The 57,097-nt window shown below is 38.4% G+C and carries 60 protein-coding genes, 1 tRNA gene, 3 pseudogenes and 2 riboswitches (2 of these 66 running past the window's edge); of the genes and pseudogenes, 52 read left to right on the top strand and 12 right to left on the bottom strand.

Going from position 1 to position 57,097, the window contains the following annotated elements; all coding sequences use genetic code 11:
- The 19 genes and pseudogenes from fabK to IGJ63_RS11105 all read left to right on the top strand — a co-directional run.
- Positions 1 to 547: the 3' portion of an enoyl-[acyl-carrier-protein] reductase FabK gene (fabK, locus tag IGJ63_RS11195; protein ID WP_010706865.1), read on the top strand. It extends 410 nt beyond the left edge of the window; the window shows 547 of its 957 coding nt (coding positions 411-957); its start codon lies off the left edge, out of view; it ends in the stop codon at positions 545 to 547.
- Positions 548 to 579: 32 nt separating this feature from the next.
- Positions 580 to 1,509, top strand: coding sequence for an ACP S-malonyltransferase (gene fabD / locus IGJ63_RS11190; protein ID WP_438746479.1), 930 nt, complete (start codon positions 580 to 582; stop codon positions 1,507 to 1,509).
- Between the two features lie 3 nt (positions 1,510 to 1,512).
- A complete protein-coding gene (fabG, locus tag IGJ63_RS11185) occupies positions 1,513 to 2,250 on the top strand; it encodes a 3-oxoacyl-[acyl-carrier-protein] reductase (RefSeq protein WP_002356283.1) in 738 nt (245 codons plus the stop codon).
- A gap of 18 nt (positions 2,251 to 2,268) precedes the next feature.
- Positions 2,269 to 3,504, top strand: a pseudogene (fabF, locus tag IGJ63_RS11180) (beta-ketoacyl-ACP synthase II).
- A gap of 1 nt (position 3,505) precedes the next feature.
- Positions 3,506 to 3,994, top strand: a complete 489-nt coding sequence (accB, locus tag IGJ63_RS11175) for an acetyl-CoA carboxylase biotin carboxyl carrier protein (protein WP_002379800.1) — start codon at positions 3,506 to 3,508, stop codon at positions 3,992 to 3,994.
- 3 nt (positions 3,995 to 3,997) lie between these two features.
- A complete protein-coding gene (gene fabZ / locus IGJ63_RS11170) occupies positions 3,998 to 4,423 on the top strand; it encodes a 3-hydroxyacyl-ACP dehydratase FabZ (protein WP_002356286.1) in 426 nt (141 codons plus the stop codon).
- A 7-nt stretch (positions 4,424 to 4,430) separates the two neighbouring features.
- Positions 4,431 to 5,801: an acetyl-CoA carboxylase biotin carboxylase subunit gene (locus IGJ63_RS11165; protein ID WP_438746477.1), complete on the top strand. Its 1,371-nt coding sequence runs from the start codon at positions 4,431 to 4,433 to the stop codon at positions 5,799 to 5,801.
- Between the two features lie 55 nt (positions 5,802 to 5,856).
- Entirely contained in the window at positions 5,857 to 6,723 is an 867-nt protein-coding gene (accD, locus tag IGJ63_RS11160; protein WP_002356293.1) for an acetyl-CoA carboxylase, carboxyltransferase subunit beta, read from the top strand.
- Position 6,724: 1 nt separating this feature from the next.
- Positions 6,725 to 7,513 (top strand): acetyl-CoA carboxylase carboxyl transferase subunit alpha, encoded by a 789-nt coding sequence (locus IGJ63_RS11155; RefSeq protein ID WP_002362363.1) that lies wholly within the window; start codon positions 6,725 to 6,727, stop codon positions 7,511 to 7,513.
- Positions 7,514 to 7,735: 222 nt separating this feature from the next.
- Positions 7,736 to 8,263: a YqeG family HAD IIIA-type phosphatase gene (locus tag IGJ63_RS11150; RefSeq protein WP_002356296.1), complete on the top strand. Its 528-nt coding sequence runs from the start codon at positions 7,736 to 7,738 to the stop codon at positions 8,261 to 8,263.
- Positions 8,260 to 9,369: a ribosome biogenesis GTPase YqeH gene (gene yqeH, locus IGJ63_RS11145; RefSeq protein ID WP_002387221.1), complete on the top strand. Its 1,110-nt coding sequence runs from the start codon at positions 8,260 to 8,262 to the stop codon at positions 9,367 to 9,369. The genes IGJ63_RS11150 and yqeH overlap by 4 nt, the downstream gene beginning before the upstream one ends.
- A gap of 23 nt (positions 9,370 to 9,392) precedes the next feature.
- Entirely contained in the window at positions 9,393 to 9,704 is a 312-nt protein-coding gene (gene yhbY, locus IGJ63_RS11140; RefSeq protein WP_002356298.1) for a ribosome assembly RNA-binding protein YhbY, read from the top strand.
- A gap of 17 nt (positions 9,705 to 9,721) precedes the next feature.
- The gene (locus IGJ63_RS11135) at positions 9,722 to 10,381 is read left to right on the top strand and encodes a nicotinate-nucleotide adenylyltransferase (RefSeq protein WP_002365150.1); all 660 of its coding nucleotides are present in this window, start codon (positions 9,722 to 9,724) and stop codon (positions 10,379 to 10,381) included.
- Positions 10,359 to 10,949, top strand: a complete 591-nt coding sequence (gene yqeK / locus IGJ63_RS11130) for a bis(5'-nucleosyl)-tetraphosphatase (symmetrical) YqeK (RefSeq protein ID WP_002356300.1) — start codon at positions 10,359 to 10,361, stop codon at positions 10,947 to 10,949. The genes IGJ63_RS11135 and yqeK overlap by 23 nt, the downstream gene beginning before the upstream one ends.
- A 46-nt stretch (positions 10,950 to 10,995) precedes the next feature.
- Complete coding sequence (rsfS, locus tag IGJ63_RS11125; RefSeq protein ID WP_033072556.1) at positions 10,996 to 11,334, top strand: ribosome silencing factor; 339 nt, start codon at positions 10,996 to 10,998, stop codon at positions 11,332 to 11,334.
- Between the two features lies 1 nt (position 11,335).
- Complete coding sequence (locus IGJ63_RS11120; protein WP_002356302.1) at positions 11,336 to 12,076, top strand: class I SAM-dependent DNA methyltransferase; 741 nt, start codon at positions 11,336 to 11,338, stop codon at positions 12,074 to 12,076.
- A gap of 80 nt (positions 12,077 to 12,156) precedes the next feature.
- On the top strand, positions 12,157 to 13,344 hold the full coding sequence (locus IGJ63_RS11115; protein ID WP_438746475.1) for a nucleotidyltransferase: 1,188 nt from the start codon (positions 12,157 to 12,159) through the stop codon (positions 13,342 to 13,344).
- Positions 13,345 to 13,430: 86 nt separating this feature from the next.
- A complete protein-coding gene (locus tag IGJ63_RS11110; protein ID WP_002356305.1) occupies positions 13,431 to 14,150 on the top strand; it encodes a YebC/PmpR family DNA-binding transcriptional regulator in 720 nt (239 codons plus the stop codon).
- A gap of 233 nt (positions 14,151 to 14,383) precedes the next feature.
- Positions 14,384 to 15,214: a DUF6287 domain-containing protein gene (locus tag IGJ63_RS11105; protein WP_438746473.1), complete on the top strand. Its 831-nt coding sequence runs from the start codon at positions 14,384 to 14,386 to the stop codon at positions 15,212 to 15,214.
- 279 nt (positions 15,215 to 15,493) lie between these two features.
- Here IGJ63_RS11105 and IGJ63_RS11100 read toward each other — a convergent pair whose 3' ends face one another.
- Together IGJ63_RS11100 and IGJ63_RS11095 are read right to left on the bottom strand one after the other, a co-directional pair.
- Entirely contained in the window at positions 15,494 to 16,438 is a 945-nt protein-coding gene (locus tag IGJ63_RS11100; RefSeq protein ID WP_010713118.1) for an endo-beta-N-acetylglucosaminidase, read from the bottom strand.
- A gap of 157 nt (positions 16,439 to 16,595) precedes the next feature.
- The gene (locus IGJ63_RS11095) at positions 16,596 to 17,177 is read right to left on the bottom strand and encodes a YdcF family protein (RefSeq protein WP_002407950.1); all 582 of its coding nucleotides are present in this window, start codon (positions 17,175 to 17,177) and stop codon (positions 16,596 to 16,598) included.
- 121 nt (positions 17,178 to 17,298) lie between these two features.
- Between IGJ63_RS11095 and IGJ63_RS11090 the strand changes: the two genes are divergently transcribed.
- From IGJ63_RS11090 to IGJ63_RS11050, 9 genes are all read left to right on the top strand, one after another.
- On the top strand, positions 17,299 to 18,162 hold the full coding sequence (locus IGJ63_RS11090) for an aminoglycoside 6-adenylyltransferase (RefSeq protein WP_002368771.1): 864 nt from the start codon (positions 17,299 to 17,301) through the stop codon (positions 18,160 to 18,162).
- A gap of 146 nt (positions 18,163 to 18,308) precedes the next feature.
- Complete coding sequence (locus IGJ63_RS11085) at positions 18,309 to 19,754, top strand: L,D-transpeptidase family protein (protein WP_010823145.1); 1,446 nt, start codon at positions 18,309 to 18,311, stop codon at positions 19,752 to 19,754.
- A gap of 165 nt (positions 19,755 to 19,919) precedes the next feature.
- Positions 19,920 to 20,099 carry a 2-hydroxymuconate tautomerase gene (locus tag IGJ63_RS11080; RefSeq protein ID WP_002356318.1) on the top strand — a complete coding sequence of 60 codons (180 nt, stop codon included), beginning with the start codon at positions 19,920 to 19,922 and terminating at the stop codon, positions 20,097 to 20,099.
- A gap of 396 nt (positions 20,100 to 20,495) precedes the next feature.
- Complete coding sequence (thrS, locus tag IGJ63_RS11075; protein WP_202256289.1) at positions 20,496 to 22,433, top strand: threonine--tRNA ligase; 1,938 nt, start codon at positions 20,496 to 20,498, stop codon at positions 22,431 to 22,433.
- Positions 22,434 to 22,597: 164 nt separating this feature from the next.
- Positions 22,598 to 24,733 (top strand): peptidoglycan D,D-transpeptidase FtsI family protein, encoded by a 2,136-nt coding sequence (locus IGJ63_RS11070; protein ID WP_002362471.1) that lies wholly within the window; start codon positions 22,598 to 22,600, stop codon positions 24,731 to 24,733.
- 125 nt (positions 24,734 to 24,858) lie between these two features.
- Positions 24,859 to 25,008 (top strand): 50S ribosomal protein L33, encoded by a 150-nt coding sequence (rpmG, locus tag IGJ63_RS11065; protein ID WP_002356321.1) that lies wholly within the window; start codon positions 24,859 to 24,861, stop codon positions 25,006 to 25,008.
- A 95-nt stretch (positions 25,009 to 25,103) separates the two neighbouring features.
- A tRNA-Ser gene (locus tag IGJ63_RS11060) sits at positions 25,104 to 25,193 on the top strand.
- An 89-nt stretch (positions 25,194 to 25,282) separates the two neighbouring features.
- Complete coding sequence (locus IGJ63_RS11055; protein WP_010710688.1) at positions 25,283 to 25,534, top strand: hypothetical protein; 252 nt, start codon at positions 25,283 to 25,285, stop codon at positions 25,532 to 25,534.
- A 255-nt stretch (positions 25,535 to 25,789) separates the two neighbouring features.
- Complete coding sequence (locus IGJ63_RS11050; RefSeq protein ID WP_002397480.1) at positions 25,790 to 26,854, top strand: FUSC family protein; 1,065 nt, start codon at positions 25,790 to 25,792, stop codon at positions 26,852 to 26,854.
- Positions 26,855 to 26,931: 77 nt separating this feature from the next.
- On the opposite strand, the gene IGJ63_RS11045 is transcribed toward IGJ63_RS11050, so the two are convergent.
- The 4 genes from IGJ63_RS11045 to IGJ63_RS11030 form a co-directional block, all read right to left on the bottom strand.
- A complete protein-coding gene (locus IGJ63_RS11045) occupies positions 26,932 to 27,555 on the bottom strand; it encodes a hypothetical protein (RefSeq protein WP_010708907.1) in 624 nt (207 codons plus the stop codon).
- 127 nt (positions 27,556 to 27,682) lie between these two features.
- Entirely contained in the window at positions 27,683 to 28,816 is a 1,134-nt protein-coding gene (locus tag IGJ63_RS11040) for a DUF4950 domain-containing protein (RefSeq protein WP_002397478.1), read from the bottom strand.
- Complete coding sequence (locus tag IGJ63_RS11035; protein ID WP_002387214.1) at positions 28,768 to 30,333, bottom strand: membrane protein; 1,566 nt, start codon at positions 30,331 to 30,333, stop codon at positions 28,768 to 28,770. Before IGJ63_RS11035 ends, IGJ63_RS11040 begins: the two co-directional genes overlap by 49 nt.
- A 90-nt stretch (positions 30,334 to 30,423) precedes the next feature.
- Entirely contained in the window at positions 30,424 to 30,999 is a 576-nt protein-coding gene (locus IGJ63_RS11030; protein ID WP_002356327.1) for a DUF805 domain-containing protein, read from the bottom strand.
- 165 nt (positions 31,000 to 31,164) lie between these two features.
- Here IGJ63_RS11030 and IGJ63_RS11025 point away from each other — a divergent pair, with 165 nt between their 5' ends.
- The 6 genes from IGJ63_RS11025 to IGJ63_RS11000 all read left to right on the top strand — a co-directional run bounded on the left by IGJ63_RS11025 (position 31,165) and on the right by IGJ63_RS11000 (position 34,908).
- Positions 31,165 to 31,935: an alpha/beta fold hydrolase gene (locus IGJ63_RS11025; protein ID WP_002356329.1), complete on the top strand. Its 771-nt coding sequence runs from the start codon at positions 31,165 to 31,167 to the stop codon at positions 31,933 to 31,935.
- 87 nt (positions 31,936 to 32,022) lie between these two features.
- Positions 32,023 to 32,565, top strand: a complete 543-nt coding sequence (locus IGJ63_RS11020; RefSeq protein ID WP_002384041.1) for a 5-formyltetrahydrofolate cyclo-ligase — start codon at positions 32,023 to 32,025, stop codon at positions 32,563 to 32,565.
- 10 nt (positions 32,566 to 32,575) lie between these two features.
- Positions 32,576 to 33,286, top strand: a complete 711-nt coding sequence (locus tag IGJ63_RS11015; RefSeq protein ID WP_002362481.1) for a rhomboid family intramembrane serine protease — start codon at positions 32,576 to 32,578, stop codon at positions 33,284 to 33,286.
- 17 nt (positions 33,287 to 33,303) lie between these two features.
- Complete coding sequence (locus IGJ63_RS11010; protein ID WP_002356332.1) at positions 33,304 to 33,522, top strand: YqgQ family protein; 219 nt, start codon at positions 33,304 to 33,306, stop codon at positions 33,520 to 33,522.
- Positions 33,523 to 34,494 (top strand): ROK family glucokinase, encoded by a 972-nt coding sequence (locus IGJ63_RS11005; protein ID WP_002356333.1) that lies wholly within the window; start codon positions 33,523 to 33,525, stop codon positions 34,492 to 34,494.
- 15 nt (positions 34,495 to 34,509) lie between these two features.
- Positions 34,510 to 34,908 carry a rhodanese-like domain-containing protein gene (locus IGJ63_RS11000; RefSeq protein WP_002356334.1) on the top strand — a complete coding sequence of 133 codons (399 nt, stop codon included), beginning with the start codon at positions 34,510 to 34,512 and terminating at the stop codon, positions 34,906 to 34,908.
- 51 nt (positions 34,909 to 34,959) lie between these two features.
- Here IGJ63_RS11000 and IGJ63_RS10995 read toward each other — a convergent pair whose 3' ends face one another.
- A complete protein-coding gene (locus IGJ63_RS10995; RefSeq protein ID WP_002407937.1) occupies positions 34,960 to 35,358 on the bottom strand; it encodes a hypothetical protein in 399 nt (132 codons plus the stop codon).
- Between the two features lie 20 nt (positions 35,359 to 35,378).
- A complete protein-coding gene (locus IGJ63_RS10990) occupies positions 35,379 to 36,011 on the bottom strand; it encodes a hypothetical protein (protein WP_229201184.1) in 633 nt (210 codons plus the stop codon).
- A gap of 360 nt (positions 36,012 to 36,371) precedes the next feature.
- Here IGJ63_RS10990 and IGJ63_RS10985 point away from each other — a divergent pair, with 360 nt between their 5' ends.
- Both IGJ63_RS10985 and IGJ63_RS10980 read left to right on the top strand, forming a co-directional pair.
- A complete protein-coding gene (locus IGJ63_RS10985) occupies positions 36,372 to 36,722 on the top strand; it encodes a DUF488 domain-containing protein (RefSeq protein ID WP_002362343.1) in 351 nt (116 codons plus the stop codon).
- 13 nt (positions 36,723 to 36,735) lie between these two features.
- Positions 36,736 to 38,574 carry an FAD/NAD(P)-binding protein gene (locus IGJ63_RS10980; RefSeq protein WP_438746469.1) on the top strand — a complete coding sequence of 613 codons (1,839 nt, stop codon included), beginning with the start codon at positions 36,736 to 36,738 and terminating at the stop codon, positions 38,572 to 38,574.
- Positions 38,575 to 38,736: 162 nt separating this feature from the next.
- On the opposite strand, the gene IGJ63_RS10975 is transcribed toward IGJ63_RS10980, so the two are convergent.
- On the bottom strand, positions 38,737 to 38,904 hold the full coding sequence (locus IGJ63_RS10975) for a DUF3042 family protein (RefSeq protein ID WP_002356337.1): 168 nt from the start codon (positions 38,902 to 38,904) through the stop codon (positions 38,737 to 38,739).
- A gap of 267 nt (positions 38,905 to 39,171) precedes the next feature.
- Between IGJ63_RS10975 and galE the strand changes: the two genes are divergently transcribed.
- The 8 genes from galE to thiD all read left to right on the top strand — a co-directional run bounded on the left by galE (position 39,172) and on the right by thiD (position 46,688).
- Positions 39,172 to 40,164: a UDP-glucose 4-epimerase GalE gene (gene galE, locus IGJ63_RS10970; RefSeq protein WP_002388439.1), complete on the top strand. Its 993-nt coding sequence runs from the start codon at positions 39,172 to 39,174 to the stop codon at positions 40,162 to 40,164.
- Complete coding sequence (locus IGJ63_RS10965) at positions 40,145 to 41,395, top strand: UDP-glucose--hexose-1-phosphate uridylyltransferase (RefSeq protein WP_025191181.1); 1,251 nt, start codon at positions 40,145 to 40,147, stop codon at positions 41,393 to 41,395. Before galE ends, IGJ63_RS10965 begins: the two co-directional genes overlap by 20 nt.
- Before the next feature lie 71 nt (positions 41,396 to 41,466).
- Positions 41,467 to 43,227 (top strand): DNA polymerase III subunit gamma/tau, encoded by a 1,761-nt coding sequence (gene dnaX, locus IGJ63_RS10960; protein WP_002376472.1) that lies wholly within the window; start codon positions 41,467 to 41,469, stop codon positions 43,225 to 43,227.
- Between the two features lie 20 nt (positions 43,228 to 43,247).
- Positions 43,248 to 43,562: a YbaB/EbfC family nucleoid-associated protein gene (locus IGJ63_RS10955; RefSeq protein WP_002382484.1), complete on the top strand. Its 315-nt coding sequence runs from the start codon at positions 43,248 to 43,250 to the stop codon at positions 43,560 to 43,562.
- Positions 43,563 to 43,709: 147 nt separating this feature from the next.
- A riboswitch (TPP riboswitch) is annotated at positions 43,710 to 43,798 on the top strand.
- A 140-nt stretch (positions 43,799 to 43,938) separates the two neighbouring features.
- Entirely contained in the window at positions 43,939 to 44,427 is a 489-nt protein-coding gene (gene thiW, locus IGJ63_RS10950; protein ID WP_002356342.1) for an energy coupling factor transporter S component ThiW, read from the top strand.
- A complete protein-coding gene (locus IGJ63_RS10945; protein WP_438746467.1) occupies positions 44,411 to 45,229 on the top strand; it encodes a hydroxyethylthiazole kinase in 819 nt (272 codons plus the stop codon). Before thiW ends, IGJ63_RS10945 begins: the two co-directional genes overlap by 17 nt.
- A complete protein-coding gene (thiE, locus tag IGJ63_RS10940) occupies positions 45,226 to 45,861 on the top strand; it encodes a thiamine phosphate synthase (protein WP_002368794.1) in 636 nt (211 codons plus the stop codon). Before IGJ63_RS10945 ends, thiE begins: the two co-directional genes overlap by 4 nt.
- On the top strand, positions 45,858 to 46,688 hold the full coding sequence (gene thiD / locus IGJ63_RS10935) for a bifunctional hydroxymethylpyrimidine kinase/phosphomethylpyrimidine kinase (protein WP_002419287.1): 831 nt from the start codon (positions 45,858 to 45,860) through the stop codon (positions 46,686 to 46,688). The genes thiE and thiD overlap by 4 nt, the downstream gene beginning before the upstream one ends.
- A 92-nt stretch (positions 46,689 to 46,780) precedes the next feature.
- On the opposite strand, the gene IGJ63_RS10930 is transcribed toward thiD, so the two are convergent.
- Positions 46,781 to 47,137, bottom strand: a complete 357-nt coding sequence (locus IGJ63_RS10930) for a winged helix-turn-helix transcriptional regulator (protein WP_002356348.1) — start codon at positions 47,135 to 47,137, stop codon at positions 46,781 to 46,783.
- Between the two features lie 144 nt (positions 47,138 to 47,281).
- On the opposite strand from IGJ63_RS10930, the gene IGJ63_RS10925 reads away from it, so the two are divergent.
- On the top strand, positions 47,282 to 48,472 hold the full coding sequence (locus IGJ63_RS10925) for an MFS transporter (protein WP_002359426.1): 1,191 nt from the start codon (positions 47,282 to 47,284) through the stop codon (positions 48,470 to 48,472).
- Positions 48,473 to 48,522: 50 nt separating this feature from the next.
- Here the strand turns inward: IGJ63_RS10925 and IGJ63_RS10920 are convergent, their stop codons facing one another.
- Complete coding sequence (locus tag IGJ63_RS10920) at positions 48,523 to 49,884, bottom strand: MFS transporter (RefSeq protein ID WP_002382490.1); 1,362 nt, start codon at positions 49,882 to 49,884, stop codon at positions 48,523 to 48,525.
- Positions 49,885 to 50,047: 163 nt separating this feature from the next.
- A complete protein-coding gene (locus tag IGJ63_RS10915; RefSeq protein WP_202254629.1) occupies positions 50,048 to 50,833 on the bottom strand; it encodes a TraX family protein in 786 nt (261 codons plus the stop codon).
- A 178-nt stretch (positions 50,834 to 51,011) separates the two neighbouring features.
- A riboswitch (TPP riboswitch) is annotated at positions 51,012 to 51,102 on the top strand.
- A 104-nt stretch (positions 51,103 to 51,206) separates the two neighbouring features.
- Between IGJ63_RS10915 and IGJ63_RS10910 the strand changes: the two are divergent.
- The 7 genes and pseudogenes from IGJ63_RS10910 to mobT all read left to right on the top strand — a co-directional run.
- Positions 51,207 to 51,769, top strand: a pseudogene (locus tag IGJ63_RS10910) (ECF transporter S component).
- A complete protein-coding gene (locus IGJ63_RS10905) occupies positions 51,766 to 53,124 on the top strand; it encodes an ABC transporter ATP-binding protein (protein ID WP_368015360.1) in 1,359 nt (452 codons plus the stop codon). Before IGJ63_RS10910 ends, IGJ63_RS10905 begins: the two are co-directional and overlap by 4 nt.
- Positions 53,115 to 53,507, top strand: a pseudogene (locus IGJ63_RS10900) (cobalt ABC transporter permease); the annotation flags it as partial. The gene IGJ63_RS10905 and the pseudogene IGJ63_RS10900, both read left to right, overlap by 10 nt.
- Positions 53,508 to 53,815: 308 nt before the next feature.
- Positions 53,816 to 54,130 carry a YdcP family protein gene (locus tag IGJ63_RS10895; RefSeq protein WP_002324559.1) on the top strand — a complete coding sequence of 105 codons (315 nt, stop codon included), beginning with the start codon at positions 53,816 to 53,818 and terminating at the stop codon, positions 54,128 to 54,130.
- Between the two features lie 18 nt (positions 54,131 to 54,148).
- Positions 54,149 to 54,538 carry a YdcP family protein gene (locus tag IGJ63_RS10890; RefSeq protein WP_025186486.1) on the top strand — a complete coding sequence of 130 codons (390 nt, stop codon included), beginning with the start codon at positions 54,149 to 54,151 and terminating at the stop codon, positions 54,536 to 54,538.
- 33 nt (positions 54,539 to 54,571) lie between these two features.
- Entirely contained in the window at positions 54,572 to 55,957 is a 1,386-nt protein-coding gene (locus IGJ63_RS10885) for an FtsK/SpoIIIE domain-containing protein (RefSeq protein WP_002324557.1), read from the top strand.
- 176 nt (positions 55,958 to 56,133) lie between these two features.
- Positions 56,134 to 57,097, top strand: the 5' portion of a protein-coding gene (mobT, locus tag IGJ63_RS10880) for a MobT family relaxase (protein WP_025186485.1). Its footprint extends 242 nt past the window's final position; 964 of the gene's 1,206 nt are visible here — the first part of the coding sequence; the start codon lies at positions 56,134 to 56,136; its stop codon lies off the right edge, out of view.

The raw sequence follows: 57,097 nt of genomic DNA, 5'->3' as shown, positions 1-57,097 counted from the left end.
AGGAATGGAAGCTGGTGGACATATTGGCAAGTTAACCACTATGAGTGGCTTACCGCAAATCGTTGACGCTGTGTCAATTCCTGTGATTGCAGCAGGTGGGATTGGTGATGGTCGTGGTATGGCTGCGGCCTTTATGTTAGGTGCTGAAGCAGTCCAGTTAGGCACACGTTTTTTAATTGCCAAAGAATGCAACGTTCATCCAGATTATAAACAGAAAGTTTTAAAGGCACGTGATTTAGATGCAGTAATTACCTGTCAACATTTTGGCCATCCAGTGCGTACTTTAAAAAATAAATTAACCGCTCAATATAATCAATTAGAAAAGCAAGAACTCCAAAAAGAAGTGCCTGATTTAGAAATGTTTGAAAAAATTGGTCAGGGCGCTTTGCGCAAAGCTGTCGTTGACGGGGATATGGATTACGGTTCCGTCATGGCGGGACAAATTGCCGGGTTAATAAAAAAAGAAGAAACAGCCCAAGAAATCATTGATTCACTCATGTCTGAATGCAAAGCGATTGTACATAAGATGAATCAGCGTTGGGGCTAAGTGAATAATTTTAACAAAAAATGAGGTGTCGTATGAAAACAGCGATTTTATTTAGTGGACAAGGAGCCCAGTATCAAGGGATGGGTGAAGAATTATATCACCAAGAAGCGATTGTTCGGGAAACTTTCGATGAAACAAGTCATATCTTAGGTTATGAGATGGCAGAACTTTGTTTTACTGAAAATGAACGTTTAAATGAAACAGAATATACGCAACCTGCTATTTTAACAGTCAGTGTCGCATTTTACCGTCTTTTGCAACAAAAAGGACTAACGCCTGATGTCGTAGCGGGTTTAAGCTTAGGGGAATACAGTGCTTTGGTTGCCAGCGGGGCTTTGCGCTTTTCAGAAGCAGTGGCCTTGGTCCAAAAGCGCGGTCAGTACATGACAGAAGCAGCACCACAAGGAACTGGCAAAATGGTTGCTGTTATGAATGCTGAGCGTGAAGTAATTGAGAAAGCCTGCCAAGAAGCCAGTGCTTTCGGAATTGTGGCTCCAGCAAATTATAATACACCACAACAAATCGTGATTGGTGGTGAGGTTGCTGCTGTTGATCAAGCGATGACACTTCTCAAAGAAGCTGGTGTGAAGCGAATGATTCCGTTAAATGTGAGTGGCCCTTTCCATACGGCGCTGTTACAACCAGCATCAAAAAAATTGGCTCAGGATTTAGCAAAATTGAACTTTCAAACGATGCAAATTCCTGTCATTAGTAATACGACTGCCGAAATTATGCCCCAAGAGGCAATTCAAGCGTTATTGGAAAAGCAAGTCATGTCTGCGGTACGTTTTGAAGACAGTATCGAAACGATGAAGGCTATGAACGTAGGAACGATGATTGAAGTTGGTCCAGGGAAAACATTAACTGGTTTTGTTAAAAAAATTGACAAAACAATTGAAATGCACCGTGTGGAAGATGTTGCAACATTAACAGAAACGTTAACAGCGCTTACTGGGAGGTAAAAAATGGAATTAACAGGAAAAAACGTATTTATTACTGGAAGCACTCGTGGGATTGGTAAAGCAGTTGCGTTAGCTTTTGCGAAAGAGGGCGCCAATATTGTCTTAAACGGTCGGAGTGAGATTACGCCAGAACAACGACAAGAAATTGAAGCCTTTGGGGTAAAATGTATTGGCCTTTCTGGAGATATTTCCGATTTTGATGCGGCAGGTGAGATGATTCAAGCAACAGTTGACCAATTAGGCTCGATTGATATTCTGGTGAATAACGCTGGGATTACGAATGACAAATTATTATTACGAATGACAAAAGAGGATTTTAATGCCTGTTTAGATATTAACTTGGTAGGAACTTTTAACATGACCCAGCAAGCGGTTAAACGTATGATGAAACAACGAAGTGGTCGGATTATTAATATGGCTAGCGTTTCTGGTTTAATGGGAAATGTTGGTCAAGCAAACTACGCTGCGAGTAAAGCCGGTGTCGTTGGTTTTACTAAATCGGTGGCACGAGAAGTTGCGCCGCGCGGTATTACCTGCAATGCGATTGCACCAGGGTTTATCCAAACAGAAATGACGGATGTTTTATCGGAAAAAGTTAAAACACAAATGAATGCGCAAATTCCCTTACAAACGTTTGGGCAAGTCGAAGATGTCGCAGCTACAGCGATTTTCTTAGCTAAAAGTCCCTATATTACTGGGCAAGTCGTGAATGTCGATGGCGGCTTAGTCATGCACGGATAAACGAAAGGAGTCAAAAGGATGAATCGAGTAGTTATTACCGGTTACGGTGTCACCTCGCCGATTGGCAATGAACCTGAGACTTTTTTAGAAAGTTTGAAAACAGGGAAAAATGGTATCGGACCGATTAGTAAATTTGATGTTAGTGAAACAGGTGTCACCTTAGCAGCTGAAGTGAAAGACTTTCCAATGGAAAAATATTTTGTTAAAAAAGATGGCAAACGCATGGATAAGTTTTCGTTATTTGGCATTTATGCGGCCTTAGAAGCAATGGCTATGAGTGGCTTGGATACCAGTTAACTAGATGTGGATCGGTTTGGCGTTATGGTGGGTTCCGGAATTGGTGGTTTGGAAACAATTCAAAATCAAGTAATTCGGATGCACGACAAAGGACCTGAACGTGTGGCACCGTTATTTATTCCAATGGCGATTGGAAACATGGTGGCGGGAAATATTGCTTTACGTGTTGGTGCCAAAGGAATTTGTACTTCAACAGTGACAGCTTGTGCTAGTGCAACTCATTCAATTGGGGAAGCGTTCCGCAATATCAAACATGGCTACTCCGATGTCATTATTGCTGGTGGAGCAGAAGCGCCTATTACAGAAATCGGTATTTCAGGATTTGCTTCCTTGACCGCTTTAACAAAGGCGACTGATCCAGAAAAAGCCTCAATTCCCTTTGATAAAGAACGTAGTGGATTTGTGATGGGAGAAGGAGCGGGTGTCTTTATTTTAGAATCATTAGATCATGCTCTAGAACGAGGCGCAACTATTTTAGGTGAAGTGGTTGGCTATGGTGCTAATTGCGATGCCTATCATATGACATCACCAACACCAGATGGGAGCGGCGCAGCGAAAGCCATGGTACTAGCAATGGAAGAAGCGGGGATTTCTCCAGAAAAAATTGGCTATATTAACGCCCATGGAACAAGCACACAAGCCAATGACAGTGCAGAATCTAAAGCAATTGAATTGGCTTTAGGTGATGCCGCAAAAACGGCGTATGTAAGTAGTACAAAGAGTATGACGGGACATCTCTTAGGCGCCGCTGGTGGAATTGAAGGAATTGCTACCCTAAATGCTTTACAACATCAATTTATTCCGCCAACCATTAATGTGGAAAATCAAGATGAAGCAATTACGGTGAACGTTGTTTTAAACGAAAGCAAAGAGCATAAATTTGATTATGCTTTAAGTAACTCGCTAGGCTTTGGTGGCCACAATGCAGTTATTTGCTTAAAACGCTGGGAGGATTAACATGCAGTTAGAAGAAGTAAAAGCACTATTAACACAATTTGATCAATCAACTTTAACCGAATTTGATTTACGAGAAGGCTCGTTTGAATTATATATGAATAAAAATACAGTTTCTGGGCGAAGTGCCGTAGAACCAGTGGCGCAACCACAAGAAACACCAGTAGCCGCTAGTGGTGTGTCAGTGCCTGTTGAAACAGTTTCTGTCGTTGAAGAAACGCCAACTAATACACCGACAGCCAATGAAAAGACAGAAGAAATTACGTCACCTATTGTAGGAATCGTTTATTTACAACCAGCACCAGATAAAGAGAACTTTGTCAAAGTAGGAGACACTGTTAAAACGGGTGACGTTGTGTGTATCGTTGAAGCGATGAAATTAATGAATGAAATTACGGCGACAGTTGACGGTGTGATTACTGAAATATTAGTCAACAATGAAGATGTGGTTGAATTTGGTCAGCCGCTATTCCGAGTTGCTAAAGGAGAATAAAACATGAAATTAACAATTACAGAAATTCAAGAAATTTTACCACATCGCTATCCCTTTTTATTATTAGATAGTGTTGAAGAAGTCATTCCCGGGGAACGCGTTGTAGCGAAAAAGAATGTAACGGTTAATGAGCAAGTTTTTCAAGGTCATTTTCCTGGGAATCCTGTTTTGCCAGGAGTTTTAATTATTGAATCGTTGGCTCAAGCAGGCGCCGTGGCATTACTTTCAATGCCTGAATTCAAAGGGAAAACGGCATACTTTGGTGGATTAGATAAAGCAAAATTTAGACAAAAGGTAACACCAGGCGACACATTAATTTTAGAGGTTGAACTTTTAAAAGTCCGCGCTTCTGCTGGAATGGGTAAAGGTGTGGCAAAAGTTAATGGAAAAAAAGTTGCCGAGGCTGAATTAACCTTTATGATTGGATAGGTGAAAAATGTTTTCGAAAGTATTAATCGCAAACCGCGGAGAAATCGCTGTTCGTATTATTCGTGCCTGTCGCGAATTAGGCGTTCAAACAGTTGCTGTTTACTCTGAAGCGGATCAAGAAGCGTTACACACACAGTTAGCAGATGAAGCCATTTGTATTGGACCGGCGAAAGCAACTGATTCTTATTTAAATGTTCAAGCTGTTTTAAGTGCAGCGATTGTTACCAATGCTGAAGCGATTCATCCAGGGTTTGGTTTCTTATCTGAAAATAGTCAATTTGCTTCAATGTGCGAAGAATGTAACATTACTTTTATCGGTCCTAAAGCAGAAACGATTGATGCAATGGGCAATAAAATAAACGCACGTCAACTGATGCAAAAAGCCAAGGTACCTGTTATTCCTGGGAGTGATGGCGTCATTGATTCTGTCGAAGAAGCGTTGACGATTGCTGAAGAAATTGGTTACCCAGTGATGTTAAAGGCAGCTGCTGGTGGTGGCGGAAAAGGAATCCGAAAAGTTCTTTCAAAAGAAGAGTTACCGAAACACTTTACTTCAGCGCAGCAAGAAGCCAAAGCCGCATTTGGTAATGATGATATGTATTTAGAAAAAATTATTTATCCAGCACGTCATATCGAAGTGCAAATTTTAGGTGATCAATATGGGCATGTGATTCACTTAGGGGAACGTGATTGCTCACTACAAAGAAATAATCAAAAAGTGTTAGAAGAATCACCATCGATTGCTATTTCTGAAGAAAAGCGTCAGATGTTAGGCGAAACGGCCGTTCGAGCGGCACAAGCTGTGCATTATGAAAATGCCGGAACCATTGAATTTTTGATGGATCCAGCTGGCGACTTTTATTTCATGGAAATGAATACCCGCATCCAAGTCGAACATCCAGTTACGGAAATGGTAACAGGGATTGATTTAGTCAAAGCACAATTAGAAATTGCTTCAGGTGAACCTTTAGGCTATACCCAAGAGGATGTTATCATGAGTGGGCATGCGATTGAGTGCCGAATTAACGCTGAAAATCCTGCCTTTAATTTTGCTCCTTCACCAGGTAAAATTCAAAATCTCTTGTTGCCTAGTGGTGGAATGGGCTTGCGTGTAGACAGCGTTATGTATTCAGGGTATTCAATTCCGCCTTATTATGATTCAATGATTGCAAAAGTCATCGTACATGGTGAAAATCGTTTTGATGCCTTGATGAAAATGCAAAGGGCTTTAAATGAAATTGTAACAGAAGGTATTATTACGAATGCCGAATTCCAATTAGATTTAATTACACATGACAATGTTTTGACAGGTGACTATGACACAAGCTTTTTACAAGAAACATTTCTACCAAATTGGGAGCCAGAAAGCAATCATTAAAGAAAGAACGCCGCAAGAGCTGTGCTCTTGCCGCTAAAATACGAGGAGTAAGCAAATGGCATTATTTAAAAAGAAAAATTACATTCGCATTAATCCAAATCGTGCTGATGCAAATGATGCATCAAAGAAGCCTTCTGTTCCAGATAATATGTGGGCAAAATGCCCTTCTTGTAAGCGAACACTGTATACAAAAGAAATGGGTGCAGAAAAAATCTGTCCGCATTGTGGCTATAGTTTTCGGATTGGTGCATGGGAACGATTAGCGATAACCGTTGATGAAAAAAGTTTCCACAATTGGGACAGTGAATTAGTGACAAAAGATCCACTAAATTTTCCTGGTTATCTTGAAAAAATTGAAAAAATGCAAGAAAAAACTGGGCTAGATGAAGCTGTCTTAACGGGAGAAGCAACAATTGAAGGACAAGCTGTTGCAATTGGAATCATGGACGCTAATTTTATCATGGGCAGTATGGGAACGATTGTTGGTGAAAAAATCACACGCTTGTTTGAGCGGGCGACAGAAAAGCATTTACCAGTAGTGATTTTCACTGCATCTGGTGGTGCCCGTATGCAAGAAGGAATTTTTTCATTGATGCAAATGGCGAAAATTTCGGCCGCTTTGCAACGGCATAACAAAGCAGGCTTGCTGTATCTTACGGTATTGACTGATCCAACGACTGGCGGTGTTACCGCAAGTTTTGCGATGGATGGCGATATTATTTTGGCAGAGCCTCAGAGTTTAATCGGTTTTGCTGGCCGCCGTGTAATTGAACAAACGATTCGTCAAGAGTTGCCAGATGATTTTCAAAAGGCCGAGTTTCTTTTAGAACATGGTTTTGTAGATCAGATTGTGCCAAGAAATCTTTTGCGTCAACGATTGAGCGACTTGTTACGTTTACATTCTTTGGAAGGGTGGCGCTAACATGGAAAAGAAAACAGCCAATGATGTTGTTACCTTGGCAAGAGCCCAAGATCGTTTGACAACTTTAGAATATATAGAAGCAATTTTTGAGGACTTTTTAGAATTTCATGGGGATCGTTACTTTGCCGATGATTTAGCTGTAGTCGGTGGTGTTGCTACTTTGCAAGGGAAACCAGTTACAGTGGTAGGTATCCAAAAAGGTCGAAATCTACCAGAAAATATTGAACGTAATTTTGGTTCACCTAATCCTGAAGGGTATCGCAAAGCGTTACGTTTAATGAAACAAGCGGAAAAATTTAATCGCCCAGTCATTACCTTTGTGAACACTGCTGGTGCCTATTGTGGGATTGGTGCCGAAGAGCGGGGAGAAGGGGAAGCCATTGCGCAAAACCTGTTAGAGATGTCTGATTTGAAAGTGCCAATCATTTCAGTCATCATTGGTGAGGGCGGTAGTGGCGGTGCTTTAGCTTTAGCAGTCGCAGATGAAGTTTGGATGTTGGAACACACGATTTATGCGGTTCTTTCGCCAGAAGGTTTCGCCTCTATTTTGTGGAAAGATGGCAGTCGTGCGAAAGAAGCAGCAGAATTGATGAAAATCACAGCGACAGAGCTGAAGGAATTAGCTATTGTAGATAAAGTAATTCCAGAAGTTATGAACGGTCAGCCTCTGGAACAAGCAAAAATTAATCGCATGTTACAAAAAGCGTTCATTTCAAAATTAACTGAATTAGCTAAATTAGATACGGAAACGTTACTAGAAAAAAGATACCAACGTTTTCGCAAATATTAGAAGTTACTACTCATCAACGAACTTTTCAGGGGTTGATGGGTGGCTTTTTTTTATTTTTTCTTTTATTTTACTTGTTCTTTTACAAGGAACGACCGTCCTTTATAGAAATTTTCAGTAAAATGCAGTATAATACAATAGGTAGAGACTGAAGCATAATTGTTTAGTTATGTTTCAGTCTCTTAAAATCGAAGAAACTACATAGTGTCAGTGAGAGGAGTCACGATGTTTTCAAAATATAAACCGACATGGATGATTGATGCGATTTATAAAATTACCCCCGCACAATTAAAAAAACTAGGGATTAAGGCAGTACTAACTGACTTAGATAATACGTTAATTGCTTGGAATAATCCCGATGGAACAGAAGAATTAAAAACTTGGTTATTAGAAATGAAAAATGCAGGAATTACTGTCCTCGTTGTTTCAAATAACAAAGACAGCCGGATTAAACGCGTTGTTGAAAAGTTTGACTTAGATTATGTAGCACGTGCCTTGAAACCAACCGCACGTGGCTTCAAATTAGCAGAAAAAAAATTAGGCTTGAAGCCATCTGAAATGTTAATGGTCGGCGATCAGATTATGACAGATATTCGGGGAGCTAACGCAGCGGGTATACGCAATGTTTTAGTTCAACCGATTGTCGATACAGATGGCTGGAATACTAGAATCAATCGGTTCTTTGAACGGAAAATTATGAAATACTTATCAAAAAAACATCCAGAAATGACATGGAGAGGCGGATTAGAATGACAGAGGCAATTCATTGTATTGGCTGTGGTGCGATTATCCAAACGGAAAATCCTCATGAATTAGGCTATACACCAAAAACAGCTTTCGAAAAAGGAATGGAAACAGGGGAAGTTTATTGCCAACGTTGTTTTCGCTTAAGACATTATAATGACATTCAAGATGTCCAATTAACAGATGATGACTTTTTACGTTTATTGAATGGTTTAGGAACAGAAGATGCACTGATTGTGAACGTAGTGGATATTTTTGACTTTAATGGCTCTCTTATTCCAGGACTACATCGTTTTATCGGAGATAATCCTGTGTTATTAGTTGGCAATAAAGTGGATATTTTGCCTAAATCATTAAAAAAACCTAAAATGGTTCAATGGATGAGAGAACGGGCCCATGAAGCAGGATTACGCCCTGTTGATGTTTTACTAACAAGTGGCAAGAAACCACAAGAAATGCAAGAGTTATTAGATACGATCGAAAAATATCGTGAAGGCCGAGACGTTTATGTCGTAGGTGTGACCAATGTTGGAAAATCAACATTAATCAATCAAATCATTCAACAAACAGTGGGTGTTCAAGATGTGATTACGACATCACAATTTCCTGGAACAACGCTAGATAAAATTGAAATTCCATTAGACGATGGCCACTTCTTAATCGATACGCCCGGAATTATTCACCGTCATCAAATGGCACATTACCTAGGTAAAAAAGACTTGAAAATTATTGCACCGCAAAAAGAAATCAAACCGAAAGTTTACCAATTAAATGCTGAACAAACCTTGTTTTTAGGTGGCTTGGCTCGCTTTGATTATGTCCAAGGTGCTAAAAGTTCCTTCATTGCCTACGTTTCCAATGACTTAAAATTACACCGAACAAAAACAGCAACCGCCGATGCTTTTTATGAAAAACATGTTGGTGGCTTATTGCAGCCTCCACGTGCCGATGAAGTCGCTGAGTTTCCTGAATTAGTGCGCTTTGAATTTTCCGTGAAAGAAAAAACGGATATTGTGTTTGCTGGTCTAGGTTGGATTACTGTCACAGAACCTGGTGTAGTCGCTGGTTGGGCGCCTAAAGGTGTCGATGTTTTACGTAGAAAAGCATTAATTTAAATTTTAGAGAGAAGGCAAACAATTTGAAACTTAGAGGAAAACAAAAACGTTATTTACGTAGTCAGGCACACCATTTACAACCTATTTTTCAAGTAGGCAAAGGTGGTTTGAATGACGCAATGATTACACAAATTGATGAAGCGTTGGAAAAACGTGAACTGATTAAAATTACGTTATTACAAAATACAGATGAAGTAGCAGAAGAAGTTGCAGAAGAACTAACAGCAGCCATTCATTGCGATGTGGTACAAATTATTGGTCGCGTGTTGGTCTTATTCAAGCCATCAAGTAAAGAAAAATATCAAAAAATTTCAGCAGCAGTCAAAGAGATTTAATATTGGAGGGATGAACAATGGGAGAAAAAAGACAAGCGCGTCAAGGAGCGGACGTTCTCTTGCAAGAGGAACCGTTACGTTTTCAAACAAGAAAGCAAGTCGGCTTGTTAGGTGGTAATTTTAATCCCGTTCATTTAGCACATCTTGTCATGGCCGATCAAGTTCAAAATCAACTAGGTTTGGACAAAGTTTACTTAATGCCTACGTACTTACCACCACATGTAGACGAAAAGAAAACAATTAGCAGTGAACATCGGTTAGCGATGTTAGAACTAGCAGTGGCTGATAATCCCTGCTTAGATATTGAGCCAATTGAGTTAATTCGCAAAGGCAAAAGTTACACGTATGATACGATGAAAGCTTTAAAAGAAGCCAATCCAGATACTGATTATTATTTTATAATTGGTGGAGATATGGTGGAATACTTGCCCAAATGGCATCGGATTGATGACTTACTCCATTTAGTTCAATTTGTCGGCATTCGGCGTCCTAATTATCCAACGGAATCTACCTATCCAATTATTTGGGTCGATGTTCCGCAGATGGCGATTAGTTCCACTTTGATTAGACAAAAAGTCAAAAGTGGTTGCTCAACACGCTATCTTCTTCCAGAGAATGTGATAAACTATATTCAAGAGAAGGGACTGTATCAAGATGAGCTGGATAACAAATTATGATGCTGCACAACGTGAATTATTAATGCAAAAAGTTCAAATGCAAATGAGTGAACGCCGTTTTCGCCATGTGTTAGGAGTCGAGGAAACAGCTGTGGCCTTGGCAGCGAAATATGGTGCCGATGAAGCGAAAGCCAGTATTGCTGCTTTGACGCATGATTACGCCAAAGAACGTCCAAACGATGAATTCGAGTTGATTATTCGCCGAGATGGTTTTGATTTGGCTTTATTAAACTATGGCAATGAAATTTGGCATGGCTTAGTTGGGGCGGATATTGTTCAACGGGAATTAGCCATTGATGACGAAGAAATCTTGCAGGCAATTCGTGTGCATACAACTGGGGCTGCTAAGATGAGCTTGCTAGATAAAATTATTTATGTCGCAGATTACATTGAACCAGGACGTGATTTTCCAGGTGTGAAAGAAGCCCGTGAAATTGCCCTTGTTGACTTAGATGCAGCGGTTGCTTATGAAACGAAACATACCTTGTTACATTTGATTGAACAAGAACATAAAATTTATCCAAAAACGTTAGAGACCTACAATCAATGGGTCGTTAATCAAAAATAAAAGAAGAAAGAATTACTAGGAGGGAACTATCATAGATAGCCAGAAAATTTTAGAAATTGCTGTCAAAGCAGCAGATTCAAAACGAGCAGAAGAAATTGTCGCATTAGACGTAAGAGAGATTTCATTATTAGCAGATTATTTTTTAATTTGCCAAGCCAATAGTGAACGTCAAATCAATGCGATTGTTGATGAAATTAACGAACAAGAAGCCAAAAATCAAGTAGAAGTCAAACGTGTGGAAGGTAAAGAAGGCGGAAAATGGATTTTAATCGATTTAGGCGATGTTATTGTCCATGTATTCCAATCTTCAGAACGTGCCTTTTACAATTTAGAAAAATTATGGTCAGATGCCCCAATGGTTGATCTAAGCGCTTGGGTCGACTAAAATGGCCTATGAAACGTTTGCTTTCGTCTATGACGAAGTGATGGACGAAAGCCTATACCAAAAATGGTTGGATTTTTCCAATCGTCATCTCCCACAAGGAACCCAACAAATTCTTGAAATGGCTTGTGGTACAGGCGCTTTAGCAGTTGATTTTGCGAAAAGTGGTTACGATGTGACGGCCTTAGACTTATCAGAAGAAATGTTGATGATTGCTAGTGAACGGGCCTTTGAAGAAGAAGTGCCAGTTCAATTTGTTCAGGGAAATATGCTAGATTTATCTGAAGTGGGACAATACCAAGCCATCACTTGTTTTTCTGATTCACTGTGCTATATGGCTAATCGCCAAGAAGTACAACAAGTGTTCGATGAAGTTTATCAAGCGTTAGAAGAGGAAGGAACGTTCATTTTTGATGTTCATTCTACTTACAAAATTGATTCAGTTTTTCCAGAATATAGCTATCATTATCAAACAGAAGAATTTGCTTTTCTATGGGATAGTTACGCTGGTGAAAAAGAACACAGCATCGAACATTTCTTAACATTTTTTGTGAAAGAACAGGAAACAGATGAGCACTTTGTTCGGTATGATGAATTGCATCAAGAACGAACCTATTCGTTAGATAACTATTTACGAATGTTAGAAAGTGCTGGTTTCATGAACGTCAAAGTTTATGCAGATTTTACAGATGAAGCACCAACTGAAACAAGTGAACGCTGGTTCTTTGTTTGTCAAAGAGATTAATAAGATTTGGCTTATGAGCTTGGGACAGCGCTTAAAAACGTTTGTCTCTTTGCTGATAAGTCCATTTTTTTATAACGGAGGTGGCTAGAGTGAAAGCCTGTGGCATTATCGTGGAATATAATCCCTTTCATAATGGACATCGCTATCATGCCCAACAAGCTCGCCAACAAAGCGGAGCTGAAGTAGTGATTGCTATAATGAGTGGAAATTTTTTACAAAGAGGAGAACCAGCCTTACTAGATAAGTGGGCCAGAGCAGAAGAAGCTTTGCAAAATGGTGTGGATTTAGTCATTGAATTGCCGACAGCTTGGTCGGTACAGTCTGCGGATTACTTTGCCAAAGGCGGTATAAAGTTATTGCAGGCGTTGCAATGTGAGAGCTTATGTTTTGGAACAGATAGTACAAGCGCAATTGATTATGCGGCTTTCGGCCAGTTTGTCCAAGAAAATCAATCCTTAATTGATCAAACGTTCCACGCATTGACAGACAAACAATTGAGTTATCCACAAAAAATGACTGCTGTTTTTCGTCAAGTATATCCTGAAAGCAGGTTTGATTTTTCTTCGCCTAATCATATTTTGGGGATGAGTTATGCAAAGGAAAATGCCACGTATCCAACCCCGATGACGCTCTACCCAATTGCTAGAAAACAAGCGGGCTTTCATGATGCAACGATTTCTGGGAAAGTTGCTAGCGCCACGGCGATTAGGCAAAGTGTTTTTCAACAAGAAATAACGCAAGTACTGCCAACGGTTCCTTCTATAACCGCACAACATTTACAAACACAGGCAATGATTTCATGGGAAAACTACTGGCCCTTTCTAAAGTATAAAATTGTTCAATCCTCGTTAGAAGAGTTACAATCCATTTACCAAATGACGGAAGGACTTGAATATCGACTAAAAGATCAAATCCAAGCAGCAGGTTCTTTTCACGAATTAATGGAACGTATGAAAACGAAGCGTTATACTTGGACAAGATTGCAACGATTAGCAACTTATATATTGTTAAATATGACCAAAGAAGAAGTTGAAACTGTTTGGCAAAACAGTTATCTCCATGTGCTAGGATTTACGCCAAAGGGACAAGCTTATCTAAAAGAAACCAAAGCACAGATTCAATTGCCGGTAATTTCCAAAGTATCTAAAGAAAACCGCGCAATGCTTTCGTTAGATATTCGCGCCAATCAACTATACCAGATGGGAGATTCTTCTTTAAAAGAACAAAATTTTGGTCGGTTTCCCTTACGATTTTCGCCAGATACCTAAAAAATACTTAACAAAAATCAGTTTCCCCAGTATAATAAACAAGGGATAAGATACTAACAACAAATCAGAGAAAGCGAAGTGAGAATATGGGCCGTAAATGGGCAAATATTAAAGAGAAAAAAGCTGCCAAAGACGCAAACAATAGCCGTGTTTATGCAAAATTCGGGATTGAAATTTACGTAGCAGCGAAGTCAGGAGACCCTGATCCTCATGCAAACCAAAAATTACGGTTTGTAATCGAACGCGCCAAAACATACAATGTACCAAAACATATTATTGATCGCGCTATTGAAAAAGCAAAAGGTTCAGCAGATGAACAATATTCTGAATTACGCTATGAAGGATTTGGGCCAAATGGTTCAATGGTCATTGTTGATGCTTTAACAAACAACGTGAACCGAACAGCAGCAGATGTGCGGGCCGCATTTGGTAAAAACGGCGGAAACATGGGTGTCAGCGGTGCTGTTTCCTACATGTTTGATAATACAGGTATCATTGGCTTTGCTGGTGACGATGCGGATGAAATTTTAGAATACTTAATGGAAAAAGACATTGATGTTCGCGATGTTGTTGAAGAAGACGGTCAAATTATCGTTTACACAGAACCAGAAGATTTCCACCATGCACAAGAAGCGTTAAAAGAAAAAGGCATTGAAGAATTCACGGTTACTGAGTTAGAAATGGTTCCACAAAACGAAGTAACATTAGAAGGCGACGATTTAGCGAATTTTGAAAAAATGTTAGACGTTTTAGAAGATTTAGAAGATGTTCAAAAAGTCCATCATAATGTAGATTTACCTGAATAATCCATTTGTTCGTTTGTTTTAAGATTTAGAAAGTGAGCCATCGGTCATTTTGACTGATGGCTCACTTTTTTTATATAATACATAGAAAAAAGAAAGTTGATTGATAGGTCCATGTGACACAAAGCATTCAATGACAGGATTAACTTTTGTCTGTTCCATAAATATTTGTCTAAACAGTTGAATTAATAGTACAATAGTCTAGTAAGATAGATCATTGAACGGGGTGAATAGGCGTGAAAAAGGGAATGCTAGCGTTTTTTGTCGGGCTAGCGGCTTTATCATTAACTGCTTGTCGGGAACCAAAAGAAAAGAAAGTAACCGCTTCAACGGAGGCATCCTCTAAAGTTGAAGAGACGAATGAAAAAACGAGTGAAACAATTGATAAGACAAATGAACAAGCGAGTAGCAGTATCGAGTCTAACGAATCAGTGAAAAGTGAAGAGTCTGCAGCTGATGAAAACAACAGTCAGCTAACCACAGCTGATTTAGATACTACAGCGATTAATGCTGGCGATTTTACTACTTTAGTTGGAACATGGAAAAATGGTAAAGGAGAGAGTTTGATCATTCATCCTGATGGTAGTACAAATACCGGAGGAATGATTACGAAGGATTCACCTACTGATGAGTCGCGACCAATTACAAGCTTAAGTATTAGGTGGGGGCCTACTGGTGCTGCGTTATTATTATATAAAATTGGTGTTGAAAATCCTAACGGCGACCAATCGGATAAGACGAAACCACGATTGTTAATTACTCAAGATAGTGGAAATTATCCTGCGGAAGAGTATTACTATCGTTCTTCTGAAGAGGAAAATCAAGACCAAAATGAAGAGGCAAAAATCATCGATACACAAGAAAAAGCAGAGACATATATTAGAAAGACATTGACTGATGCAGAAAATAATGATACGAACCTTGGATTTTTGGGTATGAATGGAAATGACTTCTTTTTTAGAGCCCAATCGAAACAGATGGTTGCAAATGGAGGGACAGGGACTGTCGGTTTTTACAGAGTATCACCACAAGGAGCAGTCAGAATAACGGATGCACGAGGCAACTAAAGATAGTCTCGTGGCAATCTATTTAATTCCTATAAAAGTAGCAAAATAAGAATGAAATGATCACAAAATCTTCACATTTAGTTTGTAAGATATAAGCATATCAACAAACAACCTTAACAACACAAAACACTTTTTCATTTTTAACTCCTTTCCCGTCCTTACCCAAAGGGCGGGTCTTTTTTTGTGTAAAACTATTCGCTCAAGATACCAAAAAGCCAGCTTGTAGTAAGCTGGCTTTTAACTCTTTACATGTTGGCGCTTGTAGACACGAGATAATAATTAAGGTGTTGGAACAGTTGGTGAATAGTTCGTTTTTCGACCATAAAGTTCTTGTGTCGCCGCCGAGATATACGCAGATGAATCTTTTCCTGGGAGGTTATACATTAGATAGATACCATATTGCTCCGCTTTTGTACGTTTAGCATATTGCGCAGCTAGATTTTGATTGACACCAACTTCAACGGCAGAAGCACCTAAACGAGAAGCAGGCATCCCCGTAATTTGTGGCGGATTCCAGGTACTATAATAAGGGTTCCAAGCATAATCAATTAAAGAACTCATTTGAGGATTAGCTGAAGAGTTCGCAGCCGCTGGTCCAATATTATAAAAAGTAATTAATTTATCATTGCCTAAGCGATTTCTTAAGGCTTGAAGTAACCAAATGAACGAAGAATTATTTGGTTGAGGTGTCCCATTTTTTCCGTATTCAGCATACTCATCATCAAAATCAATACCATCTAAATGATACGTATTAACGACTTGTTCTAATTGAGCTGCAAAGGCATCCGCACTTTCGTAAGTTGGGAAGTTAGCAAAGCCAGCACCTTCATGGTTGCCTAAAATAGACAATAGGACTTTAGTGCCGCGTGCTTGAACTGGACGAATTTGTGTTTCAGCTTCGTTTAAAGTTTGTTGGACCCGTTCATTTAGATATAAGTAAGGTTTTTTATTGACCGTATCATAATTAATATTGGCTGCAAAAATAATCCCCATATCAAAAGCAGGTTGATTGGTTCCAGCTAAAGTATATTTTCCCACATTGTTAAAATCGTGGTTATTTACTTCTACATACATGACTGTTTTAGGTGTAACAGTTGATGCTGCTTGTACTTCAAATGCAGGTAGTGCAAACAGTAACCCGCCGACTAAAAGTATCAAACTTAAAAAAGTTGAAATAATCCCTGTTTTCTTGTTAAAAAAATGAGTGCTCAATTGATGCCCCATAACTTTCTCCTCCTATAAAATAAATATTATTTGTAAGCGCTAACAAAGTTATGTTATCATTTTTATAATTTAAACACAAGAAGAAGAGAACAAAAGTGAGCAAATCCACAGAATAAAAAAGCGTCCTTCGCAAAATGGTCTTGCGAAGGACGCTCTTTTACCAATCAAAGAGTAAGGCATAGCCTAAAGAAAGCAGCTCTCGACCAAAATTTTTGATATCTTTTGGAAAAGAAGAAGCCGCAGTGATGCCTGAAACATTTGAGATGCCTGCTCGCTTGGCTAAAAGTTGCGAGCGGTACATGTGAAAGTCACTAGTAACAATCACTAGCCGTTTAAAAGAAAGGAGTTTTTGTGAATTGACAATATTTTCTTTGGTGCGTGTGGCACGATTTTCTAAGAGAATCTGTTTTTCTGGAACACCTTTATTTAGCAAGTATTGTTTCATAACCGCGGCTTCCGTAGCCGGCTCATCTGCTCCTTGTCCTCCGCTAACAATAACGGGTGTCTCGGGGTGTTGTTTAATATAGGGGATAGCCACATCTAACCGAGCTTGCAAAACACGGCTGGGCAGTGCGTTTTCTTTAGACGTCCCTAAAACACGGGCCCCTAAAATTAAAATAGCATCTGGTTTATCGGTGGGTTGCGTATTTTTGCCAGTAAAAATAAGTAGACCTAAAATCAAAAGAATACAAAAGCCAAAACTGACAATGGATAAACTTGTTATTTTTAACCAATGCATGAAACATCCCTCCTTGTAATGTTAGTGTATACGAAGTACCATAGAAAAAGCGATAGAAAACAAAAGACTTATAAAAAAATCTATGTTTTAATAGAAACTTTTGAAGAGAGGGAGCGAATGCATGCGTACAGAAGAAGAAATGTTTCAACTTATTATGGATGTAGCAAAACAAGAAGAACACATTCGAGCTGTGGGAATGGTGGGTTCTCGCACGAATGTGAAAGCGCCAAAAGATAGTTTTCAAGATTTCGACATTGTTTATATTGTAGAACCATGTGCTGAGTTTTTTGAAACAGCAACGTGGATAGCAAAATTTGGACAACCATTAATTATGCAACGTCCCAAGGAAATGACCTTATTTCCCACAGAACCGAAGACGCGGGAAACATTTTTAATGTTATTTGAAGATGGCCAACGTATCGATTTAACGTTGTGTCCTCTCGCAGAAAAAGATAATTGGCATGAAGGCGATTCTTTAGCAATTATCTTGTTAGACAAAGATGAAAGTTTGCCACCTTTACCTGTAGCATCTGATAAAAATTATACAGTAACAGTTCCGAATCAGCAGCAGTTTAACGATTGTTGCAATGAATTTTGGTGGGTTAGTACGTATGTAGTTAAGGGACTTTGTCGGAATGAACTATTTTACGCTGTCACACATCTCTATGAATATTGTCAGCAGGAACTGTTGCGCTTGCTTTCTTGGCAAGCGGCTTGGCAGGAACCGAAGCCAATTTCTGTTGGGAAACAATTTAAGTATCTGAGAAATTATGTCACTCCTGACACGATGGATCAATTAGCATCGTTGCTGGATTTTTCTAGTAAAGAAGCTTGTTGGAACAGCTTAATAAAGACACAAGCCTTTTTTGACGTCGTCGCTCAGGATTTTGCTAAAATGGCCCAGTTTACGTATCATTTACAAGAAGCAAAAAAAGTCACAGAGTATACAAATTCTTTAAGATTAAAGGATTTACAAGGAAAATAAGCTGAAAACAACATAAAAATAGTGTATAATTGAAAAAATTAATCTGCGAGAGAAAGGGAACCTTTTTTGATTGTAGATCACCGCAGTTGTTTGTTGCCTAGTCTCTAAGAAATAAACCTAAAATTATTGATATAAAGGATGAACAAATGAAAAAAGAAGAAATGCAAATGCGTAATACACGTCGTCAAAAATCAGGAAAAAATAATAAAAAGAAAGTAATTATTACTTCTTTGGTTGGACTAGCTCTGGTTGCTGGGGGCAGTTATGTTTATTTTCAAAGTCACTTTTTACCAACCACAAAAGTAAATGGAGTTTCTGTAGGCTGGTTAAATGTAAATGCTGCAGAAGAAAAATTAGCGCAAGTTAATCAAACCGAAGAAGTTGTGGTTCAAACTGGGACAAAAGAAGAAAAAATTCAACTTCCTAAAAAATACCAATTGGATCAAAAATTTTTAAAAGACCATTTACACAGTAGCAAGGTGAAGCTACCGTTAAACGAGGCATTCAAAAAAGAACTAGAAGCCAAATTAGCGACTTTAAGTTTTCCAGAGGGGAAACCAAGCAAAAATGCGAGTATCCGTCGAGGCAATGGCACTTTTGAAATTGTTCCTGAAGAACAAGGCACAGTAGTGGACACACAGCGCTTAAATCAGCAGATTATTGCGGATGTTGAAGCGGGAAAAGGCAACTATCAATACAATGCCAAAGATTTTTATAAAGCCCCTGAAATTACAAAAGAGGATCAAACGTTAAAGGCAACATTGACAACGCTCAATAACAAGTTAAATAAAACAATTACAGTTGATATTAATGGTGAAAAAGTAGCCTTTGATAAAACACAAATTCAAAACGTGCTGAATGATGATGGCACAATCAACAAAGAAAAACTAACTACTTGGGTGACACAATTAGAAACAACATATGGTTCTGCTAATCAACCAGTTTTATTTACAGATGTTCACGGCACGACACGTCGTTTTAAAAACAACGGAAGTTATGGCTGGTCGATTGATGGGGCCAAAACGCAAGAACTACTAGTAAACGCGCTGAATAGCCAAGAACCAACGAATGCAATCACTGCTCCGTTGGTTGGCGATACCAAAGAAAATAGTAAAATAGCCAATAATTACATTGAAATTGATTTAAAAGATCAAAAAATGTATTGTTTCATTGATGGCAAAAAAATAGTCACCACAGATGTCATTACTGGCAGATATAACAAAGGAACCGCAACAGTACCAGGATTCCATACAATTTTATATCGGACAACCGATGTGAATTTAGAAGGTCAAATGCTTGATGGTTCTCGATACAGTGTGCCAGTAAAATATTGGATGCCGTTATTAAGTCAAGGGGGCGTTGTCACACAAATTGGGATTCATGACTCCGACCATAAATTGGATAAGTACGGCGATAAAGAAGCCTTTAAAACCGATGCTGGTAGTAATGGCTGTATCAATACGCCAGGAACAGAAGTTTCAAAAATCTTTGATGTATCCTATGACGGAATGCCGGTAATTATTTACGGACATATCTATGATGATGCACCAGGTGAATTTGATAAACCTGTAGATTACGGCGAAGAAGTATAAAAAGAGATATTAGGCAAGACCGTACTTTGGTCCAGCTGTGTATCTGAAAAGTAAAAATTGGAGACGTCAACCGTAACGACTGACGTCTCCAATTTTTTATTGACAAGCGTCATAACCCGCTCTATGATACAAACAGAACAAGCAATTTAAATTGGGGGAACGAAGATGCCATTTGTACATGTAGAATTAATTGAAGGCCGAACAGAAGAACAGTTAACTAATATGGTCAAAGATATTACAGAAGCTGTGTCAAAAAACGCTGGTGCACCAAAAGAGAATATCCATGTGATTGTCAATGAATTGAAAAAAGACCGCTATGCACAAGGCGGCGAATGGAAAAAATAAGTTTTCAGAGAATTTCTGTTGAATCACTTGCTTTTTCTGAAAATAAGTGGTTAAATAAGTGCATAAATGATTGATGAGAAAGACAACTGAACTTGCCCGCGATCTATTAGAGAGGAAAATCTTGGCTGAAAATTTTCCAGATTGGCACAAGGGATGACCACTTTCGAAACCTTTGTTGAAACAAAGGCGGTCGCACCGTTAACACGCTAGAGGAACACAGATTATTTGTGTTCAAAATTAGGTGGAACCACGATATTTTCGTCCTAGTATTCGTTAGAATACTAGGACTTTTTGTTTTTTAACAAGGGGAACAGGTGGCTGTTTCGTTTCATTGTGAAAAACAGGAACACAATGAAACGCTTCAAATCAAAAAAATTAAAAGGAGAGAATTTTATTATGTCTATTCACATTACTTTTCCAGATGGCGCTGTTAAACCGTTTGATTCTGGGGTTACAACATTTGATGTTGCTAAAAGTATTAGCAACAGTTTAGCCAAAAAAGCTTTAGCTGGTAAATTCAATGGTGTTTTAATCGATTTAGATCGTCCTATCGTAGAAGATGGTTCGCTTGAAATCGTGACACCTGATCATGAAGATGCTTTAGGAATTTTACGTCATTCAGCAGCTCATTTAATGGCTAATGCCTTACGCCGTCTTTTCCCTAACATTAAATTTGGCGTAGGTCCTGCGATTGATTCTGGGTTCTACTATGATACAGATAATGGGGAATCCCCTGTGACAGCGGAAGATTTACCTGCAATTGAAGCCGAAATGATGAAAATTGTGAAGGAAAATAACCCAATTGTTCGTAAAGAAATCTCACGTGCAGAAGCGTTAGAATTATTCGCTGATGATCCTTACAAAGTTGAATTAATTACAGATTTGCCAGAAGATGAAATCATCACTGTCTATGATCAAGGCGATTTTGTCGATTTATGTCGTGGCGTCCACGTCCCTTCAACAGGACGGATTCAAGTCTTTAAACTACTTTCAGTAGCTGGTGCTTATTGGCGCGGAAACTCTGACAACCATATGATGCAACGAATTTACGGCACTGCCTTTTTCGATAAAAAAGATTTAAAAGAGTTTATCAAAATGCGCGAGGAAGCCAAAGAACGTGACCACCGTAAATTAGGAAAAGAATTAGATTTATTTATGGTTTCACAAGAAGTTGGTTCAGGGTTACCTTTCTGGTTACCAAAAGGCGCAACCATTCGTCGTACAATTGAACGTTATATTGTGGACAAAGAAATTAGCTTAGGTTACCAACATGTGTATACACCAATTATGGCAGATGTGGAATTATACAAAACATCTGGTCACTGGGATCATTACCATGAAGATATGTTTCCACCAATGGATATGGGTGATGGCGAAATGCTGGTATTACGTCCAATGAACTGTCCACACCATATGATGGTTTATAAAAATGACATTCATAGTTACCGCGAATTGCCAATTCGAATCGCTGAATTAGGGATGATGCACCGCTATGAAAAATCTGGCGCATTATCAGGGTTACAACGTGTTCGTGAAATGACTTTAAACGATGGCCATACTTTTGTTCGTCCTGACCAAATTAAAGACGAATTTAAACGTACTTTGGAGTTAATGGTGGCAGTCTATGCTGACTTTAACATTACGGATTATCGTTTCCGCTTAAGCTATCGTGATCCAAATAACACAGACAAATATTTTGATGATGATGCGATGTGGGAAAAAGCGCAAGCGATGTTAAAAGCTGCCATGGATGAATTAGAATTAGATTACTTTGAAGCAGAAGGCGAAGCTGCCTTTTACGGTCCGAAGTTAGATGTTCAAGTAAAAACAGCTTTAGGAATGGAAGAAACATTATCAACCATCCAATTAGACTTCTTATTACCAGAACGTTTTGACTTAACTTATGTTGGCGAAGATGGTGAAAATACACATCGCCCAGTTGTTATCCACCGTGGTATTGTCTCAACAATGGAACGATTTGTGGCTTACTTAACAGAAGTTTACAAAGGCGCTTTCCCTACTTGGTTAGCACCAATTCAAGCAACTATTATCCCAGTTTCTGTAGAAGCGCATTCTGAGTATGCTTATGAAATCAAAGAACGTTTACAAGCACAAGGCTTACGTGTTGAAGTCGATGATCGTAACGAAAAAATGGGCTACAAAATTCGGGCCTCTCAAACACAAAAAGTACCTTATCAATTAGTGGTCGGGGACAAAGAAATGGAAGACGCAACGGTGAACGTCCGTCGTTATGGAAGCAAAGAAACGTCTGTCGAAGATTTATCAATTTTCATTGACAGCATGGCTGCTGAAGTTCACAATTACAGCCGTTAAAAAAAGAGAAAAAGTCAAAAGGACTTCTGAATTCAGAAGTCCTTTTGACTTTTTTCAACAACAAAATAATTAAATATTTCCTTAGAGCTGGGAATAATCCTGATTTTTTGACTATTTTTTGTTACAATGAGAATGCGAAACTTTTTAGTGAAGGGACTAGAGGTATGAAGAAAAACTCATTTATAGATAAAATAAAAAAAACAGATGCCGCAGCAAAGAGTCAACGAGGTAGAAAGCCACATATTCCTTTTCGATTGAACTTATTATTTTTTGTGATATTCACTTTATTTGTTTCATTAATTGTCCGTTTAGGATATTTACAGATTGTAGAAGGAGAAGAGTTTAACAAAAAAATCACTGCCAATTCTTCACTACAAATCACGACACCATCCCCTCGAGGACAAATTTATGATTCACAAGGAAAAGTCTTGGTTTCTAACAAAGCCAATTTAGCAATCACTTACACACGAGGAAAAAATATTGAAGGAAAAGATATTTTACCGATTGCGAATAAAGTTAACGAACTTATTAACGTTCCAGTTGATCCAAACTTAACGGATCGTGATAAAAAAGATTATTGGTTAGCGAATCCTGAAAATTTAAAAGCAGCCCAAGGCCGTTTAACCGATCAAGATAAAGAAGATGAAAAAGGCAACAAAATTACGGACGAAGGCACATTATATGCCAAAGCAGTTGAAAAAGTCACCCCTGAAGAAATTGCATTTGATGACCGAACCTTACAAGCAGTGACGATTTTTAAACGAATGAATGCAGCGTCACAAATGAACACGGTCTTCATCAAGAATGAAGGGGTAACAGAAGGTGAAATTGCGACAATTGGTGAACACACAGCGGAAATATCTGGTGTTTCAACAGGGACTGATTGGACGCGTGATTATTCTCAAAGTGGCGCATTACGTAGCCTGTTGGGCACCGTTTCAACTGAAAAACAAGGATTGCCAGCCGAAGAAGTCGATGAATATTTGAAAAAAGGCTATGCACGAAATGACCGTGTCGGGACTAGCTATTTAGAAAAACAATATGAAGACGTACTACAAGGTAAAAAAGCAAAATCAGAAGTCGTTTTAGACAATAACGGAAAGATTGTTTCACAAACCCCAATTTCCAAAGGGGAAAAAGGCTCCAACTTAAAATTAACGATTGATTCAAATTTCCAAAACAAAGTTGATGAAATTTTACAACGAAACTATTCACAAATAGTCAAAACCATTGGACCATACTCAGAAAATGCATATGTCGTTGCTATGAACCCTCAAACAGGTGCTATTTTAGCGATGTCCGGATTTCATCATGATTTAGCAACTGGAGAAGTCACACCTAATCCTTTAGCACCTATTTTGAATTCTGAAGTTCCTGGATCAGTTGTGAAAGCAGGTACTTTAACAGCTGGTTATGAAACAGGCGTCATTAAAGGCAATGACGTTTTAACAGATGAAGCTATTTTACTAGCAGGTAGTAATCCAAAAGCTTCTTGGTGGAATGCTTCTGGCGGAACAACCATGCAATTAACTGCGGAGCAAGCGTTAGAATATTCTTCGAATGCTTATATGATGAAATTAGTCTTTAAAATGATGGGTGTGAATTATTATCCCAATATGATTTTCCCTTATGAAGTAGGAGATGACACTGTCTTTAAAGAATTAAGAAAAGCTTTTGCAGAATATGGTATGGGAACGAAAACTGGAATTGATATACCAGGAGAAACAACAGGAATTCAAAACAAGGACTTTAAGGATTCGTCTTCTGCGCCACAAGGTGGTAATCTTCTTGACCTATCTTTTGGGCAATATGATACCTATAGCGCGTTACAATTAGCACAGTACGTTTCCACTGTCGCAAATAATGGTATCCGCGTGCAACCCCATGTGGTAGAAGGAATCTATGGCAATGATGAAAATGGAGCTTTAGGAAAAATTTTAAAAGAAATTGAACCAAAAGTTTTGAATAAGGTGAATATTTCTGAAGACCAGATAGGAATTCTTCAACAAGGTTTCTATAATGTAGTAAATGGAACTAGTCCTTTTACAACTGCACGTGGTTTAAAATCAGACAAGTTTTCGATTGCTGCTAAAACAGGGACCGCCGAAACGCAAGCAACAGATGCTAATGGAGTAAACCATACAACGGTTAATAGTAACTTGGTGGCTTATGCGCCGTACGAAAATCCTGAAATTGCAATTAGCGTTGTTTTACCACACTTAAATGATGAATCTTCCAAACCAAATCAAACGATTGCCAAAGAAGTTTTAGAAGCGTATATGGAAATGTACAAAAAATAAAATTTGTAAAGTAGAACTACTTTACAAATTTGCCCAAAAGGGTAGTCAAATGACAAAAAAAATGGTATGATATTCAAGTCTAAGAAATCTCTTGGAAAGATCAATTATTAGTAGGAGGGGAAAACATGCGCGTAAACATTACTTTAGAGTGTACTTCTTGTAAAGAACGTAACTACTTAACAAATAAAAATAAACGTAACAATCCTGATCGTTTAGAAAAACAAAAATATTGCCCACGTGAAAGAAAAGTTACTTTACACCGTGAAACTAAATAATTTAGTTAGACAGAGCCTAGAATCCTTGTTGTGTAAGGGTCTAGGCTTTTTATCTATTGATTCATTACATGTTCATTTGTAGATGGAATGTAGAGGGAGGATTACCCAAGTTTGGCTGAAGGGGACGGTCTCGAAAACCGTTAGGCGAGTAACATCGTGCAAGGGTTCGAATCCCTTATCCTCCGTACCGAGAAGCAGTTGAGTTATTAGTTGCAAATAAAACGACAGAGACGTACACTTAAAGTAGAAAAATACTTAAGAAGAGGTGTCTATTATGTCAAACTATGAAGAAAAAGAAGCGCAAGCATTAGCAAAAATTGCCGACGTTTTGAACAAATTGGATGCAAGTTTAGAAGAGTTGGACTCGCTAGATGAGGATACAAAAAAACATAGTATGAAGAAATGGATTGTTGAAAAAAAAGCCATTCATGAGATTAAAAAAATTGCACACGAAGCTGGTAAGTATGACAAGTATGATGAAAAAGAATTAGAAAAAGAAATGGATCTGTTGGAAAAGTTTATGTAAAAAAGCGCTAGCTTTTGTTCAACAGTTATTTAAGTTTGAGTCTAGAATTAATCGTTTTGATTTTTTCTAGGCTTATTTTTTATGAAGTAAGCAAATCGTATCGGGAGAGGTATTGAATTAAGAAATAAAGCATGTATTGATTCAGAAAAAAAGTTGTAGTAAAATGTTCGTCACAACTACTTTTCTTATAATTTCATAGAAGGAAAAGTTGGAATAATGAATTGAGAAGAGTCGATTTTTAGGAGATGATTTTAGGTGACTTTTTATCAATTATTGCAGTTAGATCCATTTATTTTAAAACAAAAAATTCATCAAGCGGACACTAAAAAACAGCGGAGATATTTTTGGCGCGCCTTGTTAATAAGAGATATTTTATTAGTTTCGTTTGCGATTTTATGGGTGTCGACAATTACTTTTTTCTTTGGAAAAGCTGTAGCGCCTTTTTCAATTGTATTATTTTGTTTGCTGTTGAGTATCCGTTTCGTCTCATATGGCTACAGGGAAAAACAGGCCTTGCTTAGTTTAGGAATCGTGTTAACAATTCTAGGTGTTAGTCCACTAATTTCACTGATTTCTGTATCATTTTTACAATGGGGTCTTCATTTTATCTGCTTGCTGGCATTGTTTTTCTTAACTGGTAAAAACCCTAAAATGGGTAATCCGGGCTTGTATACGTTCTCCTACTTATATTTAGTTGGCACGGTTCACTATCAATCGTTTCAGCAATTAGAACAAACTTTCTTTGTATTAGTGTTTGCCTATTTACTTTTAGCTTTTGTTTATCATGTGAAACATAAAAAGTTGGATCAAGAGATTACTTTTATACAGATGGTTACAGAAAATGGTTTTTTTAATCAAAGAAATATTTGGTTTGGTTATTACGCTTTAGGCATTAGCTTATTACTTTTTATAGGAACGCACCTTCAGATTGACCGCTTTATGTGGGCAACATTTGCTAGTTCGTCATTATTTTCTGGGTATGAGACGTTTAAATTGTCTGAACGAGCAAAAGAACGAATAATAGGGGTCGTTATTGGTTCTCTAGTATCGGCTATCTTGTTATTTTATATACCAACGAACCTACTTGGTATTTTAGGAGGACTTTGTTTAGGCTTATGCACATCTTATAAAAGTAAAACGATTTTTAATTGTGTTGGTGCTATCATGGCAGCTTCTATGATATTTGGGCTAGAAACAAGTCTTTACTTAAGAATTTTGTTAAATATGTTGGGGCTAGCTTACGGTTTGCTTTATCATTTTGTCTTTGTAAAAACTATGTCCTATTGCAATCACAAGGAGTGGCTGAAATTGTCTGAATAAAAGGAGCCTAACATTCTTTCTTGAAAGAATGTTAGGCTCCTTAGACATTTTTGTGTATATTCCATATATGCTATTAATCAATGACCAACTGCTATATCAAATGTCGCAATTTTTGCTGAGCCAGTAGGTACAAGGTCTAGTTCCACTTCGTCAAAACTATTGCCATCAACTGGTATCCCAAAGTAAATTGTAGATGTTCCAGTTCTACCTTGAGAAACATAATCTTGACCATTTTGCTGATTAAATGATTGTAAAGCTTTTCCATCCTTAGAATATGCTTGGAAATAATTAGAGTGGGGTAAAAAGGGTTCTTCCATAGCAATATTGGTATAATCAAAAGTCACTGCCATCATTTTGCTAGTATCATAATCTTCTAGATTAATCATATAATCTGGAAATGCAGATTGATTAGTAGAAACTTTCGTAAGTTTAATTTTTCCAACTTTTTTAGAATTTGAATATAGATCAACGTCTTCATTTAAACCATATTTTTTTTCTTCCTTTTTTTGTTTGGAATCTACTTTGGATTCCTGGCTTTTTTTATTTTCATCAGTATTTCCTGTTTTTAAAGAATCATTTTCTTTTTTTAGACTAGAAATAGTTGTTTCTAGTTTTTGCACTTTAGTAGAATCATTATTAGAACAACCTGCTAAAATACCAAGAGATATTAATGTTATGCTTAACAAATACATTTTTTTCATTTGAAAACTCCTCATTTCTGTTATAATATTTTTGTAAACTAAATCTCGAAATACTTTTTTGAGTCCGTGGTCCCCACATGGACTTTTCTTTTTTTATAGACTATTATCTATTAGTATACCTAAATTTCTATTTAATTCGTAATGACTGACCAGGATAAAAAACAGAAGTTTCAATGCCTGGATTTAATGCTAATAATTCTTCTAAGGTTAAACCATTTCTTTCGGCTAACTGTCGCCCACCTTCACCACTTCGTACCGTATCGTATATAGGTTGGTCTGATTTAGAATTTTGTATTTGTTCACGAGAATCAGAGTTTTGTGGTGGTTGCTGTTCAGATTGTTCAAAAACTTGTTGAGTTTGATTATTTCTTTCAATTAATTGTTCCAACGTAATATTACCTAGATAAGTGTATATTTGTCCATTAACAGTTAAAGTACCATCATTATTTTTCGTTACTGTTCGGGGCGTATTATTCAAAAGAAACGTCATTATTTGATTACCATTCTCATCCACAGAAAAACTTACATTTTGAAGAGGAACATTCGATTGAGTTATGCTAGTGAGTGTTCCGTCAGCATTTATAAAAAATAAGTTATCACTTTGAGGAATGCCCCAACCGCCTATAAAATCAGCTAAGCTAACTTGTGGTAGCGGTTCTTTAGTAGTAGATGAAGAGGTAGATTGGTTTGTTTCAGATGAGACGTTTTGATAATTAGAGCTGGTTTCTTCCGTTTTATCTTTTTGAGTAGAAGAATCAATACTTTTCTTTGTGTAAGGTTTCAAAACTAGTTTTGTTTGGTTATCAGAATTGTTTGTCTTAGTAGGAGTGAAAAGTAGATCTTGCTTTTCTTTTTTTATCTTGTAAGCTACTTCTTTTCCTTCATTTTCCCAACGAATTTGATTGTTTTTTAGATGGTATTTGACTTTGTATTCTATTTTATTTGCAATTTGTTTACCTAATTCTTCGCCTGCTTTTTCCAACTCATTTTTTGCAGTTGATGTGTGTTCATCTGTATTGATTTTGAAAGTAGCGGTATCTTCGCTGAATGATACAATCATTACTACTTCATCAACGTTGGAGTTTACGGCCCACTCGTTTGCCATCAGCTCTTTTGTGGTCACTTTATTTCTGCAAGAAGTAAGGGTCAGTAAGGATAAAAAAACAATCAACCCCAGCAAACTTTTTTTCATTTTTAACTCAATCCTCTTTTCTATTTTACTATTTTTTTGTATCTTCGAATCTCTCTCAATCCCAGCCAACCACTCGCTGATAACAAGTACCAAAACGGCATAAACTGGATTAGATAGCGAGAGCGGCCGCCTTCAAAGAGCAATAAATACAGAATAGCTCCAATGAAAGCTAATTTTAAAATCGCGTAGTTATTTTTTGAATCTTTTAGAGGGATACTGAACAATAGACCTAGTAATGTGAGTAAATAGAAAAAATGCATATAAATTCGTAGATAGTTACTTTTTTGATTTTGCGGATAATACAGTGACCGCAAGTGTTCTTGCCAACGATTTTTAGAAGGTGTTTCTGGGATTAAATCACCGCCATCCCAACCCCAGTCAAAATCACCATTGGCAGTATTATGACGATTTTTTTGAGCCAGAAAACGGAGATAACCGAAGAATCCTTTATTTTTTAAACGGTCTTGAATCATTTTTATAGTATAAGCTTTTTTGGCTTCTTGTGTAGGCAACTGATTTACTGCTTGTGTATCTGCATCATTGTAACCGCCAGTTCCAGTCAAACCCATCATTACAAAAAGTGTCCAAGGTTTGGCTTGTTCTTTATCGATTTCCGTAATCGTTTGTTTTTCCACAAAAAATTGAAAACTATAATATGCGCTGGCGAAACCAGTCAGTAAAAAGAGAGCAACCACGGTTAATTTTACGATAGACTGTTTGTTCCGATTTACTAAAAGAAGTTGCAGCACTTTGATACAACTAAATGCAATAAAAAAGATAATAGACGAAGGTTTCATTAAAAAACACCAAGCTAGGCCAATCCCAATAAACAGTAATAAACAATATTTTACGAAGGGAGGGGAAACTTGGTCAAAAAGGCTATATGCAAAAAAGACTAGGTTGATGAACAATAAGACGGCCGTATCTGTATAAGGCGTGAGTAACCATGGAGACAATCCGAAAGAAAGAAAAAATAAACTGTAAGCAACGAAGGCCGTTAATGGATTAAAGACACGCTTAGAGGCATGATAAAAGAGAAATAAACTGCTATTAATAAACAAGCAATTAACCACTTGCCAACTAAACCAAGTATTGCTCCAGCTCCCTGTTACATCAATGAAACGCAAAAATTTATTAAGGTAATACATCATGAAAAAGAAAAATTCGTTATTGGGGTTTAAAGAAAGTACGATTTTTGAATAATCCTTATTTTCAGTGGTAATACTATGAAAGTTGTCAAAAACATCCCAGCCAATCGGCACAGTAATCTGCGTCAGGAGTAAAAGTTGTAGTAAAAATAAACTGATCAAACTACCAATAATAACCACACGATCATGGGTTTTTATTAAGTGCCAGAGCGCTTGAATCTTAGTGTAAAGAAATTTTTTGTTTTTATAAATAATCAACAATAGAATAATTAATAGAGGAAGTAAAACAAGCAAGTGCTTAGGCTTTTCCCAAAGAATTTTTACCAGCGAATAGGGAGAGTTAATTGCGCCGTAAAAGACAAATAAAATAAAAAAAGTAAAAATATAATTTTCTAGATTCAGAATCCGTTTAAAAGTAGCCATATTTTCTCCTTCCATTTTTTTAGCTAGACTAGTTCTTATTTTATCATAAAGATTTTAAAATAAGAAAAAAGCCCTTCTTTTAAAAGAAAGGCTTAAAACTTTTCCTTACTTCACTTCTTTGTAACGGAAGAAGAAGCGTAAGACGCTATTTTGGCTAGTTGTTGTTAGTTTATCTGTCGGTAAGACTGTTAGTAAGAAGAAAAACAGACTAATCACAAGAGTGAAAAATAAGAAGACGGGACTGCCACCTGTTATCACAGTATCTGTTTGAACATCATATTTCAGTGTTGACATAACAGAGAAAACTTGTGTATAGCTACAGGCAATAGAAAGTAGATATAAAACAAGCACGCCCCAACCTGTCATCCCAGCATCACGATAACGACGGACACACATTGCCCACGTTGGTAATAATAAAGCTAACCATAAAACAAGTGCAAAAAGCATCAACGGTAATAAGTTCCCAAAATCATAGGTTTCAAAATATTCAGCTGCTAAAATTGCTGACACAGCTTTGCCGACAATGGCAATATAAAAAATAAGTGCTAAAATGCTTAATACCAATGTCATCCACCAATAACCAGCACGTGTGGTCCGACCTTTAAAATCAACATATCCACGAAAATAATCTTTAAAAGCTTGTCCAAATGTTACTTTACCTTTTTCCTCAATTTTAACCATAAAAACACCCCTTTGTATTTAATAAAATGATTATAACGGAAAGTAATAAAATAGGAAAATGCGAATTCGCATATTTTGTGATTTTTTTGATAAATCATATAAAGAGCAGGTTTTATCAAAAAACGGTAAAATAAGAGAAGATATTTTATAATGGAGGAATCATGAATGAAAATCAGTATTAGACATCGCTACATAGCAAAAATTCCAGCATTAGAAGTGACAACAGAAGAGCAAAAAAACGAAGCATTACCTTTAATTGTTTACTATCATGGTTGGCAATCAGCTAAAGAATTATCTTTAACACAAGCAAGAAAATTAGCACACGAGGGGTTTCGGGTCATTTTACCAGATGCCATGAACCATGGAGAAAGAAAAACAGGACCTATTTCCACGATTCCTTCGATTACATTTTGGAGTAGCATTCAATATAATTTAATTGAATTTCCAGTAATTATCCATCATTTTCATAAATTAGGGTTGATTAAAGAAAATTGGATTGGCGTGGGTGGTGTATCCATGGGCGGTATTACTACCAGCGCTCTTATGACCCAACATCCTGAGATTCAAGCTGCTGCTTGCTTAATGGGAACACCCTATCCGGCGCGCTATATTCAGCGAGTGATTCAACGGGCGAAAGAATTTGCTATTTTTGTACCTAAAGACTTGCCACTGTTGCTAAGTTGGGTGCATCAATACGATTTATCACAAACGCCAGAAAGACTACAAGAACGACCGATGCTGTTTTGGCATGGAACGGAAGATGAAAAAATTCCCTATGAAGACATGGCTGATTTTGAACAATTAGTGTCTGGGAAAACGTATGCGAGAAATACGCAATTTATAACGGAAATCGGTGAGCGGCATTTAGTGAAAGGAGAAACAATGGATTTGGTTGTTGACTTTTTTAAAGAAGCGTCAAAAACGTTAGAAAAATAAAGGGATTTTTCAAAGAGAAAAGGGGAATCAGCTTGTTTTTTAAGAACACTTTCTATAAACTTAACAGAAAAGGGGTTGAAGGTGTACATGGAGAAAAACAAGTTGAGAAAAGTGGGCTTAACTGCCCTGGAATGGCTAAAACAACATCCAGAAATTAAACAACATAAAGAATCAAGTCTCTATGAACAGTTGTTTGCTAGTCAGCAATGGCAACAAGCACAAACGATCGGAATGATTCGGTCGTTACCGCTAGAATTATCAACACAGCCAATTTTCGAACGGGCCATGCAAGAGAGCAAGCAAGTGGCGGTGCCGCGAACATTTAAAGGAGGCAAAATGCACTTTTATCAAGTCTTTCCAGAGACGGTTTATGATACCAGTGCATTTGGCGTGGAAGAACCTCCGTTAACAGCGGCAGAAATAACAGCTACAGCGATTGATTTATTGATTGTGCCAGGGATTGTTTTCAATCGTGCTGGCTATCGAATAGGCTTCGGCGGTGGTTTTTATGATCGTTATTTGGAACATTTTTCGGGCCATTCATGTAGTTTAGTTTTTAGTGAACAACTCCATGAGCAATGGCAACCAGAAGCGTTTGATCAGCCAATCGAACAATTATTTATACAATAGGAGGAATGGAATGAATTATCAAACAGAAATGAAATTGAAACGGCTAAAAAATCAGCCGTTCATTACGTATGCCCTTTTAGGTATTTCAATCATTGTTTTCCTTGGATTGGAATTAACTGGAGGATCAGAAAATATTTTAAACTTAGTTAATTGGGGAGCAATGGTTCGTCCACTGGTAGCTCAAAATCATGAATACTGGCGGTTTATCACGCCAATGTTTCTTCACATTGGATTTATGCATATTATTTTGAATATGGTTACTCTTTATTATATCGGCGCACAGGTTGAGGCAATTTATGGGCATTGGCGCTATTTGGGAATTTATTTATTGAGTGGGATTGCTGGAAATATCGCCAGTTTTGCCTTTGGGACACCCAACAGTGTCTCAGCGGGTGCTAGTACAGCGCTTTTTGGTTTGTTCGGCGCATTTGTTATTTTAGGACGCCATTTTAGAGACAATCCAGCGATTATGTATATGGTGCAACGCTATTCAATGTTTATTGTGATTAATTTGTTATTTAACTTGTTTAGTAGCTCTGTAGATATGATGGGTCATGTTGGCGGTCTAATCGGTGGACTATTAGTCGCGACGGCTTTTGCTGTTCCAAATCGTGAAGAAGCATTTAATAAGCACGAGCGAATTATGGCCACGTTAATTTTTATTTTTCTTGTCGTAATTTGTCTGTTATTGGGTTTTAAAAAATACGGTTTACCTGTATAATAAGGAAGTGTTTTCGTATGGAAACGTTATATGATGTACAACAACTTTTTAAACAGTTTGGGATGTATATTTATGTCGGTGCACGGATTTATGATATTGAGTTAATGATGATTGAATTAAAAAAATTGTATGAAGGTCAATTGGTAGACCGAGATACGTATTTACAGGCCCGGCATATTTTGCAAAGAGAGCATCGAATAGAAGAATCTAGAGGGAAGCAGAAAGGAATCGACTAAATGGATAAGAAGATTATTGGGATTGATTTAGGTGGAACGACCATCAAATTTGCTATTTTAACAACCGATGGCGTTGTTCAACAAAAATGGAGTATTGAAACGAATATTTTAGAAGATGGCAAGCACATTGTGCCATCAATTATTGAAAGTATTCGTCACCGTATAGATCTTTATAATATGAAAAAAGAAGATTTTGTGGGAATTGGTATGGGAACACCAGGAAGTGTCGACATTGAAAAAGGAACTGTTGTAGGTGCCTATAATTTAAACTGGACGACTGTACAGCCTGTCAAAGAACAAATCGAATCTGCTTTAGGAATTCCGTTTGCCTTAGATAATGATGCCAATGTTGCCGCTTTAGGTGAGCGTTGGAAGGGCGCGGGGGAAAACAATCCCGACGTGATTTTTATTACTTTAGGAACAGGTGTCGGCGGAGGCATTGTTGCAGCAGGAGAATTACTCCACGGTGTTGCTGGCTGTGCTGGTGAAGTTGGGCATGTGACGGTTGATCCTAACGGTTTTGACTGTACCTGTGGGAAACGTGGCTGTTTAGAAACTGTTTCTAGTGCCACTGGTGTCGTTCGTGTTGCACGTCATTTATCAGAAGAGTTTGCAGGTGACTCTGAACTGAAACAAGCGATTGATGATGGACAAGATGTTTCAAGTAAAGACGTTTTTGAATTTGCCGAAAAAGGCGATCATTTTGCTTTAATGGTTGTGGATCGTGTTTGCTTCTATTTAGGTTTAGCCACAGGAAACTTAGGTAACACGTTAAATCCAGATAGCGTGGTTATCGGTGGAGGTGTTTCTGCAGCAGGAGAATTTTTACGTAGTCGTGTCGAAAAATATTTCCAAGAATTTACCTTCCCGCAAGTTCGAAATAGTACAAAAATCAAATTAGCAGAGCTAGGTAATGAGGCCGGCGTGATTGGTGCCGCTTCACTAGCATTACAATTTTCAAAAGAGAAATAGAGAGGGCTTTTTAGAATGAGTATTTTATGGGTAATCAATGGCATTTTGCTAGTTATTGTACTAGCGATGGTATTCAATGAATTATATTTGAAAATTATGGTGAAACGTTCAGCAAAAATGCTGACGGAAGAAGAATTTAAAGAAACAATGCGTAAAGCACAAGTGATTGACGTTCGTGAGAAAGATACATTTGATGCTGGGCATATTTTAGGGGCGCGCAGCATGCCATACAGCATGTTAAAAACAACAATTGGTTCTCTTCGTAAGGATCAACCTGTTTATCTTTATGATCAGAAGAAAGCTTTAAGTATCCGAGCAGCTAATTTATTACGCAAAAATGGCTATACTGATATTTATATTTTAAAAGGCGGCTATGATGGCTGGACTGGGAAAGTGAAAAAGAGAAATAGTTAATAAAAGAGACAGAACGTATTTATCATTAATGATAAATACGTTCTGTCTCTTTTATTCGTTTAAATTGTAATGTTCTCGAATGGCTTGACGAATTTCACCTAAAGTTGTGGCGTTAGGATCGGTGTCGCTATCATAGACGATTTCATCTGGTGTGCCTTCGCCTTGAATAACTTGTCCATGAATGAAGCCTTCTAAAGCATATAAAATCGTTGTATCATCTGCTGAACTTAACTGCACCATTTCACTCCATTTTTCGAGAGGGTTTTCTTGTTTTTCTGCATCTTTCAATGCTGCTTGAATAGTGGGGTTAATTTCAGTTTTTACTGCTTGCTGTGCTGACAAAGCATCTGCTTTAACTGTCAGCAAATTTTGTTTGAAAGTAAATAAGCACACGATGCTACTGACTAGGAAAAAAAGTATCAGCGCTGGGTATAGGTTCTTTTTTTTCATGTCAATACTCCTTTCTATAGTTACCAGTTCGCAACAAGATAGCTTGCACCAGGAATTGGGTTATAGGTATAATAGGTAGTCAAATTGCCTGGACCTGTATGGTAACGAGGAGAACCTGGGTAGACGCTAATTCCGTGAGCGATACCTGTTCTATACGTATTTCGTGCCTCTGAAATACTACCAATCATAGCAGAGTCTTTAAATGTATACCAAAGAAGATAAGCTCCAGTGCCGCTTTGCGGAAAATAGTTATAACCAGCAAAGCGCCAACCGCGAGAACTGAAGGAATTTGAAGTAAGATAAGTATCTTTACGAACCATTATATTATAATTTTTGTTATTTGGTGCAGGTGAACCTCGTCTGATTAATGAAATAGTTAAGTCTTCGTTAAGTGAATATTTTTGTTTGTTTCGATACTCTTCGACTGTAATAGATAAAGGGGATGTTTCAGGTTCTACAACAGCAACTACATTTTGTGTATCAGGATCTATAATTTCAATGCCATTTCCAGAAACGATAGAACCATCAGGTAGAACAGCAATTTTTTCATCTGCCTGCATTTTATCAAGAAAAGTCTCCACACTATCAATATCTGGTGGTGATTGTTTTAATTCAGCGGCAGAAGTGACAATAGGAGGAAAAAACAAAGACAACAAACCAACACTTGTAAATCTGATAAAAATTTTTTCATAATACTCATCCATCCTTTTTTTATTTAATTAAATTGTAATAATTGTTGCTGTAGAAATCAATGGTTGTTTAATTATAAGAATTTATGATAGAACCAGTTATATTAACAAAATGATACAAGGTTTTTCAAAAAGCCATATTTAGTATCTCTTCGACTCATTTTTAGAATAGTATCAATTTTTTTATGGTTAAAAAATAATTTTTCTTTTTACTGCTAATATAAAGATATTCTTGATTTATTAGTATTTTAATTACAAGAACTTACTTTCTTTTTTGTCAGTCCTCACTTTTTGAGCTACAATAAAGAGAAGAGGTGAAGGCAGATGATTCAAATCAAGCGAGCATATGAAGCACCGACAGAGCAAGATGGCTACCGTGTTTTAGTTGACCGTGTTTGGCCACGAGGAAAATCCAAGGAATCTGAAAAGTTAGATGAATGGCTCAAAGAAGTGGCCCCAAGTACAGAGCTACGGAAATGGTTTAATCATGAAGCAAATAAATATCCTGAGTTTAAACAAAAATACCAAGAAGAATTGAAACATGAGCCAACTGCCACAGCGTTTAAGCAGTTACAGACAATTGTAAAAAATCAGCCAGTAGTCACGCTGGTCTATGGGGCGAAAGATACAGTGCATAATCAAGCGGTTGTCTTAAAAGAATTATTAGAAAAATAGAGTAGGTGATTGGATGAAAATTGCAATTGTAGGTGCTGGACCCAGAGGCTTATCAGCTGCAGAACGAGTCATTGAATGGGCTCGTAAAACGGAAATAAATATTCAGCTCACGTTGTTTGATCCATACGGTCCAGGTGGGAAAATTTGGCGAGCAGAGCAACCTAATTATTTATTAATGAACACCGTGATTAGTCAAGTCACTTTATTTACAGATGAATCTTTTAGTGGCGAAGGACAAATTATCAAGGGACCCACTCTCTATGAATGGACCCAAACAGAAGCTGCGCAGTACATTCAACAGCAACAACCCTATAATTATCTTGAGTTGTTGAAAGAATGTCATCGCCTTGGACCGAATGATCACTGCTCGAGGGCTTTTTATGGCATGTACCAAAAATGGTTTTATACGTATTTAGCCACGCGATGTAACGAACAAACATCGCTGACGTTTTTTAAAGAGCCAGTAACTGCTGTACGGGCAGGAGAGGATAACTATTATGTGTACACCCAATCCATTGAGTTTACGGCAGACAAAGTAATTTTAGCCATGGGTCACCAAGAAAATGAATTAACGACTGTTGAACAAGAGCTTGCGGACTACGCCAAGGAGCATCGTTTGTTTTATTCTTCCCCTAAAAATGCGGCGGATGCTTTATTGGCACTTGCCAATATACCCGCAAAACAACCTGTTGTGTTAAAAGGCTTAGGTTTGGCATTTTTTGACTATTTATCTGCCTTGACGATTGGCCGCGGGGGTGTTTTTTCTCGTCAAAATGGCCGCTTACGTTATGAACCTTCTGGAAGAGAGCCTATTATTATTGCTGGTTCTGGTCGCGGTTTTCCTTCTCATCCTCGAGGGATTAATCAAAAAGGCTACGGGGAAACCTATCAGCCTGTTTTTTTAACCGAAACGTATTTAGCTGAATGTCGTAAAAAAGGACAGGTTACAGGCGCAGAGTTTTTTGGGTATTTAAAAAAAGAAGTGGAATATGTGTATTACACTTGCTTAATCGAAGAAAAATATCCGCATCTTTCTAAAGAGGCCTTTCAACAGCTGTTTATTCAAACCAAGGGAGCGCCGAAAAGCTTAGCCCACTTTGAAAAACAAGATTGGTTTGATTGGCAAGTGTTAGAACATCCTGAAACAAAGAAAACCACTCATGAACGTTTTCGTTCGTTTTTACTAGAGTATTTAAAATGGGATATTCAAGAAGCAGAGAAAGGCAATCTTAGCGGTCCTTTGACCACTGCTTTAGACAGTTTAAAAGATTTAAGAGATCAGATTCGCTTTGTTTTGGATGAAGGGTTATTAACGAATGACGAGAGTCAAAAGTGGTTGTGGCATTGGTTTACCCCGTTGAATACCTTTTTGTCAGTGGGACCTTCTGTTGAAAGAACAGAAGAGCTACAGGCGTTAGTTGAACTGGGATTAGTCACGATTCTGGGGCCAGAAATGCGTGTCGAAATGAAAGCGGGTCAATTTATTACTTATGCTAATTTGTTTCCGGAAAATCGGTATAATAGTCACTTTTTAATTGAAGCACGCATTCCCAAAGTTAATAATGAAAAAAGTTTGAATCCTTTAACGAGGCAGTTGTTAGCCGATAAGCTAGCTACGCTCCATCAACTGGCATTAGCTGATGGTCAAATAGTCAAAACAGGTGCACTCTTGATTGTGCCTGCCACGAATCAAGTCATCACAAAAGATGGACAGGTGGCGACAGGCCTTTTTAGTTGTGGTATTCCAACAGAAGGGATTCATTGGTTAACAGCCGCTGCAGCTCGTCCTGGTGTGGATCCTTGGAATATGCGCGATATGGATCGGATTGCTGCCACTATTTTTAATAGTTAAGAAAAATAGTCAGCTCCTTTGGTAAAAAAGAAAGCATAACAAGTGGTCATCCATCGCTTTGATGGATGACCACTTGTTATGCTTAAGAGAATCAACCGAGCCAGAAGCGCTCCTGTTGATTTCTTGGCGTTAGATTTTTTATCTCAACGTCACAGCTATTTTTTAACGTGCAATACGTTTACGCATCGCTTTTTTACGGTTTTCTTCAATCATATCTTCTTTTTCTTCAATTGGATCAATGACTGTTTTTTTAATAGTTGTAGCCACACCGGCTAAAGCAGCAACTGTGATAGCAGTACCGACTAACATACCTGATACAAATTTTTTCATCGTTCATTCCTTCTTTCAAATTGTATTTGTTTCTATTATGACGGAAAAAAGCAAAAAAATCCAATAGTTACAATGATTTTTCATAAACTCTACGACTAATTTAGAGATTTGTTAAAATTTACCAAGTCTTTTCTGTATTTTTATAGGAAAAATGAATAAGGAGAAATGGCCAAATTAAATCCTGTTTACAAAATGAAATAATTCAGAAGTAAACCTTATTTAATGGTACAATAGAAAAAGAAATTAGAGAGAAAAAGGAGCGTATTTATGTCTATTTTAGTATTAGGTGGCGCAGGCTACATTGGCTCACATGCCGTCGATCAATTAATTTCAAAAGGGTATGCCGTTGTGGTTGTTGATAATTTATTAACGGGACATCGTTCAGCAGTTCATGAACAAGCGACTTTCTATGAAGGCGATATTCGTGATAAAGCTTTTTTACGTAGTGTCTTTGAAAAGGAATCAATTGAAGGGGTGTTGCACTTTGCGGCCAATTCTTTAGTAGGAGAATCCGTGGAGAAACCGTTAATGTATTTCAATAACAATGTTCACGGCACTCAAATTGCCTTGGAAGTCATGCAAGAATTTGGAGTGAAACATATTGTTTTTTCTTCCACAGCGGCCACTTATGGCGAACCAAAAGCAATGCCTATTACAGAAGAAACCCCAACGAATCCTAAAAACCCGTATGGGGAAAGTAAATTAATGATGGAAAAAATCATGAAATGGTGCGACAACGCTTATGGAATGAAATATGTTGCTTTGCGTTATTTTAATGTTGCGGGAGCAAAAAAAGATGCCTCAATTGGTGAGGATCACACGCCAGAAACGCATATTGTGCCAATTATTTTACAAGTGGCATTAGGCCAACGAGCAGAGCTAAGTATTTTTGGGGATGATTATGATACACCCGATGGCACGTGCATTCGAGATTATGTTTATATTGAAGACTTGATTGCAGCACATATTTTGGCTTTAGAATACTTGAAAAATGGCGGCGAAAGTGACGTCTTTAACCTTGGTAGCAACAACGGCTATTCTGTTAAAGAAATGTTAGATGCTGCTCGCGAAGTAACAGGTCAAGAAATCCCTGCGACAATCGCCCCACGCCGAGCAGGGGATCCTAGTACATTAATTGCTTCTAGTGAAAAAGCCAAACGAGTTTTAGGCTGGCAACCAGAAGTAACTGAGGTCAAGGACATTATCGCCACCGCTTGGCAATGGCACCAAGCTCATCCACATGGATATCAAGAAAAGTAATAGGAGGAATGAATCGATGACCACGAGTCAAATGATTGCCGATTTTACCACACTTGCTATTCAAGCAGGTGGTTGGATGGAATTGGATCGCTTATATCTTCAGAACCGTTTATTATCAATGATTGGTGAACAAGAATTAGGCGAAGTAGACATACGGCCTGTGGCAACACCCGCCGCTGATTTGGCGGAACAATTGTGTCAAATTGCGAGTGCCAATCAACTTGTAAAAACAGAGCAACAAAAAGAACAGTTCGTGGTGCAATTGATGGATTTGTTGACACCGCCACCTTCTGTGGTTAATGCTTTTTTTGCACAACATTATGCCAAAGAGCCACAAGAGGCTACCGAGTATTTTTACCAACTTTGTCAAAAAAACGGTACGGTCATTGAACAGGAAGAACCTGTTGTTTTTTCAACAGTCTATGGTGATTTTTTAGCAAATAAGGTCCACAGTGAGGCGCCAAAAGCAACGCTCTCTGCACAAAGATATCCCCGCTGTGAATGGTGCATGGCAACAGAAGGCTACCAGGGAAGTCAGCAATTTCCTGCGACTACGAACCATCGAGTGATTCGAATGAACTTAGATGGCGAAAGCTGGGGGTTTTCCTTTGTAAAACAGGCACAATATCAGCAACAAGGTGTGATTGCGTTTGAAAAACATCAGGCAGCGAAACGTTCAGTTAAGACTTTTCAGCAATTGTTGAAAATTGTTGAGGTCTTTCCTCATTATTTTGCTGGGATTGATGCTGTCTTTGAACAAAATGAGCATGTCTATTATCAAACGGGTTTGCAACAATTTCCATTAGCCGAAGCGAGCATTTCAGAATATGTTGAGTTAGCTAACTATCCTTTAATCAACGCAGGAATGGTGAATTGGCCAGTTGCGACATTTCGCTTAGAGGGACCGAATGCGTCAGAAGTTGCCCAAGCCGCAAATGATATTTTTGAGCAATGGCAAACGCTGAAACTGCCAACGGATGAGATACAAATCGTTGCACGACGAAAAGAACTTTTATATGTCATGGACCTAATTTTTAGTCGACCTCAAGCAAAGCCTTCGTTAACGTTAGCAGAAGTCCAAGGTTTAATGACTTGGAGCAACCAGAAAACGCAGGCGCTTGAAACGGTCGCTTCAGCGTATCAACAGCGACTAAAAGAAGCCAGTGCGTTTGCAGAAACAAGTGAAGGAAAAGCGGCTTTTTTAGCAATGGTTGCGCCAGTGACTCATTAAAAGAAAAAAGATGCCGAATGACTAAAAATCACGTATAATAGATAAGAATGAAAAATAAGGGAGGGTAAAAAATGGCTTATCAAGCACTTTATCGGGTCTGGCGTTCACAACGTTTCGATGACGTAGTAGGACAAAAAGCAATTACTCAGACACTGAAAAATGCGATAGTGCAAAAGAAAACATCTCATGCCTATTTATTTACTGGCCCTCGTGGTACAGGTAAAACCAGTGCCGCAAAAATTTTCGCTAAAGCGATTAACTGTAAACATAGTCAAGATGGTGAACCTTGTAATGTTTGTGAAACCTGTGTAGCCATTACGGAAGGTCGTTTAAATGATGTCATTGAAATTGATGCAGCGAGTAATAATGGCGTGGAAGAAATCCGTGATATTCGTGATAAAGCAAAGTATGCACCGACGCAAGCCGAGTACAAAGTTTATATTATTGATGAAGTTCATATGCTATCAACAGGCGCGTTCAATGCACTTTTAAAAACCTTGGAAGAACCGCCACAAAATGTTATTTTTATCTTAGCAACGACTGAACCACACAAGATTCCGTTAACGATTATCTCACGGACGCAACGCTTTGATTTTAAGCGAATTAGTACGCAAGATATCGTCGATCATATGGCCCATATCATGCAGGAAATGGCTCTCGATTATGAGGAACAAGCCCTTTATGTGATTGGGCGTGCTGCGGAAGGTGGGATGCGAGATGCCTTGAGTATCTTGGATCAAACGATTTCATTTAGTGATGAAAAAGTAACACTGGAAGATGCAATGCAAGTGACAGGCAGCCTAACCTATGAAATGATGGATCATTATATTCAGTGTTGTGTCGCCGGTGATGTTGAACGAGCATTAGAAGGCTTGGAAAGTATTTTAGGCGAAGGCAAAGAAGCGCGCCGTTTCTTAGAAGATTTGTTATTATATTGTCGAGATTTGCTGATGTATCAGCAAGCACCGAAGTTATTAGCAGAAAAAGCAGGAACTTTGACAGAAGCATTTAAGGAACTAGCTACACAAACACCTGCTGAAAAAATATATCAACTAATCCAAATTTTAAGTGACACACAAAATGAGATCCGCTTTACCAACAATGCGAATATCTATCTGGAAGTAGCCACTGTCAAATTAGCTAAAACGGTGCAATCTAATAAACACAACACGCCAGAAACAACTAATCAAGGTGGTAGTGCAGAGGGAAATCCAGAATTAGCAGATTTACAAAATCAAATCGGGCAACTGAAGAAAGAACTGGCTGAATTAAAGAAACACGGTGTAGCTGCTAAAGAAGCAGATGCTCCACGTCAACAAGCACGACCACAAGCGCCAAAAAGTTCGTTCCGTGTACCCACAGAACGGGTATATCAAGTCTTAAACGAAGCGACTAGAACACATTTAATGAATGTGAAAAATGTTTGGGAAGACTTACTGCAAACATTATCTGTGACTCAACGAGCGATGCTAAAGGCTAGTGAACCTGTCGCAGCGAGTCCTAAGGGGATCGTGGTGGCATTTGACTATGAGATTGTTTGTGCTCGTGCAACAGACGATGAAGAGATGCAGTTAGCTTTCAATAATAATTTAAGCCGTTTGATGGACTATACACCAGAGATGGTCTGCATTACTAGAGAAAGCTGGCCAAAACTAAGACAAAGTTTTATTAACCAAAATCAGGGCAGTTTGAATCATTCTGAACCTGAAAATGAAATGGCTCGTCTAGCGGACGAACCGCCTGTAACAAATGAACATTCACAAGAAAATCCAGTAGTAGATGAAGCAATCGCTATGTTTGGTGAAGAGCTTGTCGAAGTACTAGATGATTAATACGAAGGAGTAGAGGAATTATGATGCGAGGAATGGGCAACATGCAAGGCATGATGAAACAAGTACAAAAAATGCAAAAAGAAATGGCCAAAGCGCAAGAAGCGCTAAATGAAAAAGAATTTATCGGTGAAGCAACCAATCAACTTGTGACAGCGACCTTTACTGGTGATCGCACAATGAAAGATTTGACCATTAAAGAAGACGTGGTTGATCCTGAAGACGTTGATATGTTACAAGATTTAGTCATTATGGCTGTCAACGATGCGTTAGTAAAAATTGAAAAAGAAACCGAAGCAACTTTAGGTAAATACACTAAAGGAATGCCAGGATTCTAAAAAATAAGACAAACGAGAGTATGAAAAACGTCATGCCCAAAAAATCGAACTTTTTGGGCATGATGTTTTTTCTGTTTTTGTGGGAAAACTCTTTGGCAATTTTAGTAGTCGCTTCCAAAAAACTATGCTATACTAAAGCCAATTAAAGAGAAACATTTGGGGTGCTATTAGCTGAGATTATACCCATGGAACCTGAAACAGTTAGGACTGGCGCAGGGAAATGTCTTGAAATTTTGACCGATTATTGCACCCAACTACGTTTATTTGTGGTTGGGTTTTTCTGTCTTTTTCAGTCGCGCCTCCTTTTGCTTCTCGCAGAAAGGAGTTTTTTTACGTGGAAAAAAATCGAATCCACAGAGTTACGTTACTGGCATTAATGATTGCGATGGACGTTGTATTATCGCCGTTAATGCGAATTGAGGGAATGGCCCCTATGTCCAGTGTCATGAACATTATTGCCGGAGTTTTATTAGGTCCTCTTTACGGAACGCTCATGGCACTTGTCTGCGGCTTAATCCGTATGACGTTCTTAGGTATTCCTCCATTAGCGTTAACAGGTGCCGTCTTTGGCGCGTTTTTTGCTGGTTTATTTTATCAATGGGGACAAAAATTAGGCTGGTCGATGCTAGGAGAAATTTTTGGTACAGGCATCATTGGCTCGTTATTGTCCTATCCTGTAATGGTTTGGTTTACTGGCAGTAAGCAGAATTTTTATTGGTTCATTTATACGCCACGATTTATCGGCGCCACACTGATTGGTTCAGTGATTGCTTGGCTTGTCTTAGTAAAACTGAAAGAAACTCGGGTATTTAAACAAACACAGGAATTATTTTTGGGAGGGTACTTTTATGAAAACAAGCGTTAAGTTTGAAACGATTTTTCCACTGACAACGGCACCATTAATTCAGTGCATTACGAATGAAATTACGTGTGAGTCTATGGCGAATGCATTACTTTATATTGATGCTAAACCCATTATGGCAGATGATCCCCGGGAATTTCCGCAGTTGTTTCAGCAAACCAGTGCCTTGGTTTTGAATTTAGGCCATTTATCACAAGAACGAGAGCAGAGCTTGTTAGCAGCTAGTGATTATGCTCGGCAAGTGAATAAACCGACCGTAGTCGATTTAGTTGGTTATGGCGCTAGTGATATTCGCAATGAAGTTGGGGAAAAGCTGGTGCACAATCAGCCAACCGTTGTGAAAGGGAATCTTTCAGAAATGCGGACTTTTTGCCAGTTGGTGAGTCATGGCCGAGGAGTGGATGGCAGCCCTTTGGATCAAAGTGAAGAAGCAATTGAGGAACTGATTCAGGCTTTACGTCAACAAACGCAAAAGTTTCCCCAGACGGAATTTTTAGCAACAGGGATTCAAGATGTCTTGGTTAGCCAAGAGCAAGTGATTGTCTTACAAAATGGTGTTCCTGAGTTGGATTGTTTCACTGGCACGGGCGATTTAGTCGGCGCATTAGTTGCCGCTTTATTAGGTGAAGGCAACGCGCCAATGACTGCGGCAGTAGCCGCAGTGAGCTATTTTAATCTTTGCGGAGAAAAAGCCAAGACTAAGAGCCAAGGGCTGGCCGATTTTCGCCAAAATACGTTAAATCAGTTATCTCTTTTAATGAAGGAGAAGGATTGGTTTGAGGCGGTGAAAGGACGAGTGCTATGAGAGAGCAATTGAAAGTTTATTTGGTGACAGGACGGTATGATTTTAGTGATACTGAATTTTTAAAACGAATTGAAACTGCTTGTCGCAGTGGAGTGACATTGGTCCAACTGCGCGAAAAGGAAGTGTCAACACGGCGCTTTTACGAATTAGCAGTGAAAGTTAAAGCGGTAACAGATGCGTATCAGATTCCGTTGATTATTAATGATCGTGTCGATATTTGCTTGGCAGTGGATGCGGCAGGTGTGCATATAGGGGATGATGAATTACCGGTTGCTCTTGTGCGAAAACTGGTTGGGTCCACAAAAATCGTAGGTGTTTCAGCCAAAACGGTGGCACGAGGAGTTGAAGCGGAAAACGAGGGCGCCGATTATTTAGGCGTGGGCGCAATTTTCCCCACAACGACTAAGGACAGTCCGTTAACTTCTTTGCAGACACTTTCTGAAATTGCTGCAGCAGTCACGATTCCTGTTGTGGCGATTGGTGGGATCAAAGAAGAAAATATAGAACAACTTATGGGAACGGGAGTGGCTGGTGTTTCACTGGTCAGTGAAATTATGCTGGCTGAACAGATAACCGAGAAAGTTCAAGGGTTGATGCGTGTAACGGAGCGAATGTTGGAGGCGAGAAAATGACCGAATATAATTTGACCCCACAAGTAGTCACGATTGCTGGTTCTGATTCTGGTGGGGGAGCTGGCATGCAAGCAGATTTAAAAACATTTCAAGCGCGGCAGGCATTTGGCTTAAATATTGTCATTGCATTGACGGCACAAAATACGTATGGCGTACAAGAAAGTTTGCCGATTCCTAGTTCATTTATTGATGCACAATTCCAATCACTGGCGGCTGATTTTAAAATTGGGGCAGCGAAAACGGGGATGTTAGCAGATAGTGAGCGTGTCGAAGCTGTTGTTCGCAATTTGCAGAAAGTTGATTTTGGTCCGTTGATTGTCGATCCTGTAATGGTGGCTAAAGGTGGACACCATTTGTTAGAAGCCGAGGCAGTTCAAACGATTAAAGAGCAACTGTTGCCATTAGCAACGGTCGTGACACCTAATTTACCAGAAGCGGAAGTTTTACTAGAGACGACCATCAAGACAGAACAAGAAATGCAGACCGCAGCAAAAAAATTACAGCAATTGGGCACAAAAAATATTATTATGAAAGGCGGACATAGCACAAATCAACAAGCGGCTGATTATGTGTTAATGGAAGACGGTTCGAGCTTTTGGCTAAGTGCACCGCGAGTTGTAACAAAAAATACTCATGGAACAGGAGATACTTTTTCAGCGTGTATCGCAGCCGAATTAGCAAAAGGTACGCCGTTAGAAGCGGCGATTGTGATTGGCAAACAGTTTATACAAGGGGCCATTAGCCAAGCAATTTCTGTTGGACATGGCCACGGACCCACTAATCATTGGGCCCAATTAACGCAAGATATTCAAGTTATTAAAGCATAAGAAGAGCCTGGGGAAAAATCTAAAATGATTTTTCCCCAGGCTTTAAATAGCTTAAAGTTCCCTCTTAATATAGTTTATAAACGTTTTGTTCACTAATCTTCACATTTTAAATAAATTTCTTGGCCTTGTTCTTGCAAATGAGCCACGTGGGATTCTCCCCAATTACATAAGTTATCTAAGACAGCAGAGAGGCTTTGACCATAATCGCTTAAATAATATTCGACTTTTGGTGGAACTTGGTTGTAAACTTTCCGCTCGATAATGTTGTCTTCTTCGAGTTCCCGTAATTGTTGTGTCAGCATTTTTTGACTAATGCCAGTAATGCCGCGTTTTAAATCGCTGGGGCGCATGGCGCCGTGCCGTAAATTACACAGAATAATTGGTTTCCATTTGCCGCCAATAACATCCATCGTTGCTTCGACACCAATCGCATATGTACGAGTTTCCAAAAAACATTCCTCCTTAATAGGTTGATAATAAACAAAAGTTACTAAAAGGTACCTATGATACAAAAAAGTAGGTACTTATCAAAATTTCAATCTTAGTATATAGTAATTTTTGTTGAAATTCAAATGTTTTTTAGGAGGAAGAGAATGGAAAAGAAAATTTCACCAAATTTAACGCTCTTTGCATTAGCTATCAATGCTTTCGCAATCGGTTCAACAGAATTTATTAGTGTGGGTTTATTACCAATGATTGTTAAAAGTTTTCATATTAGTCTTTCCCAAGCAGGTTTGACTGTTTCTTTATACGCTTTAGGTGTGACGATTGGGGCGCCGTTATTAACAATTTTGACAGGAAAATGGAATCGTCGCTCATTAATGCTGGGGATTATGCTTCTTTTCATTAGTGGGAATTTAATTGCTGCGTTTGCGCCAACGTTTATTATTTTATTGGTAGGGCGGATACTTTCTGCATTGGCGCATGGTATTTTCATGTCTGTTTCGACTGTCATCGCCGCAGATGTTGTGCCGCCGTCACGTCGAGCTAGCGCTATTGCTATTATGTTTACGGGCTTAACGGTTGCAACAGTGACTGGCGTACCTTTAGGGACGTTTATTGGGCAACAAACAGCTTGGCATATGTCCTTTCTTTTTATAGCCAGTATTGGCTTGGTGGGACTGATTGCTAGTTATTTTTTAGTTCCCAAAAATTTACCGATACCAGGGAAGGTTGACTTAAAAGGAATCACGCGGATTTTTACGAACAAACCCCTCGTTTTTTCTTTTCTAATTACTGCTTTTGGTTATGGTGGAACGTTTGCTGCATATACGTACTTGTCACCGTTATTGGAAAATTTAGGCTTTTCAGCCAACGCGGTAGTGATTATTTTAGTTGTTTATGGCGTAATGGTCGCAATTGGCAATACAGTAGGTGGTCACTGGGCAAATAAAAAACCTTTAGATTCGTTAGTAAAAATGTTTAGCTTATTAATTCTGTCCTTAGTCTTTTTATTCATTACTGTTTTAATGGATAACAGTCTTCTAGGCTTATTAGCAAGTTTGATGTTGGGTCTATTTGCCTTTATGAATGTACCTGGTTTACAACTATATGTTGTAGAATTAGCGGAAAAGTATGTTCCAGAAGATATCACTTTGGCCTCAGCTTTTAATATTGCAGCCTTTAATATTGGGATTACCGTTGGCTCAATGACAGGTGGGGTAGTCACAGATCATTTATCAGTAACATATACACCGATTTTTGGTGGCTTTATCGTGCTAATTGCTGTCTTGTTCGTACTTTATATTCGGAAGCAAGAAGAACAAAAAAACAACTATCTTTAGAAAACTAAAAAAAGCAGCTGGTCACTATGGAACTGACCAGCTGCTTTTTTTTAAGCTTTTTTGCGGAAATAATTCCAGCAAGCAATTAAAACAATTACTAATAAGGTTAACAAGAAAATCAGAGAAATAAGGGAGCCCATCGTTGTCCCCTGAGCAAAATTATCTGCGTGGTCTTGAGCGATATTAATAATCGTCGCTACAATGGCCGTCGCAATAGCGCCAGAAAATTGTTGAAGTGTATTAAATAACGTATTGCCGTCGCCAAAATCTTTCTCCTCTAACAAGCTCATACCAGTCGTCATCATATTACTGTATGCAAAACCTAGACCAATCATATAGGTAACATGTCCAGCGACGAATCCTAATAAAACAGGCATCTCTAGTAAAATTGTTAAAGCTAGCCAACCGATTGTCGCCAAACTTAAGCCAAATAATATAGGTTTTTTAGCGCCGTATTGATCCAACACTCGTCCAGAAAGTGGTGCTAAAATGGCCCCAACTGTAGCACCTGGCAGCATGACTAGCCCAGCTACAAACGCATTTTTTCCAAGGACGATTTGAACAAAGTTTGGTAAGACAAAGGAAATACCTAACAATAAGAATTGACAAACTAAAAAGCCACATAAAAATAAAACAAAGGCGGGATTTTTTAAAATTGTCAAACGAACTAGTGGCTGTTCAGCCGTCGTTGCTCGTTTATAAAAAATAACAAAGCCAATAACGGCTGCCAGAAGTGAAAGCCAGCCAAACAATGTGCCAATTTTACTTAAAAACATCAACAAACCACTAAATAACAGGGCAATACCAATTAAACTAACCAAATCAAGAGTGGTGGTTTTTTTAACAGGTATTTCTGGAATAGCAGATAATCCCATAAACAAAGAAAGTAGTAAAATAGGAATTAAGAATAAAAAGATGGCGTGCCAAGACAGGGAAGATGTTAAGATTCCACCATACGTTGGACCAATGGCTGGAGCAATTGAAGTGGTCAATGTGCCTACCCCCATCATCGTTCCTCGTTTTTCCAGCGGGGTAAAGTTCAAAATAATATGAAACATCAGTGGCAAAGCAATCCCAGTGCTAGCCCCTTGGAAGAGTCGGCCTAATAACAAGATACTGAAAGATGGCGAATAGACATCAATCGCTAAACCAATCAAAAAGAAAAGATTCGCAACGATAAATAAGCGTCTTAGTGAATAGGTTTTTAATAAATAATTGGATAAGGGCACCATGATAGAAATAACTAATAAATAAATCGTTGTCACCCACTGCACGGTACCGGTGGAAACACCAAATTCCTTTGTTAATGTCGGAAAGGTTACATTCATTGCTGTTTCAATTAATACGCCAGCAAAAGACATAATTCCTGTCGCTAAAACGGCAGGGAATAATCGTACGTTTTTTTGTTCCATTTAATCACCTCTATAGTTTTCATTTTTTCGTAAAAAAATAGAAGCAGTTTCTATAAGAATAGAAACCGCCTCTCTCTCGACACGCAACTTGCGTGTTATCTGTACGATTTGTTTACATGTTGCATTGTAAACAGTTTTTAGGCAATCGTCAAGCAGAAAATAATTAACGTTGCATGAAGAAACTAATAATTGCAAAAATAGCAATGTGAGCTGGATAGAAAATATAAAAGAAATTCCGCATGCCACGGCCTTTTTCACCATTATAAAGAACAATTGGAATCGCTGCTAAAATCATCATCCATTGGTGGTTCACCCCGAATAGTTCTTGGAAATTATAGCTGGCTGCTGAAATCAACGCAACAACGCCAATCGCTGAAACTTGTAACCACTTTTTGCCATGGAATAAATAAAAAGCCACGGCCAAGAGAACAAATAAAAATCCACCTTCTGTCATCATTAGTGATGGCACAATCAGATTGAAAAGTTGGAAACCAATTAAGATAGCAGGATTGCTTAATATGTCTGGAGAACTAAAAACAACGAAAGGTAGAGCGCTGATTAATAAAGGCACAATAAACCAAAGAAGCCCTTTACCAATTTGTTTTTGTTTAAAATAGTCCATAGACTGCATGTAGACCGTACCTAAAAATAACGTCCCAAAAATATTATTGATAATTAAGCCACCTGTTGAAAAATACGCATTTAAAATGCCGTTCAGAATCCCCATAATCCAGAAGCCTAACAATAACCGGAACATGTATTTTCGCCGATTGCTTGTGTGAATGAAGCCTTCAGAACTTTCAAATAAGAAAATAGGTGCAGCAATTCGTCCAATCCATCCGAACCAACCAGGCACGCCTAAAAAACTAAAAAATTGCAATAGATGGTCAAAGACCATTGAAATAACCCCAATGACTTTCAAATGAAAGCCAGTTAATGTTTTACCCATAGTATAAACGCCTCTCTTTCATAAAGAACAATATAACAAAGTCCAGAACAACCAACCATTTATTTGCCTAACAGTTATCTTACAAAATTGTTTGATTTCTTCAGCTTTTGATGAAAGAAAAAAGTGCCAAGACTAGTTTTTATAATTATTCTATGCTATAGTAAAAGTACATTTTAATAAAAAACATTTGGGGTGCTGTTATGGCTGAGATGATACCCATTGAACCTGATGCAGTTAGTACTGTCGCAGGGAAATGCCGATTTACTTTGATTTTTCACGCACTCATTCTGTCCTAGGATGAGTGTGTTTTCTTTTATCAGGGTTTATTTAAGTCACTCCTTTTGCTTTTTGTTAAGAGAAAGGAGTTTTTTTATTGAAAAAATGGTCATTGCAACAAGTCGTCTTACTCGCTTTTTTAGCCTTTTTGTTTGGCGGTGTTTTATGGGGGCAGGGTTCCTCTATGCGTTATTGAATGCTGCGCTGTTACCATTAGGACTGAGTCCATTTGCCAATGAGCTTTTATTTGGAATGTGGACCATGGTGGCACCAATTGCAGCGATGCTGATTCCACGAGCGGGAAGTGCTGTTTTGGCGGAAATTTTAGCCGCTTTGGCAGAAATGCTTTATGGTTCGTATTTCGGACCTAGTGTATTAATTTCTGGTGTGATTCAAGGCCTAGGTAGTGAAAGTGGCTTTTTTGTGACACGCTACAAACGGTACGATACACTCACGTTATTTTATAGTGCGATTGGGACGACTATTTTTAGTTATGTGTATGAATACTTTAAGTTTGGTTATGGCAATTACGGTCTGGGGATGAACATTGCTTTAATTAGCGTTCGGTTCGTTTCCATTTGTTTCTTTGGTATTTTCTTAACGAAAGTTATTTTACGAATGTATCAGTCTGCGCAAGGGTTAGCTGTGAAGGCAAAATGAATAGTATCCAATTAAAAGCTGTGTCCTTTTCACGAGAACAACCCTTGTTTGAAAAGACAAATTTAGCAATTCCTCAAGGAACGTTTTCCTTATTAATTGGCGATAGTGGTAGTGGAAAATCAACGCTCTTACGATTGATTGCCGGATTTGCTCCGCTTGATTACCAAGGAGAAATTTTGATTGAAGGAATGGAGCGCCGACAATTATCAACTCGTGAAAAGGCGCAAAAAATTGGCATGCTGTTTCAAAACCCCAGTCAACAATTTACAATGAAAACCTTGGAACGAGAACTGATTTTTGCTTTAGAAAATTTAGGAATCTCGCCTGAAGAAATGAACCGAAAAATCCAAACAGCGCTTCAACTTGTGCAGACTCAAACCTTATTCACACGAGAATTAGCGACGTTATCTGGTGGTGAAAAACAAAAAGCGGCGTTGACAGTTCTGCTAGCAATGAACCCAGATATTCTTTTATTAGATGAACCTTTTGCAAGCATTGATCCAACCTCTCGAAAACAATTTATTCAAATCTTAGCAAGACTCCATCAAGCAGGCAAAACGATTTTGGTGTGCGACCACGATTTCAGCGATTACGCTGATGTTGTGGACCAAGTCGTCACGTTGAAAAATGGCCAGTTTGAAAAGCAACCGTTGACGTTTATCAAAACAAAACCGCAGACATTTCAACTGACAAATTCTGTGGTAAAACAACCAATGCTCCAATTGAAAAATTTTCGTTTGTCTCAGGGGAAAAGAGTGCTACTTGAAGAAAAAGAAGCGCTTTTTTTTAAAGGAATTACCACGTTGACGGGGCCAAATGGGGCGGGGAAATCCACCTTATTAAAAGCCATCGTTCAGAGACAAAAATATCAAGGAAAAATGTTCTTGGCAGGCCGCCGCTTGCGGGCTTCAAAAAAATTGTATCAACACATGACATTAGCGGTGCAACAAGCCAATCGTCAGTTTGTCACGTTGACTTTACGAGAAGAGCTTTTGTTTGGTCAGAACATGACAGCAGAAAAAAGAAGAAAACAAGAGGAAGCCTTAACTTTTTTAGGTTTAAAAGAAAAACTAGAGCACAGTGTTTTTCAACTAAGTGAAGGGCAAAAAAAGATGGTGCAATTAATTAGTTTGCTGAGCTTAGATTTGGACTGTTTACTTTTAGATGAACCTTTTGCTGGATTAGATGAGCGAGCATGCAATTATTTTGTTGAATGGATCAAAGAAAAAAGTGCGCAACAAGATTTTCTAATCGTCACGCATCGGCTAGAACCTCTCTCTGGCGTGAGCAATTACCGAATAGAATTGCTGCATCAACAACTGATTATCTGGCAGGAGGGAACCACATGCAAATAAAGCAAACAAATGCAGCAATTTATGCTTCTTTGATTCTTATTTTGACCTTTGAATTATCTTTTTCTCAGTCAATTTTGGCAAATTTGGCGGTTTTTATGGGTTGTATCATTTTTTTAATAGGCCAGCGAAAATCCCGCTTACTGCTTTGGTTATTTTTCTTGCCACTTTTACCAGCAATCGGGACGTTTTGGTCTATTTATTTGCATGGTACGAGTAGTCAACAAGCCTGGCTTTTGTTTAGTCGAACGTATGCCTTTGCCGGTTTAGGACTAGCTTTTGCTGTAGGTGTTGATTTTGAAGAATTATTGTTGTTATTGGAACAAAAGGGGCTAGCACCGAACTTTGTTTATGGAATTTTAGTGGTGGTTCACGCCTTACCGGATGGAAATGTACCATCAAGACACCTGCTAAGAACCGCATAACAGCAGGCAAACAACTTCATATCAAAATTTAAAATTGAATAAATACATATAAAGAGCCATTTGATTTTTCATATCAAGTGGTTTTTGTTATGTATATGGAGCAAGACGCTTACTAATTCCATTATGGGAAATAGGAGCGTCTATTTTTTTACCCAATTTTGAAAGGACGTGATACCACGAAAGCAAAAAATCAAGGTCGTTCCCCACCCAATAGACCATCAAACAAATTAGATTCATGAAACCATTAAACAGAAAGGATAGGTAAAAATATGGAACTTAAATTTGTCATTCCCAACATGGAAAAAACATTCGGAAACTTAGAATTTGCTGGCGAGGATAAAATCGTACAGCGAAGAATCAACGGACAGCTTACTATCTTATCAAGAAGCTATAACCTCTATTCAGATGTTCAAAGAGCAGATGATATTGTGGTGGTACTTCCTGCTGAAGCTGGCGAAAAACATTTCAGTTTTGAAGAAAAAGTAAAGCTCGTCAATCCACGTATTACTGCCGAGGGCTACAAAATCGGTACTCGTGGCTTTACGAACTACATCTTAGAAGCTGACGACATGATTAAGGAATAGAAAGAAAGAGAGGAAAACATTATGAGATTAGCCAATGGCATTGTTTTAGAAAAAGACGCTACGTTTGGGGAATTAAAGTTCTCTGCACTCCGACGTGAAGTAAGAATCCAAAATGAAGACGGGTCGGTATCAGATGAAATCAAAGAGCGTACCTATGACCTTAAATCCAAAGGACAAGGACGTATGATTCAAGTGAGTATTCCTGCCAGTGTTCCACTGAAAGAGTTTGACTATAACGCACGAGTGGAGCTTATCAATCCTGTTGCTGATACGGTGGCTACTGCTACTTTTCAAGGGGCAGATGTGGACTGGTATATCAAGGCTGACGATATTGTGCTAACAAAGGATTCTAATTCCTTTAGAACACAACCTCAACCAAAGAAAGAACCTGTTATAGATAAACAGTAGCACTTCCGTTAGAGAGAAAGGAGGATTTTACCCATGAAACAGCGTGGTAAAAGGATTCGCCCATCGGATAAAGATTTAGTCTTTCATTTTACGATTGCTTCACTTCTGCCTGTTTTCCTGCTGGTTGTCGGACTGTTTCATGTGAAGACAATCCAGCAGATCAACTGGCAGGATTTAGACCTACTACAAGTAGATAAGATTGACATTCCCTATTTAGTTATCAGTTTCAGTGTCGCAATTCTTGTTTGCTTGTTAGGTGCTTTTATATTCAGAAGATACAAGTACGATATGTTCAAACAGCTACAGCACCGTCAAAAGCTGGCGAAGATGATTCTTGAAAACAAGTGGTATGAATCAGAACAAGTCAAAACTGATGGTTTCTTCAAGGATAGTACCAGTCGGACAAAGGAAAAGATAACCTACTTTCCCAAAATGTATTATCGCCTTAAAGATGGCTTGATAAGTATACGTGTTGAAATCATGCTGGGGAAATATCAAGACCAGCTCTTACACTTGGAAAAGAAGCTGGAAAGTGGCTTGTACTGTGAGCTGACCGACAAGGAGCTAAAGGATTCTTATGTAGAATATACCTTGCTCTATGACACCATAGCCAATCGACTTTCCATTGATGAAGTACAAGCCAAAGATGGCAAGTTACGCTTAATGACGAATGTCTGGTGGGAATATGACAAACTCCCTCACATGCTGATTGCTGGGGGAACTGGTGGCGGTAAGACCTACTTCATTTTGACACTGATTGAAGCTCTACTTCATACCAATTCAAAACTGACTATCCTTGACCCAAAGAATGCTGATCTTGCAGACTTAGGCTCTGTGATGGGAAATGTCTACTACAGGAAAGACGATATGCTTTCCTGCATTGACCGTTTCTATGATGAAATGATGAAACGCAGTGAAGTTATGAAAAAGATGGAAAACTACAAGACAGGCGAAAACTATGCTTACTTAGGATTGCCAGCTCATTTTCTTATCTTTGATGAATATGTGGCTTTTATGGAAATGCTGGGAACAAAGGAAAATACCGCAGTGCTTAACAAGCTCAAACAGATTGTTATGTTAGGTCGTCAAGCTGGATTCTTTCTGATACTGGCTTGTCAAAGACCCGACGCAAAATATTTAGGCGACGGAATCAGAGACCAGTTTAATTTTAGAGTGGCTTTAGGTCGTATGTCTGAAATGGGCTATGGCATGATGTTTGGAAGTGACGTACAGAAAGACTTTTTCCTAAAGCAGATTAAAGGACGTGGTTATGTTGATGTTGGAACAAGTGTCATCTCTGAATTTTATACTCCCCTTGTACCTAAAGGACATGATTTCTTAGAGGAAATAAAAAGGTTATCCCACAGCAAACAGGACACGCAGGCGACGTGCGAAGCGGAAGTCGCAGGTGTGGACTAATCTTGCTGGCTGGTGTGGCGACAGCCACGCCAGCACTTAACCCCCCGTATCTAACAGGGGGGTACAAATCGACAGGAAACAGGCAAAAAAATAGTAGAAAATCCTTTGGTTACAAGGGATTTAGAAAATTTCGGTGTATGTCAAATGAGCTTTAAAAGTTGACATACGCCTTTTTGATTGGAGGAATTTCACTGAATGAACAAACTTGGGTACAGCATTTAAAGGAAAAACGCTTATCTTATGGACTTTCTCAAAACCGACTGGCTATTGCTACAGGCATTACAAGGCAATATCTTAGCGACATTGAAACTGGCAAGGTCAAGCCATCAGACGAATTACAACTGGCACTTTTAGAAACGCTGGAACGCTTCAATCCCGACGCTCCCCTTGAAATGCTCTTTGACTATGTAAGGATTCGGTTTCCAACAACAGACGTACAGCATGTGGTCGAGGACGTTTTACGATTGAAACTTTCCTATATGCTCCATGAAGACTATGGCTTCTATTCCTATACCGAACATTATGCTTTAGGCAATATTTTCGTCCTATGCTCTCATGAGCTGGATAAAGGGGTTCTAGTGGAATTGAAAGGTCGTGGGTGCAGACAATTTGAAAGCTATCTCTTAGCACAACAAAGAAGCTGGTATGAGTTCTTTATGGACGCTTTGGTGGCTAGTGGCGTGATGAAACGCCTTGACCTTGCCATCAACGATAAAACAGGGATTTTGAATATTCCCATACTGACGGAAAAATGCCGACAGGAAGAGTGTATTTCGGTGTTCCGCAGTTTCAAGAGCTATCGCAGTGGCGAACTGGTACGCAAAGATGAAAAGGAATGTATGGGAAACACACTTTATATCGGTTCATTACAAAGCGAAGTCTATTTCTGTATCTATGAAAAGGACTATGAGCAGTACAAGAAAAATGATATTCCCATTGAAGACGCAGAGGTTAAAAACCGTTTTGAAATCCGACTAAAAAATGAGCGTGCCTATTATGCAGTACGTGATTTACTTGCCTATGATAATCCAGAGCATACAGCTTTTAAGATTATCAATCGGTATATCCGCTTTGTGGATAAGGACGATTCAAAAGCACGTTCCGATTGGAAACTCAATGAAGAATGGGCATGGTTTATTG

This window comes from Enterococcus sp. DIV1375a, assembly GCF_051712205.1.
Classification (GTDB): Bacteria; Bacillota; Bacilli; order Lactobacillales; family Enterococcaceae; genus Enterococcus; species Enterococcus faecalis.
Note: the sequence above shows the minus strand (reverse complement) of the source record. Positions and strands in the feature narration are given on the sequence as shown.

Excerpts from the sequence above, each read along its gene's own strand:
- fabD (WP_438746479.1), top strand. The coding sequence starts at position 580 with ATGAAAACAGCGATTTTATTTAGTGGACAAGGAGCCCAGTATCAAGGG.
- fabG (WP_002356283.1), top strand. The coding sequence starts at position 1,513 with ATGGAATTAACAGGAAAAAACGTATTTATTACTGGAAGCACTCGTGGG.
- accB (WP_002379800.1), top strand. The coding sequence starts at position 3,506 with ATGCAGTTAGAAGAAGTAAAAGCACTATTAACACAATTTGATCAATCA.
- fabZ (WP_002356286.1), top strand. The coding sequence starts at position 3,998 with ATGAAATTAACAATTACAGAAATTCAAGAAATTTTACCACATCGCTAT.
- IGJ63_RS11165 (WP_438746477.1), top strand. The coding sequence starts at position 4,431 with ATGTTTTCGAAAGTATTAATCGCAAACCGCGGAGAAATCGCTGTTCGT.
- accD (WP_002356293.1), top strand. The coding sequence starts at position 5,857 with ATGGCATTATTTAAAAAGAAAAATTACATTCGCATTAATCCAAATCGT.
- IGJ63_RS11155 (WP_002362363.1), top strand. The coding sequence starts at position 6,725 with ATGGAAAAGAAAACAGCCAATGATGTTGTTACCTTGGCAAGAGCCCAA.
- IGJ63_RS11150 (WP_002356296.1), top strand. The coding sequence starts at position 7,736 with ATGTTTTCAAAATATAAACCGACATGGATGATTGATGCGATTTATAAA.
- yqeH (WP_002387221.1), top strand. The coding sequence starts at position 8,260 with ATGACAGAGGCAATTCATTGTATTGGCTGTGGTGCGATTATCCAAACG.
- IGJ63_RS11135 (WP_002365150.1), top strand. The coding sequence starts at position 9,722 with ATGGGAGAAAAAAGACAAGCGCGTCAAGGAGCGGACGTTCTCTTGCAA.
- yqeK (WP_002356300.1), top strand. The coding sequence starts at position 10,359 with ATGAGCTGGATAACAAATTATGATGCTGCACAACGTGAATTATTAATG.
- IGJ63_RS11120 (WP_002356302.1), top strand. The coding sequence starts at position 11,336 with ATGGCCTATGAAACGTTTGCTTTCGTCTATGACGAAGTGATGGACGAA.
- IGJ63_RS11110 (WP_002356305.1), top strand. The coding sequence starts at position 13,431 with ATGGGCCGTAAATGGGCAAATATTAAAGAGAAAAAAGCTGCCAAAGAC.
- IGJ63_RS11100 (WP_010713118.1), bottom strand. The coding sequence starts at position 16,438 with ATGGGGCATCAATTGAGCACTCATTTTTTTAACAAGAAAACAGGGATT.
- IGJ63_RS11095 (WP_002407950.1), bottom strand. The coding sequence starts at position 17,177 with ATGCATTGGTTAAAAATAACAAGTTTATCCATTGTCAGTTTTGGCTTT.
- IGJ63_RS11090 (WP_002368771.1), top strand. The coding sequence starts at position 17,299 with ATGCGTACAGAAGAAGAAATGTTTCAACTTATTATGGATGTAGCAAAA.
- IGJ63_RS11085 (WP_010823145.1), top strand. The coding sequence starts at position 18,309 with ATGAAAAAAGAAGAAATGCAAATGCGTAATACACGTCGTCAAAAATCA.
- IGJ63_RS11080 (WP_002356318.1), top strand. The coding sequence starts at position 19,920 with ATGCCATTTGTACATGTAGAATTAATTGAAGGCCGAACAGAAGAACAG.
- thrS (WP_202256289.1), top strand. The coding sequence starts at position 20,496 with ATGTCTATTCACATTACTTTTCCAGATGGCGCTGTTAAACCGTTTGAT.
- IGJ63_RS11070 (WP_002362471.1), top strand. The coding sequence starts at position 22,598 with ATGAAGAAAAACTCATTTATAGATAAAATAAAAAAAACAGATGCCGCA.
- rpmG (WP_002356321.1), top strand. The coding sequence starts at position 24,859 with ATGCGCGTAAACATTACTTTAGAGTGTACTTCTTGTAAAGAACGTAAC.
- IGJ63_RS11055 (WP_010710688.1), top strand. The coding sequence starts at position 25,283 with ATGTCAAACTATGAAGAAAAAGAAGCGCAAGCATTAGCAAAAATTGCC.
- IGJ63_RS11045 (WP_010708907.1), bottom strand. The coding sequence starts at position 27,555 with ATGAAAAAAATGTATTTGTTAAGCATAACATTAATATCTCTTGGTATT.
- IGJ63_RS11035 (WP_002387214.1), bottom strand. The coding sequence starts at position 30,333 with ATGGAAGGAGAAAATATGGCTACTTTTAAACGGATTCTGAATCTAGAA.
- IGJ63_RS11030 (WP_002356327.1), bottom strand. The coding sequence starts at position 30,999 with ATGGTTAAAATTGAGGAAAAAGGTAAAGTAACATTTGGACAAGCTTTT.
- IGJ63_RS11025 (WP_002356329.1), top strand. The coding sequence starts at position 31,165 with ATGAAAATCAGTATTAGACATCGCTACATAGCAAAAATTCCAGCATTA.
- IGJ63_RS11020 (WP_002384041.1), top strand. The coding sequence starts at position 32,023 with ATGGAGAAAAACAAGTTGAGAAAAGTGGGCTTAACTGCCCTGGAATGG.
- IGJ63_RS11015 (WP_002362481.1), top strand. The coding sequence starts at position 32,576 with ATGAATTATCAAACAGAAATGAAATTGAAACGGCTAAAAAATCAGCCG.
- IGJ63_RS11010 (WP_002356332.1), top strand. The coding sequence starts at position 33,304 with ATGGAAACGTTATATGATGTACAACAACTTTTTAAACAGTTTGGGATG.
- IGJ63_RS11005 (WP_002356333.1), top strand. The coding sequence starts at position 33,523 with ATGGATAAGAAGATTATTGGGATTGATTTAGGTGGAACGACCATCAAA.
- IGJ63_RS11000 (WP_002356334.1), top strand. The coding sequence starts at position 34,510 with ATGAGTATTTTATGGGTAATCAATGGCATTTTGCTAGTTATTGTACTA.
- IGJ63_RS10995 (WP_002407937.1), bottom strand. The coding sequence starts at position 35,358 with ATGAAAAAAAAGAACCTATACCCAGCGCTGATACTTTTTTTCCTAGTC.
- IGJ63_RS10985 (WP_002362343.1), top strand. The coding sequence starts at position 36,372 with ATGATTCAAATCAAGCGAGCATATGAAGCACCGACAGAGCAAGATGGC.
- IGJ63_RS10980 (WP_438746469.1), top strand. The coding sequence starts at position 36,736 with ATGAAAATTGCAATTGTAGGTGCTGGACCCAGAGGCTTATCAGCTGCA.
- IGJ63_RS10975 (WP_002356337.1), bottom strand. The coding sequence starts at position 38,904 with ATGAAAAAATTTGTATCAGGTATGTTAGTCGGTACTGCTATCACAGTT.
- galE (WP_002388439.1), top strand. The coding sequence starts at position 39,172 with ATGTCTATTTTAGTATTAGGTGGCGCAGGCTACATTGGCTCACATGCC.
- IGJ63_RS10965 (WP_025191181.1), top strand. The coding sequence starts at position 40,145 with ATGGATATCAAGAAAAGTAATAGGAGGAATGAATCGATGACCACGAGT.
- dnaX (WP_002376472.1), top strand. The coding sequence starts at position 41,467 with ATGGCTTATCAAGCACTTTATCGGGTCTGGCGTTCACAACGTTTCGAT.
- IGJ63_RS10955 (WP_002382484.1), top strand. The coding sequence starts at position 43,248 with ATGATGCGAGGAATGGGCAACATGCAAGGCATGATGAAACAAGTACAA.
- thiW (WP_002356342.1), top strand. The coding sequence starts at position 43,939 with ATGATTGCGATGGACGTTGTATTATCGCCGTTAATGCGAATTGAGGGA.
- IGJ63_RS10945 (WP_438746467.1), top strand. The coding sequence starts at position 44,411 with ATGAAAACAAGCGTTAAGTTTGAAACGATTTTTCCACTGACAACGGCA.
- thiE (WP_002368794.1), top strand. The coding sequence starts at position 45,226 with ATGAGAGAGCAATTGAAAGTTTATTTGGTGACAGGACGGTATGATTTT.
- thiD (WP_002419287.1), top strand. The coding sequence starts at position 45,858 with ATGACCGAATATAATTTGACCCCACAAGTAGTCACGATTGCTGGTTCT.
- IGJ63_RS10925 (WP_002359426.1), top strand. The coding sequence starts at position 47,282 with ATGGAAAAGAAAATTTCACCAAATTTAACGCTCTTTGCATTAGCTATC.
- IGJ63_RS10920 (WP_002382490.1), bottom strand. The coding sequence starts at position 49,884 with ATGGAACAAAAAAACGTACGATTATTCCCTGCCGTTTTAGCGACAGGA.
- IGJ63_RS10915 (WP_202254629.1), bottom strand. The coding sequence starts at position 50,833 with ATGGGTAAAACATTAACTGGCTTTCATTTGAAAGTCATTGGGGTTATT.
- IGJ63_RS10905 (WP_368015360.1), top strand. The coding sequence starts at position 51,766 with ATGAATAGTATCCAATTAAAAGCTGTGTCCTTTTCACGAGAACAACCC.
- IGJ63_RS10895 (WP_002324559.1), top strand. The coding sequence starts at position 53,816 with ATGGAACTTAAATTTGTCATTCCCAACATGGAAAAAACATTCGGAAAC.
- IGJ63_RS10885 (WP_002324557.1), top strand. The coding sequence starts at position 54,572 with ATGAAACAGCGTGGTAAAAGGATTCGCCCATCGGATAAAGATTTAGTC.